The sequence below is a fragment of the Streptomyces sp. NPDC006372 genome, assembly GCF_040612515.1.
Taxonomy (GTDB): domain Bacteria; phylum Actinomycetota; class Actinomycetes; order Streptomycetales; family Streptomycetaceae; genus Streptomyces.
The window spans coordinates 56,550-114,220 of sequence record NZ_JBEXQJ010000022.1 but is presented as its reverse complement, the minus strand read 5'-3'; the positions used below and the strand labels follow the sequence as shown (position 1 = coordinate 114,220).

The following is a 57,671-nucleotide window of genomic DNA, read 5'->3' as shown; positions in this document are numbered from 1 at the left end:
CCTCGCGCAGCATGGCCGCGAAGGTCTTCATGGCCCGCCAGGCCGGCTTGAGCAGCACGGCCATCTGGCCGTCCCACTCCGTCTCGCTCAGTTCGTGAGCGGGCTTGTTGAGCTGGGCGAAGGCGTTGCTGTGCAGTACGTCGAGCCGCCCGTGCCGCTCCTCGACATGGCGGGCCAGGTTCTCCCAGTCGGCGGCCGAGGTCACGTCGCAGCGCACGTACTCCGCGCGTCCCCCGCCGGCCTCGATGTCCGCCGCGAGCGTTTTGCCGGTCGCGTCGTCCACGTCCGTGACCACGACCGTCGCGCCCTCGGCCGCGAGCCTGCGGGCCGTGGCCGCGCCGATTCCGTGCGCGGCGCCGGTGATCACCGCCACCCGCCCCGCCATCCTGCGGCATTCCGTCATCGCGCGCCTCTCCCCTTCACTGCCTGCACCCGTCGGCTCTGCACCCGTCTGCTCTGTACCTGTCCGGTCTGCTTCTGTCCGGGTGCCCGGAGCCAGCATAGCTGTTTCAATTAATAATGGATATATCTTGACGGGACGGCGGCGGCGCTCCAAGACTGACCGCCATGCGACAGGCAGACTCAGTAGCGATCGACTCCCGGCGGCGCCTGCGCCCGGCCGGTATCGCCTTCGGCGGCGACTACAACCCCGAGCAGTGGCCCGAGGAGGTGTGGGCCGAGGACGTCACGCTGATGAAGGAGGCGGGCGTCTCCTTGGTGACGGCCGGGATCTTCTCCTGGGCCAAGGTGGAGCCCAGGCCCGGCGAGTACGACTTCGCCTGGTTCGACCGGGTGATGGACAACCTGGCCGGGGCGGGTGTGGCCGTGTGCCTGGCCACGATGACGGCGTCTCCGCCGCCGTGGCTGTCCCGGCTGCACCCCGAGATCCTCCCCGAGACCGCAGACGGCCGACGGCTGTGGCCCGGCGGACGCCAGCACTACTGCCCCTCCAGCCCCGTCTACCGCGAGCACGCCGTGCGCCTTGTCGAGCGACTGGCCGCCCGTTACGCAGACCACCCCGCGCTGGAGATGTGGCACATCGGCAACGAGTACGGCTGCCACACCCCGATGTGCTGGTGCGACGAGTCGGCGGCCGACTTCCGGCGCTGGCTGGCCGAGCGGTACGGCGACGTCGACGCCCTCAACGACGCCTGGTCGACGGCCTTCTGGGCCCAGCGCTACGACAGCTTCGACGAGGTGCTGCCGCCCCGGCTCGCGCCGACCTTCCCCAACCCCGCCCAGCAGCTGGACTTCGCCCGGTTCTCCGACGACGCGCTGCTGCGGTGCTACCTGGCGGAGAAGGAGGTCCTGCGGCGGGTCACTCCGGACGTGCCCGTCACGACGAACTTCATCGGCGTGCACAAGCCGGTCGACGCCTTCCGCTGGGCCGCCGAGGAGGACGTCGTCTCGGTCGACGTCTACCAGGACCCGCACGACGAGAACACGCACGTCTCGGCGGGCTTCATCTTCGACGTCACCCGCTCCGCCCGGGACGGTCAGCCGTGGCTGCTGTTGGAGCAGGCACCCGGCGCGGTGAACTGGCGCGACCGCAACGGGCCCAAGCCTCCCGGGCGGATGCGGCTGTGGAGCTGGCAGGCGGTCGCCCAGGGCGCCGACGCGGTGCTGTACTTCCAGTGGCGCCAGTCCCGGGGCGGCGCTGAGAAGTACCACTCGGCGATGGTCCCGCACGGCGGCACGGACACCCGCACCTTCCGTGAAGTGAGCGAGCTGGGCCGTGAGCTGGCTTCCGTGCCGCAGATCGCCGGCACCCGGTCCACCGCCGACGTCGCGGTGGTGCTGGACTGGAACAGCTGGTGGGCGCTGGAGCTGGACTCGCACCCGTCCACGGCGCTGAACCAGATGGACATCGCGCTCGCCCACTACCGGCCGCTGTTCGAAGCCGGCATCCCGTGCGACGTCGTACCCCCCGACCGCGACCTGTCCGGCTACCGCCTCGTCGTGGCGCCCAACCTGTACCTGCTGAAGGAGCCGGACGCCGAACGCCTCACCGAGTTCGTGCGCGGCGGCGGCCATCTGCTGGTGTCGTTCTTCTCCGGCATCGTCGACGACTGCGACCGGGTGCACCTGGGCGGCTACCCCGCGCCGCTGCGCGAGGTGCTGGGCCTGCGCGTCGAGGAGTTCTGGCCGCTGGCCGACAAGGAGACGGTGGACGTCCGGCACCCGGACGGCAGGGTGGGCCGCGCCGACCTGTGGTCGGAGGCCGTGGTGCCCGAAGGGGCGCGGCCGGTGGCCCACTTCCGTTCCGGGCCGCTGGCGGGCCGGCCTGCCGTCACCCGCCACTCCTTCGGTGCGGGAGAAGCATGGTACGTCGCGACGCGTCTCGCACCGGAGGCCATGCGCGCCCTGACGGAGGACGTGTGCCGCACCGCGTCCGTCACCCCCGTGCTCCCCGGACTTCCCGAGCACGTCCAGGCGACCGTGCGCGAGGGCGCCGGCGGACGGTTCGTCTTCCTGCTCAACCACGGCCGGGAAGAGGCCGACATCAGGCTGCCCGAACCGATGACGGACGCCCTGGCCCGTGCGGCCGTCCCCACCGACCGCCTCACGCTGCCGGCGGCCGGAGTGGCCGTGCTGGTCGAGCCGTAGACAACCGAACACCGGACAAGGGACGCACATGAACAGCTCACCGCCCTCGCGCAGATCCGTGCTGCGATGGGGTGCCGGGGCGGCCGGGGCACTCGCCTCGGTCCCGGCCCTCACCGCCTGCGGCCAGACCGTCGGAGCCGCCCGCGCCACCCGGCAGGCACCCACGCGCCGCGGCCAGAAGGTCAGGCTGGTCTTCTGGACGTGGGTGCCGATGCAGAAGACCGTCGACCTGTGGAACCGGACCCACCCCGACATCCAGGTCGAGATGCAGACCATCCCCCAGAACGTGACGGGCGGCTACCAGAAGATGCACGCCTCGCTGACGGCCGGGAACCCCCCGGACCTGGCGCAGGTCGAGTACCACGAGCTTCCCGGGTTCATGCTGGTCAACGGCCTGACGAACCTGAGCGAGTACGGCGCCGACGCACTGCGCGACAGCTATGTGCCATGGCAGTGGAAGCAGGGCGTCTTCGACGGCAAGGTGTACACCATCCCTCAGGCGTCCGGCCCGATGGGACTCTTCTACCGCCGCGACCTGTTCGCGAAGTGGGGCATCGAAACGCCCGCGACCTGGGCCGGGTTCGAACAGGCCGCCCGCGTCGTCAAGGCCCGCGGCAACGGGGCCAGGCTGTGCGCGTTCGCGCCCAACCAGCCCAGCTGGTTCGCCGCGATGTGCTGGCAACGCGGCGCACGGTGGGTGCGTACCGAAGGCGACACCTGGGCCGTCGACATGGACGACGATCTCTCCCGCGAGGTGGCGGAGTACTGGGAGAGGATGGTCCGCGACGACCTCGTCTTCGTCGAACCCGACATGTCCAACGCCTGGTACAAGCACATCCAGACCGGACAGATCTCCGCCTGGGTGGGTCCGCAGTGGGGCGACGCCCTGCTGCGCGGCAACGCGCCGGGCACCGCGGGAAAGTGGCGGGTGGCCCTGCTGCCCCAGTGGCAGGCAGGACAGAAGGCCTCCGCCAACTGGGGCGGATCGTCCACCGCGATTCTCCAAGGCACCCGGCATCCGCGCGAGGCGCTGCAGTTCGCGCACTGGGTCAACACCGACCGCAGGGCCGTCGACCTGAACGTCTCCGTGGGCTACGGCTGGCCCGCGGCAGCCGGCGTCTTCCGCGGATCGGCGCTCGACAAGCCCGACCCGTTCTTCGGGGGGCAGCGCTACAACGACGTGTTCACGGTGTCCGACCGGGCGATCGACACCTCCTGGAAGTGGTCCCCCACCACGGACGCCGACTTCGCCCAGCTCCAGGACGCCTTCGGTGCCGCCATCGACGGAGAAGGCAGCCTCGCCGGTGCGCTGGCCGACGCCCAGAAGAGCACGGTGGACAACCTGCGGGCGAAGGGCCTGAAGGCAAGGAGCGCGCGATGAGCACCACGATCAGCCCGACGAGGAAGTCCGCACCGGGCAGCCCCCGGCGCTCCGCTCGCCCCGACCGGGCGGCATGGGGGTTCCTGTTCCCCTTCGTCGCCCTCTTCCTGTTCACCTTCGTCCTCCCCCTCGGCTACGCGGTCTACCAGAGCCTGCTCACACCGGTCCGCTCCGGTCCGCTGGGCCTGGGCCGGGCCACGATCGGCTTCGCCGGTCTCGACAACTACAGCCTCGCCCTCCAGCAGTCGGCCTTCCTGGAGAGCTTCGCGCGGGTGCTGCTCTTCGGCGTGGTGCAGATCCCCGTGATGCTGCTGCTGTCCACCGCGCTGGCACTGGCGCTCGACACGCTCTCCCACCGCTGGGCAGGCATCCTGCGTGCCGCCTACTTCCTGCCGTACGGCGTCCCCGGCGTCATCGCCTCGATCCTGTGGGGCTTCCTGTACGTGCCCGGAGTGAGCCCGATCACCGACCTGCTCGGCAAGGCCGGGCTCGCGCCCGACTTCCTCGGCTACGACACCGCGCTGTGGTCCATCGCCAACATCGTGATCTGGGAGTTCGCCGGCTACAACATGCTGGTGATCGTCGCCCAGCTCAAGTCGATCCCCCAGGAGCTCTACGAGGCCGCCCGCATCGACGGGGCCGGTGCGTGGCAGACGGCGATGCGGATCAAGCTGCCGCTCGCCCGGCCGGCTCTGGTGCTCACCGGCGTGTTCTCCATCATCGGAACGCTGCAACTGTTCGCCGAACCGTTGGTCATCAAACCGCTGACCCCGGCGGTCACCAACTCGTACACACCCAACCTGAGCGCGTACAACGAGGCGTTCGCCAACAACAACATCTACCTCGCCGCGGCCGAGTCGGTGATCCTCGCCCTGGTGGCGAGCGTGCTGTCCTTCGGCTTCCTGAGCCTGGTGAACCGCAAGGAAAGAAGGGATGCACGGTGAGCGTGTCCACTCCCCCCGCCAAGAAGCCGGTGGCCGACTCGGCTCAAGCCCCGTGGGCGGCCGGGGCGCGACGTACCGGAAGCCCGCGACAGCGGGGGCCGAAGCCCTCCCGGATCCTGCTGGTCGCCCTGCTGACCGTCGCCGCGCTCTACTTCCTGCTGCCCGTCTACTGGCTGGTGGTGGCCTCCACCAAGAGCAGCGCCGATCTCTTCGGCACCTTCGGACTGTGGTTCTCCGACCCGCGGTGGCTGGACAACCTGTCGAAGGTCTTCTCCTACGCCGACGGCGTCTTCTGGAGCTGGACCTTCAACAGCATCCTGTACGCAGGGGTGGGCGGTCTGCTGGCCACCCTGCTCGCGGGCGCCGCCGGCTACGCCCTCGCCGTGTACCGGTTCCGCGGTCGGGAGGCGGTCTTCAAGGTCGTACTCGCCGGTGTGCTGCTGCCCAGTACCGCCCTCGCGCTGCCGCTGTACCTGCTGTTCAGCAAGGTGGGGCTGGCCAACACCTACTGGGCGGTGCTGATTCCCAGCGTCGTCAGCCCGTTCGGGGTGTATCTGTGCCGGATCTACGCGGAGGCCGCGGTACCGGCCGAGATGCTGGAGGCGGCCCGCGTCGACGGTGCCGGAGAGTGGCGGATCTTCGGCACCCTCGTGCTGCGCACCATGACACCCGCGCTCGTGACCGTCTTCCTCTTCCAGTTCGTCGGCATCTGGAACAACTACTTCCTGCCGCTGGTCATGCTCTCGGACGACCGCAAATACCCGATCACCCTGGGCCTGACGACCTGGCAGGCGGCGGCCAACCGCATTCCCGAGCTCAACCAGCTCACGGTGGGCGGAGCGTTCCTCTCGGTCCTTCCGCTGGCCGCGGCGATGCTCGTCCTGCAGCGTTACTGGCGGTCGGGCCTGACACAGGGCAGCGTCAAGGGCTGACACACACGGTGGCCCGTGGCCGGCGCTGCACGCCGGCCACGGGCCGCCGTGTGTGTCAGGCGCCTACGGCCTGGGGTTGGCCGCCTTCCGGAACGCCTCGTGGACGAGCTTGGGCCGCTCCTCGGCGAAGGTGAGCAGGCCCATGACGGAGATGCCGTTGTGGTCCTGGTTGTACCCGGCCCGCTGCTTGTAGTCCTTCAGGACCCAGTACGTGAACCCGGCGACGAACGCGCTGCGCTCGGCCACCTGGTTCCAGTGGGCGGTGAAGCTCGCCGCCTGCCATTCCTCAGTGCCCTGTGTGGTGTCCGGTCCGTGGGTGCCGGCCTCCGACCACGTGCCGTTCTCCGTGATCAGGACCGGCTTGCCGGGATACTTGGCGTGCACCGCGTCCAGCGTCGGGCCGAGGTCGGCGTCCTTGCCGTAGAAGTAGCCGAAGTACTCGTTGAACCCGATCACGTCGGCGAGGTCGAAGGCGGGGTCGTTGCTCGTGTTGGAGGCCCAGGTCACGGGCCGGGCCGTGAGGTCGACCGCCTTCACCGCCGCCTTCATGTCGGCGAGCCAGGCGCGGTAGACCGGCGCGCCCTCGGGGTCGATCTCCGACTCGTTCTGCAGGCCCCACAGGATCACCGACGGGTGGTTGTGCTGGTTCCAGGCCATGGTCAGGGCCAGGGCACGGGCGAGGCCGTAGCGCTCCGTCTGGAGCTTCTCCTGGGCGGTGTTGAGCCACATGGTGTCGATGTCGTCCATCACCAGCACACCGTGCTCGTCCGCCCAGTCGTAGACGTACGGGTGGCGGTTGTAGACGCAGTTGCGGATGAAGTTGGCGCCCACCGCCGTGATGTGGCCCAGTTCCCTGTCGTACTCCGCCGGTGTCATCGCCCTGCCGTGGGCGCCGGTCTCCTCGTGCCAGTTGAGGCCCTTGAGGAACAGGGCCTCGCCGTTCAGCCGCAGCTGGGCACCGGCCACGGACAGGTCACGCACGCCGTAGCGCGTGGACAGGGTGTCCACCCGCGGGCCACCGGGCTTCGTGGCGGTCAGCGTGGCGCGGGCGGTGAGTGTGCGCGGCGCGGCCGGGCTCCACCGTGGCGCACGGGGCACGGGGACCGAGACGCGTACGACGCCGGCCGACCGGGCCGTGATCCGGGCCTCGACCACCGTGGGCCGCGCGCCGCTCCCCGGGCCGGGGTCCAGCGTGAGGAAGCCCTCGAAGTCCGAGGAGTCGTGGTTCTCGACCACGGCCCGTGCCTCGAGTCTCCCGTTCGCGCCGGACACGAGCAGCTTGGCGATGGTGACCGGCGGAACCGCCTCGATCCAGACGGACCTGGTCAGACCCGCGTAGGGCCAGTAGTCGACCGGCTTGTACGGGATCTCATGGCCGTCGGTCACCGGCTGCGGGGACGACGCCGTGTAGTCGGTGAAGGACGCCCTGCGGAACACCCGCACCGCGATCGTCTGGCGTGCACCGGGCCTGAGCGCCTTCGCCGCCGGAAGCGCGAAGGGGGAGTTGGCGCCCTCGTGCTTGCCGAGGTACGTGCCGTCGAGCCAGACCTCGGCGCTGTAGCCGGCTGCCAGGAAGGCGATGCGCACATGGCGGGCCCGCCAGGAGCCGGGGACGTCGACGGTGGTGCGGTACCAGGCGTAACCGTCGGCGAACGCGGTGCCCTTGCCGAAGGGGCCGGTCTCCGAGGCGAACCCCGGCGTGTCCAGCAGGTCCCAGGCCGACGGGACACCGATGCGGCCCCAGGCCCTGTCGTCGAAGCGCGGGGACTGCCAGCCCTCGCCGAGCCCCTTGTTGCCGGGGTCGAAACGGAAGCGCCACCGCTTGTCCAGGGACAGGTACTCGCGGGTGGGCTCATGGGTGCGCCAGCCGTCGAAGGCGGGGAGTACCGCGCCGTACTGGAAGACGACGTCGGTGCCACCGACGTCTCGTACATGGGTTCCGGAGGGCTCGGTGGCCGGGTGGGGGTCGAGCACAGGGCTGTCCGCGGCGTTGTCCGCGGCGTGCGCCGTGTTCGGCCAGGCCGGCAGGGCGACGGCGCCCGCCACGGCGAGTGCCGCGACGACGGTACGCCGGGTCGGGTGGACAGGTGGGTTCATGGCGGCTCCTCAAAGGCGCGCAGACATTCGTTCGACCCCAGAGCCTGGACAGCCGCATCACCGCTGTCAAGGATTATTCATAATTAATGGAAATTGAGCTAGCGTGGCCGCATGACCTCACACCGACAGGCCCCCACGAGCCGACTCGCCATCACCCTCTGGGACTTCAGCTGGTACACCCAGGCAGGCCCCGGCGAGCCCTTCGCCGACCTCGATCACGCCTTCGCCGAGGCCGTGGAGCGGGGCTTCAACACCGTGCGGGTGTGCGCCATGCCCTTCCTGCTGTTCTCCGGCCGGGTCCCCGCCCCGGAGTCGGTGCGGGTCCGCGGTCTGGGCGAGGAGTTCGGGCAGCGCACCCGCTGGTACAACGTGCGCGGCGGCTACGCCCTGGACGGCCGCCGACGGCTCGTCGAGCTGTTCGAGGCGGCCGCCCGGCACGACTGCCGGGTGATCGTCTCCTCCTGGGAGTACCAGCAGTCCCCGAGCTTCGCCGACACCGACGCCTGGCACCGCGCCCTGGCCGCCGTTCCCGGCCCGGACCGTGCCGAGGTGGTGGCCGACGCGCTCGCCGGGCTGCTGGACTTCCTCACCGAACGCGGACTGGCCGACCGTGTCGCCTACGTCGAGGTGCACAACGAGGTCGACAACTGCTCCCTCGTACCGGATGACGGCGCCACCCACTACGCCCGGCTGCGCGACCCCCTGGACCGTGCCGTGAGGCTGCTGCGGGCACGCCACCCCGGCATCCCCGTCACCTACTCGCTCGGCGAGCCCTGGCCGCACGAGCTCGACGAACTGCCGGAGCAGGCACAGATCGCGCACTTCCACTTCTACGTCTACGGCGTGCTCGGCGCCCTGTACGAGGCGGTGGGGCTGGGACACGGCACGGAGCCGGCGCCCCGGACTGCCGCCTGGCCCACCCCCGAACTGGCCGGCATGCTGCGCCCCGACGCCCCCGCCTTCGCCGACTACCAGCCCGACGAACCCTGGCGCCTGGCGGCCACCGGGATCCCGCGCGAACTGTTCTACGCGCACGACTGGGTGGACCCCGAGCGCTGGGACCTGTGGCTCTACGAGAACTACGCGGCCCACCGGCAGTCCATGCGCGCGACGCTGGCCGAGTGGGTCGACGCCGTGGCCGCGTTCGCCCGTGACCGCGGCATTCCCGCCGTGCTCGGCGAAGGCGTGGTGGGCTACACGCCTCTCCTCACGCGCTTCGAGGAGGACCCCGTCGGCAAGGACATCGCCGAGTTCGTCGTCGACCGCTGCCTGGCCGCCGGTTTCCACGGCGTCGTCCTGACGTCCAACGCGGCCCCCCACCATCCCATGTGGCACACCGACCGGGACTGGATGCGGCGGGTCAACGCCCGTGTCACCGTGGGCTCGTACGCGTCGGACTGAGAAGCCTGACCGCCGAGCTCCCCGGGGCGGACCCGCCGCGACCTCATCGCAACGCGGCGGTCAGCCGGTACCGGCCGGACGGCAGGCGGTACGAGGAGACTCCCTCCGCGGATCCGAGGAAGCGCACTCCGGGCACCCTGGCCAGCGGGAGGCGTCCCTCGCGGACGGTGTCGGGAGAGGTGGCCGGAAGGCGCAGCGTCGCCGCGCTGTTGGCGGGCACCTCGGCCTCGTACCGCAGGGTCCGGCCCGACTCGACGACCTGCCAGGCGCTCACGATCTCCCCGTACGGCGACTCGTACCTGCCCGAGACCCGCGTGACCCGGCCCGTGGGATCGGGGTGGGGCTGGAGCAGGAAGTGTTTGAAGCCGGGGCTGTCCGGGTCGCGGGCGATACCGGCCATGTGCGTGTACATCCACTCCATGATCGCGCCGTAGGCGTAGTGGTTGAAGGAGTTCATGCTGACCGGGCCGAAGCCGGCGTCCTCGGAGTACGAGTTCCAGCGCTCCCAGACGGTGGTGGCGCCGTTCTTCACCGAGTACAGCCAGGACGGCAGGGCGTCCTGGTGCAGCAGCTCGTACGCCAGGTCCGCCCGGCCCTCGTCGGTGAGGACGGGCGCGAGGACGTTGACGCCCAGGAAGCCGACCGACAGCGTGTTCTCGGCGTACCGGACCCTGCTGCTGTCGGGGTGGGCCGCCTTGTAGGCCGGGTCGTTGCCGATGTTGTCCGCCAGGAGGCCGACGAGCGCGCGGCGTTGTGCCTCCGTCTCGTAGAACCCGAGTTTGAGGACCCACAGCAGCGCTGTCTGGCTGTTGTCCTCGGTCTTCTGGGAGGGGTCGGCGCCCGGTTCGATCGGGGAGGCGTCGCCCAGGCTGGACTTCACCGTGACCCGGCCGTTGCCGGTGTCGAGGTACTTGGTGACGAACGCCTGCCTGATGCGGGTGAAGAGGCGCTCGTACCGCTCGGCCTCGGCGGTCCGGCCGATCGCGTGCGCCATCCGCGCCATCAGCCGCGCTGAGTACCCGTAGTAGACGTCGCTCATGAGCTGGGCACTGGTCTTCTGCGGCGCCAGCCAGTCACCGGTGAGCGAGCCCTGCCCGGCGTAGGTGTCACCGGTCTGCTCACGGATCCAGTCCAGATAGCGGGTCATCGCCGGCCAGTTGGCGTGCAGGACGGTGGCGTCGCCGGTCATCTGCCACACGGTCCACGGGAGGACGACACCGCAGTCGGCCCAGCCGCTGCCGCCGTCGGGGAAGTTGTAGCGTCCGCCTGGAGCCACCCCGGTGAACTGGGCCTTGTCCGTGCCGTAGACGGTCTGGGAGTCGGCGACGGTGTCATGGAAGTGGCTGAGGAAGGCACCGGCGTCGGCGTTGTACAGGCCGGTGGTGGCGAAGACCTGGGTGTCGCCGGTCCAGCCGAGGCGTTCGTCGCGCTGGGGGCAGTCGGTCGGTACCCAGAGGTAGTTGCCGCGCTGGCCCCACCGGATGTTGCTCGCCAGCCGGTCGACGTCGGGGTCGTCGGTGGTGAGGGAGCCGGTCTCGCGGATCGCGGAGGTGGCGACCCTGCCGGTCAGGCCGGTGATCGTGACGGTGTCCGTGGCGGTGACGGACACATGGCGGAAGCCGTAGAAGGTCAGGGAGTCCTGATGGGTCTCGCCGTGCCGGTCACCCTTCAGGACGTACGTGCTGGTGGCCTTGGCGCTGCGGAGGTTGGCCCGGTAGACGGAGCCCTCGGGGCCGTCCGCGCCGGCGCTGTCGTCGTTCAGCATCTCGCCGAACCGGAACTCGACCCGGGCGCCGGCCGGGCCGCGCAGGCCGTAGCGGGCGACACCGACCATGTTCTGTCCGAGGTCGAAGATCGCCGTCTCGCCGCTGCCGATCGTGACGGAGGCGGAGGCGGCCTGCTCCGGGTCGGTCACCGTCCGGGCGGGATCGACGACGATGCGGCCCTTTCCGTTGGGGCTGCCGTCCTGGCCGCTCACCCCGGTGGCGACGGTGATCGACCGCGGCCGGCGGTCCCACTTCGGCATCAGACGGGCCGTCTCGGCCGGATAGGCGAGGAGTTGCACGTCCGGGTACCTGTCCTCGAAGGCGACGCGTTCCACGTCAGCCCAGGCGGAGTCGTCGAACCCGTGCGACGTCCAGCCGGGCAGTTCCATACGGGCGTCGTATGTCTGGCCGTCGTAGATGTCGTCCGCCCGATAGGGGCCGGTGTCGGTGGCCTTCCAGGAACCGTCCGGTTCGGTGACGACCGTCCGCGTCGTGCCGTCGGCGTACCTCAGCAGCAGTTTGGCCTTGACCGCGAGGGCGTTGCCGTCCTTCGACCAGTACGTGCTGCCCTCGGAGATCCGGCCGTTGTACCAGCCGTTGCCCAGGACGAAGGCGAGGGTGATCCGGTGCTGCCGCCGTACCAGGTCCGTGACGTCGTACGTCGTGTAGTTGACGCGCCTGTCGTAGTTGGTCCAGCCCGGGGGCAGCAGTTCGACCGTGGTGCCGCCGTCCTGCGGAACGGTGACATGCTGTCCGTTGACGTAGGCGTCGTGGACTCCGAGGGCCGAGACGTACAGCCGGGCCTCGCGCACCTGTCGTGGGCCGCCGCCCCTGAGGGGCGTCTCCGTCCGCAGCAGGGGCGCTCCGGCCGAACGGGGGGCTTTGCCCTTCATCCCGATCCACCGTGCCCCGTCCCAGCCACCCACCCCGTCGGTGCTCATGAGGCCGGTCTCGAAGGTGGCCGGGAAGGCGACTCCGACCAGACGGTCCTCGGTGTCCCAGACGGTGACGGACCAGTGGTAGCGGGTCGACGCGCTGAGCGGCTCGCCCGCGTAGCGGACGGCCACGGATTCGGCGGAGCGGACGCGCCCGCTGTTCCAGACGTCCGCGCGGGTGCCGGAGAGCTTGTCGGGCGAGCTCGCCACGAGGATCTGGTACGACCCCTGGCGCCGGCCGCGGGTCGCCGACCGCATGCGCCACCCGAAGCGCGGCCTGCTCGCGTCCATGCCGAGGGGGTCGGTGCGGTGTTCGACGGTCAGCCCCCACACCGCGCGAGTGTCCGGGCGGCGGGACGCCTCCGCCGCGGCGCTGCTCCCGCCGCCCGCGACAGTGGCCCCGAGCGACACGGCACCGGCCGTCGCCGCGAGCACAGTCCGGCGGCGCACCGCCGCGTGGTGCCCGCCGGGCGGTATCACTGCGCCGTCGTCCGGGGTGGCGCCGTCCGCACCGCTCTGTTCCTGAGTCACGCCTGTGTCCTTTCGCTCTGACAAGTACCGGCAGCGCATCGCTGCATTGAAACGATTCAAAAATGCTGCCGTCCGAGTCCCTGGCTCGGCATGGCACGGGAGACGCGCGCCGTCGTCCGTTTCGTGGGTGATGCGGTCGGGTGAGGCCGGAAGGTCGGGGACCGCTCATGGGTAACGTTTCCCAAAGACGGCGTGGCCAGACCTTAGAAAGCGCCCCGCATGGCGTCAAGAGTCCCGGCATACACTCGGCGGCGTCGATTCCCGAAAGAGGCAAGGGGCCGGATGGAGCCGCCAGCACCGCGTCGCAGAGTCACCATCGTCGACGTCGCGCGCCACGCCCAGGTGTCCACCACCGCCGTGTCCAAGGTGCTGCGCAACGCCTACGGGGCGAGCCCCGAGATGCGCGCCAAAGTGCGCCGCGCCATCGACGAACTCGGTTACCGTCCGCACGCGGGCGCCAGGGGCATGCGCGGGCAGACGTACACCATCGGTGTGATGCTGCCCGACATCCGCAACCCCTTCTTCCCCGAGATCCTCGACGGCATCACCGACTCGCTCCAGGGCACCGACTACCAGGTCCTCCTCGGTCCGGGCTGCAACGGCGAGAAGGCGGAGGCCCAGGTCACCGAGGCGATGATCGACCGCGGCATGGACGGCATCGTCCTGGTCGCCCCCGTCTCGTCACGCACCCGCCTCGAACAGGTCGCCTCCGCCGTGCCGACCGTCGTCATCGGGCGGCACGGATCGTCCACGCGGTACGACACCGTGGCCGACGACGACATCGAGGGCGCGTCCCTCGTCGTCGGCCACCTCGCCGGCCTCGGGCACCACCGCATCGCGCACATCGAGCACCACGAGACCGATCCCGCCCGCCTCGAGGAGATGCCCAACGCCCGGCGCGCCGACGGATACCGGCTGGCCATGCGGGCGCACGGCCTGGAAGACCGGATCGACGTCGTCTCCACCAGCTACACCCAGCAGGGCGGCCACGAAGGCGCGAAGCTGCTGCTGAGCCGACCGCACCGGCCCACTGCCGTCTTCGCCGGGGCCGACATCGTCGCCATGGGCGTACTGGAAGCGGTCGCCGAAGCCGGACTTGCCGTCCCGGACGACATCTCCGTGGCCGGTTACGACAACACCACGTTCGCCGCGTTCGGCCCGATCTCCCTGACCAGCGTCGACCAGGCGGGGCACGAGATGGGCCGGAACGCCGTGCGCCTCCTGCTGGAGCGGATCACCGACCGGCACCGGCCCGCGACGCGGGTCATGCTCTCCCCCACGCTCGTACCGCGCCGCACGACCGCCCCGCCACCGGCGTAGGTCACCGGGCCAGGGCAATGGCCGTGCTCAGGGGCATTCGATGGGAAACGTTCTGCATGGAACGAACCTTCCCGAGCTGACGCTTTACACCTCCGAGCCGGGCACCAGCCTCCACGAGGCCCGACTCCGGCTGCTCGCGAGCGGGACGGCCTCCCAGCCCCGGAACGCGGCCGTGCGGCCGGAGCGGCGTCCGGGTCAGGGGCCGGCCTCGCCGTCCGCGAGGCCCGCGGTCACCAGGCCGAGGGCGTGGGCGAGTTGTTCGCGGTGTCCTGCCAGCACCTCGGGGGTGATACCGCGACCGGCCGTCTCGCGGGCGAAGTCGTCGGCCGCGACCTTGAGTACGGCACTGATGGCGGCGGCCTGCACCCGGACGTCCAGCGTGTCGGCCGAGGTGCCCAGGCGGTCGGCGAGCACCTCGGCGAACGTCTCCTCCGCGCGCTCCCGGAGCACGAGGTAGGCGGCGCGCAGCGCGGGCTCGTCATGGGTCATCCGGACCACGGCCAGCACCGCGTCGACGTCCTCGGCGGACGAGGAGTCGAGGACCGGCTGGTAGGCCGCGCGCAGATGCTCGATCAGGCCCAGCTCGGCCGGCCAGGCGTGCAGCACCGCACGGAAGGCGTCGATCATCTTCGTGAGCAGCGGCTCGACACAGCTCTCCTTGCCGGGAAAGTAGCGCCACAGCGTACGTTCGGAGACCCCGGCCGCCCGCGCGATCTGCTCGCCGGAGGTGGCGGCCACACCCTGCTCGGCGAAGAGCCGGACCGCGTGCCGCGAGATGTCGAGGCGCTGTCTTCGGCGTTGCTCGTCACTCACCGGCGGCCGCCCCCGGCGGGGCACGGGTCCGCTGTCCACCACGGAGTCCTCCATCAGGCGATCCAACCATGCCGAAGCGGCCGCCCGACTGTCCGAAACTTTAATGACAGTTACTGCCAACAAACTGCTACGGTCGGGACGGCTCGAAGATCGCATGCGGAGATCCCAGGAGGAACGCCATGAGCGTTGCCACCGAGCGTCAGCAGCTGCCCTTCCCGAGGCCGAACGTGCTCGACCTCGCCCCCTTCTACGACGTGCTGCGCCGGGAGGCGCCCGTCACCCCGGTCACCACACCGGCCGGAGACCCCGCCTGGCTGGTCACCCGTTTCGAGGAGGTGCGCGACCTGCTCGGTGACAGGCGTTTCGGCCGCTCCCACCCCGAGCCGGAACGGGCGTCACGCCTGACCAGCGCCGCCGTACTGGACGGACCCACGGGCAACTACGAGACCGAGGAGGCCGACCACACGCGGATGCGCCGGCTGCTGACGCCGGCGTTCTCGGCCAAGCGGATGCGGATGCTCTCCGATCACGTCCAGCAGCTGGTCGACCGCTGTGTGGACGAGCTGGTCGCCGAGCACGCCGGCGCCCCGGACCGGGTCGTCGACCTGCAGTCCGGGCTGGCCTTCCCGCTGCCGGTCGCGGTCATCTGCCGGCTGCTCGGGGTCCCCGAGAGCGACCGCGAGCGTTTCGCCTCGCTGTCCGAGCGGATGTCCAACTACGCCATCGGCGACGCGGCCCACCAGGCGCGGGACGAGTTCAACGAGTACATGACCGCTCTGGCCGAGGCCAAGCGCGCCCAGCCGGGCGAGGACGTCATCTCCGACCTGGTGCAGGCACAGAGCACCGACGCGGACTACGACTACGACGACATGATCCAGCTCTGTGTCGGTCTGCTGTTCGCCGGACACGAGACCACGGTCAACCGCATCGGCCTGGGCACGCTCTTCCTGCTCACCCGCCTGGACCAGTGGGAGGCACTGACCGCCGACCCCGACGGCCGGGTCAACGCCACCGTCGAGGAGATCATGCGCCTGGGCGCGCCCGGCGACCTCGGCCTGCTGCGGTACGCCCACACCGACGTCGACATCGCCGGTGTCACCATCCGTCGCGGTGACGCCGTGGTCCTGTCGATCAACTCCGCCAACCGCGACGCCTCCGTCTACCGCGACGCCGAGACCTTCGATCCCGACCGCGCCGAACGCACGCACCTCGGTTTCGGCCACGGTGTGCACTTCTGCATCGGCGCGAGCCTGGCCCGCGTCGAACTGCGCATCGTCTTCGCCACCCTGGCCCGCCGTCTGCCCGGTCTGCGGCTCGCCAAGGGACTGGACGAACTGGAGGTGCGGACCACCCTCACCGGAGGCGTCACGGAGCTGCCCGTGACCTGGTGAAACACCCGAGGTGACCCGGTGTCAGTGCGACTCGCGGGTCACCTCGGAACCGCTGGAGCCGACGAGGAAGTCGAGGTCGGCACCGGTGTCGGCCTGCAGGACGTGGTCGACGTAGAGGCGTTCCCAGCCGCGGCGCGGGGTGGCGTAGCCGCCCACGGTGGCCTCGCCGGGGGCGCGGCGGGCGAGTTCACCGGCGGGTACGTCGACATCGATGCGGCGGGCGTCGACGTCGAGGGTGATGAAGTCCCCGGTCCGTACGAGCGCGAGGGGGCCGCCCGCCGCGGCCTCCGGGGCCACGTGCAGGACGACCGTGCCGTACGCGGTGCCGCTCATGCGGCCGTCGCAGACGCGGACCATGTCGCGGACGCCCCGGGCGAGGAGTTTTCTCGGCAGGGGCATGTTCGCCACCTCGGGCATGCCCGGGTAGCCCTTGGGGCCGCAGCCGCGCAGGACGAGGACGGAGTCGGCGTCGACGTCGAGCCCGGGGTCGTCGATGCGGGCGTGGAAGTCCTCGACGGAGTCGAAGACGACGGCCCGGCCCCGGTGCCGCAGCAGGTGCGGGGAGGCGGCGGCCGGTTTGATCAGCGCGCCGTCGGGGGCGAGGTTGCCGCGCAGGACGGCGATGCCGCCCTCGGCGACCAGTGGTTCGGCGCGGGTGCGGATGACCTCGCCGTCCCAGATCTCCGCGTCGTCGAGGAAGTCGGTCAGCGGCCGGCCCGTGACGGTCAGCGCCTCGGGGTCGAGCAGGTCGCGCATCTCGCGCAGGACGGCGAGCAGTCCGCCGGCGCGGTGGAAGTCCTCCATGAGGAAGCGGCCGGCCGGCTGGAGGTCCACGAGGACGGGCACCCGCGAGCCGATGCGGTCGAAGTCGTCCAGCGTCAGGTCGATGCCCAGCCGGCCCGCGACGGCCAGAAGATGGATCACGGCGTTGGTCGAGCCGCCGATCGCGGCCAGCGCGACGATCGCGTTCCGGAAGGACCCCTCGGTGAGGAACGTCCCCGGTCGCCGGTCGGCGCCCACCATCTCCACCGCCAGCCGGCCGGTGTGGTGCGCGGCCTCCAGCAGGCGGCTGTCGGGGGCGGGGGTTCCGGCGGTCCCGGGGACGACCGTGCCGAGGGCCTCGGCCACCAGCGCCATCGTCGAGGCGGTGCCCATGGTGTTGCAGTGGCCGCGACTGCGGATCATCGCCGACTCGGAGCGGGTGAACTGTTCTTGGGAGAGCGTGCCCGCGCGGACCTCTTCGGACAGTTTCCACACGCCGGTGCCGCAGCCCAGCAGGCCGCCGCGGAACGTGCCGTTGAGCATCGGGCCGCCGGGGACCACGACCGCGGGGAGGTCCACCGAGGCCGCGGCCATGAGCAGTGACGGGATCGTCTTGTCGCAGCCGCCGAGCAGCACCACACCGTCGATCGGGTTGGCCCGCAGCATCTCCTCCGTGGCCATGGCGGCCATGTTCCGCCACAGCATGGCCGTCGGCCGCACCTGCGTCTCGCCGAGGGACACCACGGGCAGGTCCAGCGGGATGCCGCCCGCCTCGTACACACCGTTGCGGACCGAGGCCGCGACCTCGTTGAGGTGCGCGTTGCACGGGGTCAGGTCCGAGGCGGTGTTGGCGATGGCGATCTGCGGCCTGCCGGTGAACGCGTCGCCCGGCACTCCGCGTCGCATCCACGCGCGGTGTATGTAGGCGTTGCGGTCCTGTCCCTCGTACCACTGTGCGCTGCGGAGCCTCTCCATGGAGCCCTTCCGGGAGACGGTACAGGGGTCTACATTCTGGAACGCCATGAAGCAGCATAAGGAGAGCTCAGGAGGTTCGACAGCCCCCGGCCGGCTGGTCGGCTCGGGCCGGGTGCTCGCGGTCCTCAGGGAACTCGCGCGCCATCCGGGCGGGGTGGGCCTGGACGAGCTGGCCCGGGTGATCGGCAGTCCCAAGCCGACCGTGCACCGGGCGCTCGGCGCCCTGCGGCGGGCCGGCCTCGCCGACCAGGACGAGAGAAGCCGCTATGTGCTCGGCGACGAGTTCCTGCGGATGGCCTTCGCCCACCACGAGGCACGCCCCGACCACGTCCGGGTCCGTCCGGTGCTGGAGGCGCTGGCCCACCGGTTCGGTGAGACGGCGCACTACGCGGTGCTCGACGGCCGCGAGGTCGTGTACCGCGCCAAGGTCGACCCGCCCGCCGGTGCCGTCCGACTGACCTCGACGATCGGCGGGCGCAATCCCGCCCACACCACCGCCGTCGGCAAGCTGCTGCTCGCACGGCGGCTGACGTCGCCCAAGGACCTGGAACGCTGGATCGGTGAGTGCCCGCCGGCCCGCAGGACACCCCGGTCGCTGTGCACGACCGCCGGGCTGTTCCGGGAACTGGCGGCCACCCGCGAACGGGACTACGCCGTCGACGACCAGGAGAACGAGGACGGGGTCACCTGCCTTGCCGTGCCCGTCTACCTCACCTCCCCGACCACGCCGTCCGGAGCCGCGAGCGTCAGCGCGCTCGCCTATCGCACACCCCTGTCCTCCCTCGTCGCCGCGCTCGACGAGATCCGCGAACTGCTCGGCCCGCTCGGCGAGCCCCACTCCTGAGGCGATGTGATGCGCGCGTTCATCCTGACCGCCCCCGGCGCGTACGAGGTCCAGGACGTCCCGGCACCGGTGGCCGGACCCGGCGAAGTCGTCGTCGACGTCGAGCGGGTCGGCGTGTGCGGCACCGACGTGGAGTTCTTCACCGGCGCCATGGCCTATCTCCACCAGGGACACGCCGCCTATCCGATGCGGCCCGGCCACGAGTGGGCGGGGCGGGTCGCGGCGGTCGGTGACGGCGTGGACCCCGGCTGGCTCGGCCGTCGCGTCATGGGTGACACCATGCTCGGCTGCGGCGGCTGTCACCGCTGCCTGCGCGGTCGGCAGCACGTGTGCGAGAAGCGCCAGGAGGTCGGCGTCCGAGGGGACCGGCCCGGTGCGCTGGCGGAGCAACTCGCCGTGCCCGCCTTCTCGTTGCACGCCCTGCCCGACTCCGTCGACCCGGTCCTCGGCGCACTGGTCGAGCCGGGCGGCAACGCCCTGCGCGCCGCCCGGGCCGCCGCGCCCGCTCCCGGGGACCGGGCCCTGGTCCTGGGCCCGGGGACGATCGGGCTGCTGGTCGCGATGTTCCTGCGCGCGTCCGGAGCGGAGGTGCACCTGATGGGCACCACCGAGAGTTCCCTCGCCTTCGCCCGCTCCCTGGGCTTCGCGCACGTGTGGACGGAGGACACCGTGCCGGACGTGCCCTTCGACGCGGTCGTCGACGCCTCGAACGCCGCCCGGCTCCCCGGCGTGGCCCTGGAGTCGGTCGAACCCGGGGGCCGTCTCGTGTACATCGGGCTGGCCGGCGAGTCCAGCGGCATCGACACCCGCACGCTCGTCCTGAAGGACGTGACCGCGACGGGTGTGCTGTCCGCCTCCCCCGGCCTCGACGCCACGATCCGGGCGTACGCCGACGGTTCGGTCGACCCCAGGCCGCTCGTCGCGGCCACCGTGGGACTCGACGAGGTCGGCCCCGTCCTCGCCGGCGGGCGACCGGCCGGCGCGGGTCCCGGCCCCAAGATCCATGTCGAACCCTGAGGGGCGCCGTCCCCGGTCACCGACGGGCGGTGACCGCCTTGGCGGTGGGGGTGCGCAGGGCCAGCAGGGCGACATCGTCGTCGTTGGCGGCGGGGCGGACCCGGCGCAGCAGGTGGTCGGTGAAGGAGGCGAGGGGGCGGTGAGCGAGGGCGGCCGCGTGCCGGCTCAGCCGGTTCAGGCCCTCGTCGAGGGTGTGACCGGGCTCTTCGATGAGGCCGTCGGTGTACAGCACGAGGGTGGACCCGGGCGGAAGCAGGGTCACGGCGTCCGGGCGCGGGGCGCCGGCTCCGGCGCCGAGGACGATGCCGTGACCGTCGGTGAGATAGCTGGCCAGGCCGTCGCGGCTGATCAGCAGGGGCGGGGGGTGGCCCGCGTTGGTCCAGGACAGCTGCCACTGGCCGTCGGCCGCCGGTTCGATCCGGGCGAACACCATCGTGGCCATGGCGACGTCCGTGATGTGCTGGAGCGCTTCGTCCAGCCGTGTGACGATCCGGCTGGGTGGCTCGTGCTGGGACCATGCGTAGGCGCGGAGCATGTTGCGCACCTGCGCCATGCCGGCCGCCGCCTCCAGATCGTGTCCCACGACGTCTCCGACGGCCAGGGCGGTGGACCCGTCGGGCAGGGGGAAGGCGTCGTACCAGTCGCCGCCGACCTGTGAGGCGTCGGGCGCTGGCAGGTAGCGGACGGTCATCTGCAGGTCCGGGACCCCGGGCATCTGGGGCAGCAGATGGTTCTGCATGGTCTCGGCGACCTTGCGCTGACGCTGGTACAGGCGGGCGTTGTCCAGGGCGAGGCCGGCCCGGCGGGCGATGTCCTCGACCAGGGGGAGGTCGGCGGGGGTGAAGGCGACCGGGTCGTCGGCGCGGCCCAGGGTCAGGGCGCCCAGGACCGCGCGAGTGCTGCGGATGGGCGCGATGGCCGCGGAGTGCATCCCCGTCATGTCGAACAGCCGGCGTTGCTCGACCGCGATGCCGGAGTCAGGTGTCCGCTGGTAGGTGCTGGGCCCGGCCACCGTGGAGGCCACGCCGCGCAGGGCTCTCGACAGGGGCATCGGCGATTCCTCCGGGACGGGCGGCATGGGGCCCTGGAGGTCGTCCCGGTGCACGAGTGCGCCGTCGTCGGCGTGGACGACGGCGGTACGCCACACCTCGTCCCGCTCCGTGATCAGGTCGATGACCACCCAGTCCGCCAGCCGGGGCACCACCAGATTGACCAGGCGTTCCAGTGCCTCGTCCACGTCGAGCGTGGAGGTCAGCTGCGCGGTGGCCTCGGCCAGCAGGGCGAGCCGCTCGAGTTCGGGCAACGGCCCGGCCGCCGGCTCCGGCCGGGGTCCGGTCGCCTGCGCGGGGTCGGCGACATGGAAGAGCACGAGGGTGGCGGCGCCGTCGTCCTCGATCTCGTAGGGGGTGATCAGCCAGGAGATGGGAAGCAGCGAACCGTCTCCGCGAGCGAAGTGGTCCTCCGCGGCCTGGGCGGTCCGCCCGGCGTGGAAGGCCTGCCGCATCCTGCACCGGGTCCTCGGCAGCGGCTGCCCGTGGGAGTCCCGGTGCAGCAGGTCGTGCGCGTCATGGCCGAGCATGTCGTCGGTGGTCAGGGCCAGCACGTCCCGGGCGCGGGCGTTGACGGCGAGGATGCGTCCCTCCTCGTCCACCACGTAGGCCCCGGTTCCGATGGCGTCCAGCCTGCCGTTCAGCGAGGCATCGGGTACGGCATCGGGTACAGCCGAGGATGGCGGCACGGCGGTCTCCGTACGTTCCGGCCCTGCCATGTCGTCGCCTCCTCGCTTGTCGACCTCCCCGGCCGGCTGTCTTCGCGTCCCGCGGGACGCACTCCGGCATGAATTCCCGTGTGCCCTCTGAGGCCGAAACCAGCCCCGTGTGGCTGCTGCCACTCCGAGCGGTTTTCGCGGGCGTCCGGTGACTGCCCGGGTATGCGTGGTACGCACCCGGGTAAACGCACGTCGAAAGCTGCCCCGGAAGGGGCGAACACAACGAAAGAGCCTCCGCATGGTCACTCCGCTTGGGAAGCAGGCGGCAGATCGGCAGGGCCCGGACGAGCACGCCATGCTGCGCTTCGGCGCGGCCTGGGACGACGGCGCGGCAAGCGCCTTCGACGCCCGCCTCGCCCTGCACGCCTTCCTCGCCCACGGTCCGCACACCGCCCCCGCGATGATTCCGGCATCTCTGGCCGTGGACGCAGAACTCGTCGTCAGCGAACTGGTCACCAATGCCATCCGGCACGCACCCGGCCCGTGTGAGCTGATCCTGCGGTTGTTCCGAGGAAAGCTGGCCATCACCGTGTGGGACTCCTCGGCGGTGCGGCCCACGGTGCGGAAGGAGGACCGGTGCCGCGTCGGTGGCCATGGGCTGCGTCTGGTGCACACCGTCAGCGACCGGGTCGCGGTGGCGCCTCACGCCAAGGGTAAGAGGATCACCGCCTATCTGGGTCTGGCCCCGGGCAAGGGTGCGAGCGGCGCCGTCATGGGGAGGACGGCTCTGGCGGCAGGCTGATCTCCCTTCCCGCTCCGCGCGTGCGACGGGGGATCAGTGCTGGCGGGCGTGTATGGGGCTGTTGGCGACATCGTCCGGGCATGTCGCGTGTCCCTGGCGCCTGCGTCTGTCCCGCCTCCAGTCGGACGTCGCGAGCGCCAGGGACGCCGCCATGCCGATGAGCCCGGCGCCGAGTGCGGTGACGAGGGCGCCGCGGTAGCCGCCACCGCCGAGCACGAGGTAGAAGAGGCCGGGCAGGGCGGCGGTGCCCACCGCGGCGCCGAGCCGCTGCCCGGTCTGCAGGGCGCCGCCCGCCGCGCCCGCCATCCGTACCGGTACGTCGCGCAGCGTCATGGTGATGTTGGGGGAGATCACGCAGCCGCTGCCGACGCCGCCGAGGAACATCGCGGGGGCGGCGACCCAGGGCGCGATGTCGAGGGGTGCGAGGCGCAGCAGCAGCGCGGTGCCGCCCAGACCGACGATCACGGCCAGGAGGCCGCCCACGGTGAGTACGCGGCCGAGCCGGTCCACCAGCCGGCCGGCGACCGCGGCCGCGCAGGCCGAGCCGAGGGCGAAGGGCGTCACGGCCAGGCCGGACCGGAGCGGGGAGAAGCCCAGGCCGTCCTGGTAGAACAGCGCGAAGACCAGCCAGACGCCGCTGAAGCCGACGAAGTAGAGCGTGCCGACGCCGGCCCCGACGGCGTAGCCGCGCACCGTCGTGAACAGACGCGGGTCGAGCAGCGGCTGGCTGTCCCGGATGACCAGGCGGCGCTGCCACCAGGCGAAGACGGCGAGGACGGCGGCGCCGGCGGGGAACAGCCACCACAGCCGGCCGATGCCGCCCGCGCCCGCCTGGACCAGCGGGTACATGAGCGCCAGGACACCGAGGCCGAGGAGCAGGACGCCCGGCAGGTCCACGTGCTGCCGCCCCGCCGGCCGGGTGCGGGGCAGCAGGCGGCGGCCGAGGAGGACGGCGAGGATGCCGATGGGGACGTTGACGTAGAAGACCCACCGCCAGCCCTCGGCGCCCGAGGCCAGGGCGAGGATGACGCCGCCGGCGAGGGGTCCTACGGCGGAGGAGATGCCGACGGTGGCTCCGAAGAAGCCGAAGGCGCGACCGCGCTCCGCGCCCCGGAACATCTGCTGGATGAGCGCGGAGTTCTGCGGGGCCATGAAGCCGGCCGCCAGTCCCTGGGCGAGGCGGGCCACCACCAGCATCGTGATGCCGGTGGCCGCCCCGCAGGCCGCGCTGAAGACCACGAAGCCGCTGAGGGCCAGCAGGAAGATGCGGCGCCGGTCCAGCGCGTCCCCGAGGCGGCCGGCGGTGACGAGCGCGAGGGCGAAGGCGAGGGCGTATCCGGAGACCACCCACTGCACCTGAGCGGGTGAGGCGTGCAGACCCCGCTGGACCGAGGGCAGGGCCACCACCACGATGGAGACGTCCAGCAGGCTCATGAAGCCGGCCACGAGGGTGACCCACAGGGCATGCCACCGGCGCGGATCCGGCTCGTAACCGGCTTCCTGCGCGCCCTGGTCCCGGTCGCCCGCCGCTGACGCTGCCACATGGGCTCCTCTCACCAGGTGCGCACCACGGCCAACCAAGTTCCCCGGCGGGACACGGGACACACCATGGCCGGCACCCGGCAGTCTCTCTCACCCATAGCGCCCGTTCGTCACTCCGCGTGATCATCCGGGCGCTGCGCGAAGGGGTTCGTTTGAGCGCGCGAGATCTGTGCAGGCGTTGTGCTTGGGAGAGATGACCGGCGAAAGGAACGACTGATGGCGGCGCCCGACAACGAAGAGTCGGTGGATCCCGCAGCCGTGAGACGACACCGGAAACTGTTCCGGGCGATCGAGAAGCGACGGCACCCGAAGCTGCGCCGCAGCGACATCACCGTGACCGACGAGGCGGCGGTCAAACGCGCCACGAAGGCCGCCGCCCTCGGCAACGCGATGGAGTGGTACGACTTCGGCATCTACAGCTATCTGGCGTCGACCATCGGGAAGGTCTTCTTCCCCTCGGGGAACGACACCGCCCAACTGCTCAGCTCGTTCGCGACGTTCGCGGTGGCCTTCCTGGTGCGTCCCCTCGGTGGGATGGTGTTCGGACCGCTCGGCGACAAGGTCGGCCGCAAGCGCATCCTCTCCCTCACCATGATCATGATGGCGGTGGGGACCTTCGCCATCGGCCTCGTCCCCTCGCACGCCGTCATCGGTCTGTGGGCCCCGGCTCTGCTGATCTTCTTCCGGCTGGTGCAGGGCTTCTCGACCGGCGGGGAGTACGGCGGCGCGTCGACGTTCATCGCGGAGTACGCACCCGACAAGCGGCGCGGTTACTTCGGCAGCTTCCTGGAGCTGGGCACGCTCGCCGGCTACGTCGGGGCCTCCGGCCTCGTCGTCGTCCTCAACAGCCTCCTCAGCGCGGACCAGATGCTCCAGTGGGGCTGGCGCATCCCGTTCCTGGTCGCGGCCCCGCTCGGCCTCATCGGGCTGTACCTGCGGCTCAAGCTGGACGAGACGCCGGCCTTCCAGAAGCTCGAGGGCGGCCAGGTCAAGGCGAGCGAGGCGGCCGAGGCGGTGGAGACCTCGGCCACCGGTGACCTCGGCAGGATCTTCACCCGCTACTGGCGGCCGCTGCTGCTGTGCCTCGCGCTCGTCGCGGCGTACAACATCACCGACTACATGCTGCTCTCGTACATGCCGACGTACCTGTCCGACGAGCTGGGATACGGCACCAATCACGGACTGCTGATCCTGCTCCTCGTGATGGTGCTCCAGATGTGCGTCATCAACCAGGTCGGGCGGCTCTCGGACCGGTTCGGGCGCAGGCCGCTGCTGATGACGGGGATGCTCGGGTTCCTCTTCCTGTCCCTGCCGTCCTTCCTGCTCATCCGGCAGGGCAGCGTCGTGCTCATCACCCTGGGCCTGTTGATGCTCGGGCTGTCGCTGGTGACGATGCTCGGCACGATGTCGGCGGCGCTCCCGGCGATCTTCCCGACCCACGTGCGGTACGGGTCGCTCTCGGTGGCCTACAACCTGGCCACCTCGGTGTTCGGCGGCACGACGCCCCTGGTGATCACCGCCCTGATCAGCGCGTTCGACACGACCCTCATGCCCGCCTACTACGCCACGGGCGCGGCGGTCATCGGCGTCATCGCCGTGCTGTGCATGCGGGAGACCGCGAACAAGCCCCTGGCGGGCTCTCCGCCGTCGGTCGAGACGGAGGCGGAGGCAACGGAACTCGTGGAGGCGCAGGCTCCTCGCCCGAAGTTCTGACCCCGCCCGGACAGTGACAACCTGTCGGCCGTCGCCGCGGAAGCGGAGGCGGCCGACCGGCTTGTCCGACGGACGGCGCCTGCCGTGCCGTTGACCCTCGGCGCACCGCTGCTGTCCCCACCGCGCACGGCGGGCACCGACGCCCGCCGGTGCCCGCGCCGGCTGCCTAGCGTGAGGGGCGAACCGGACGAACGCCGGTCTCAGCCCAGCCGAGGAGAGGCTCACCCGCATGGTCGACATCGCCGAGGTCACCGCCGCCCCCAGCCCGGACCTGCTCACCCCGGACAACTGCGCGGTGCTGTTCGTGGACCACCAGCCGCAGATGTTCTTCGGCACGGGCAGCGGCGACCGCACCGCCATCATCAACTCCACCGTGGGTCTGGCCAGAGCCGCCCGGGCCTTCGACGTGCCGGTGGTGCTGAGCACCGTGGCCGCCGAGTCGTTCTCCGGTCCGCTACTGCCGCAGCTGGCCGAGGTGTTCCCGGAACAGAAGATCGTCGACCGGACCTCGATGAACGCCTGGGAGGACATGGAATTCGTCGAGGCGGTCAAGGCCACCGGCCGGGAGAAGCTCGTCATCGCGGGTCTGTGGACCGAGGTCTGCGTCGTCCTGCCCGCGCTCTCCGCGCTGGCCCAGGGCTACGAGGTGTACGTCGTCACCGACGCGTCCGGCGGTGTCAGCCCGCAGGCCCACGAGCACGCGGTCCAGCGCATGCTCCAGGCCGGGGCGGTCCCGGTCACCTGGGTGCAGGTGCTGCTGGAACTCCAGCGCGACTGGGCACGCTCCGACACCTACGAAGCGGTGACCGAGGTGGTGACCCGGCACGGGGGCGCCTACGGTCTCGGCATCGTCTACGCCCACGCGGTCATCGGCGGACACGCGGCGGGCTGACCTCCCCCAGGGCGACGAGAAGGAGGGCGTCCGGCTGACCGACGTATGATCGCGCGGTGGGCAGTGGTGGGGGGCTCGCGGGGCCGTTCGGGCGGTTGCTGCGGGAGTTGCGGCAGGACCGGCGGCTGACGATCGAGGAGCTGGCCGAGGCGTCGGGGGTCTCGGGGCGGGCCATCGGGGACATGGAGCGGGGCCGGAGCCGGCGTCCGCACCGCGGGACGGTCACCGCGCTCGCCCAGGGCCTGGAACTGGACGAGCCCACGCACGCACGGCTGCTGGGCGCGGCCCGCGCCGCCCGGCCCGGGCCGCAGCCCGCGGAGTCCGTCAGGGTCTCGCCCCACACGCTGCCGAGGGGCGTGCGGGACTTCGTCGGCCGCCAGGGGGAACTGGCGGAGCTGCGCGCCCTCGCCCGGGAGGCGGCCGAAGGAGAGGAGCGGCGAGGCGCCCCCGCTCCCCCGGCCGCCGTCGTGTGCGGCCCGCCCGGAAGCGGCAAGACCACACTGGCGGTTCGGCTGGCCGAGGGGCTGGCGTCCTTGTGCCCCGACGGGAGGTTCCTGGTGGACATGCGGGGCCTGGACGAACATCCGCTCCCCGTCGACCAGGTGCTGCCGGGGCTGCTCGGCTCCTGGGGCGTGCCGGACGCCGAGCTGGCCGGACTCGGCGCCGAGGAGCGTCTCGCCCGCTACCACGCGCTCTCCGCCCGGCTCCGCGCGGTCCTGGTGCTGGACAACGCCGGCGGCGAGGACCAGATCAGGCCGCTGCTCCCGCGCGAGGGGCGCCTGCTCGTGGTGGTGACGAGCCGCCGTACCCTCGCCGGTCTCGAGGGGGTACGGCGCGTCGAACTCGGGGCGCTGACCCGGCAGGAGTCCGCCGCGCTGTTGCGGGCCGTCGTGGGCCCGGGACGGGTGGACGCCGAGCCCGCGGCCGCGAACGTCGTGACCGAACTGTGCGGCCATCTCCCCCTGGCCCTGCGGGTGGCCGCGAACTGGGCTGCCACCCGCACAAGTTGGAGCATCGGCCGGCTCGCCGACCGGCTGGCCGACGAGGACCGCAGATTGGACGCGCTGAGCGCGGGCGACCTGCGGGTCAATTCCGCCTTCGCACTGTCCTACTCGCGTCTCGCGCCCGAAGCCGCCCGGATGTTCCGGCTGCTGTCGCTCGTACCGGGCAGCGACTTCGGTGTCGCGCCGGCCGCCGTGCTCGCGGGGGTCTCCCTGCCCGACGCCGAGGACCTCCTGGAGGAACTGCTGGAGGCGGGACTGCTGATGACGTCCCGTCAGGACCGCTATCGGCTGCACGATCTGCTGCGGCTGTACGCGGGAGCCCGCCACCGTGCGGAGGACGGTACGCAGAGGTCGCTCGCCGCGCGGTCCCGGCTGCGGCACTGGCTGCTGGACACGGCCGTCCTCGCGGGCCGCTGGTACGAGCCGGACTACGGCATGCCGCCGGCGGATCCCGGCCGGCTGGTCGCCCTCGACGACCGGGAGCAGGCGGCGCGCTGGATCAGGACCGAGGGCGACGCCTGGCTGGCCGCGTTCCGCGAGGCGGCGGCGTACGGCGAGCACGCCAGGGTCGCCGACGTCGCGGAGGCCATGCACTGGTTCTCCGACCACTGGGTGTCCTGGGGCCACTGGGTCGAGGTCTACGAGCGGGCCGCCGCTGCCGGAGCCGCGCTCGGGGACGCCGGGCTGGAGGCGACCCACCGCAACTACCTCGCCTGGGCGTACTGGGCCTGCGCCCGCCGGCACGACGAGGCGATGGACGCGGCCCGGTGCGCGCTGCGTCTGGCCGAGGCGGCCCAGAACCTCCTCCAGCAGGCCTGGGCACACGCCTATCTCGGCTGGCTGCGGGACGCCGTGGACGACCTGCCACCCGCCACCGGCCACTACCGGCGCGCCATGGAGCTGTTCACGGAGGCGGACGATGTCAACGGGTATCTCCAGGTCTCCTGCGGGGTGATCAGGCTGATGCGTGCGACGGGCCGCCCTCACGAGGCCGTCGAGACCTACCGGGGCATCATGGAGACGCTCGCGGACCCCCGGCACCGCGACCGGATCCCGCCCAACGTACGGGACTTCACCGCTCTGTCCGCCGTCTACTCGGTGTCGTTCGTCCATCTCGACCGGCGGGACTGGCAGGAGGCGGCCGACGCGCTGCGCGGCATCCGCGGGCAGTTCGACGCACGCGGCTGGCAGAAGCAGGCGAGCAAGGTCCACCTCCACCTGGCCCACGCCCTGACCCGTCTCGGGGAGCGGGCCGAGGCCGCCGCCGAGTACCGCGCGGCGCTCTGGATGGAGGGCCTCGTCCCCGCGGAGGTCAGGGAGGACGCCCGCGCCGGCCTCGCCGCTCTGGCCGAGGGCCGGCCGGCGCCACCGCCCCGGTTCACGCTGTGACGCGGGGGCGCCGTACGGCGGTTCATTCGACGGCGCCCGCCCGGCGGCCCGTGCCGGAGGCGAAGCCCAGCCAGGTGTGCCGGTTGTTCCACCAGCACCAGCCGACCTTCGGGGCGTTGCGGCGCTCGCGGCCGTCGCGCCCGGTGCCGTTGCTGATCCAGACGGCCGGGGTGCGGGCGTCCAGGTTGCCGTTCGGCTTGCGCAGCCGGGAGCCGATGGTCATGAAGCAGCGGTTGCGCTCCAGCGCCTCCGGCTGCTGGAGGACCCAGTGGATGCCTTCGGTGAGCAGCAGCGGGGTGCGGTCCTCCTTCGTGAGGGCGGGCAGTGCCTCGTCCGGGCTCCAGTTGGACATGTGGTCGCCCCGGTCGACGCCGGTGACGATGTAGAGGGGGGCGTCGGGGAGTTCGACGGCTTCGGGCGTGAACGAGTCGACGTCCTGCATGTCGGCGACGACGAAGCCCGGTTTGCCGTCGCGGCGCAGCAGTGGCGCGAGGGCGGAGGCGGGGGCTCGGTCCGGATGCACGGCCAGCAGTGCACCGTCGCCGTCGGCCTCGGCGGCGAAGCCCCGGATTTCGTCCGCGGACAGCCCGGCCGTCTCGTGCACGCCCAGCTCGATCAGCCGCTCGGCCTGCGCGCTCAGGTCCGGGAGTTCAGGGAGTTCCGGGGTGTCCGGGAGGACGGTGGACGAGTCGGGCGTGGTGTCGGGCACGATGCTCCTCGGGTCGGCGACGTGGCGAACTCCTGTGCAACGAGTCCGTTCGCGGAGGCGTTCCCTCCGTCTCACCGGTGCCTTTGCCCCACGCCGGACAGGCCGTGCGCCTGCCATTCGCGGGGCGTCACACCGTAGGCCGAGCGGAAGGCACGGCTGAAGTGGCTGGGGCTCACGAAGCCCCAGCGGCGGGCGACCGTCGCGACGCCCTGCCCGAGGGCCGCGGACCGCAGCAGGTCCTGGCGGCAGCGCTCCAGCCGTTGGGTGCGGATCCACTCCCCCACCGTCGCCCCCTCCAGCTGGAACAGTTTGTGGAGGTAGCGGACCGACATGAAGTGCGCGGCGGCGATCCCGGGCGGTGACAGCTCGGGGTCGGAGAGGTGCCGCAGGATGTGGTCCTTCACGCGGACCAGGGTGGCGGCGGCCGTCTCCGGGGCGTGGGGCGCGAAGCGGCCGCGTCGCTCGTTGATCAGCAGTGCCAGCAGGTCGAGCGCGGTGGCGGCGAACTGCCTGCCGACGACGGCGTCGAAGCTCCCCGCCTCCCGGGCCAGGCGCGCGAAGTAGGTCGCCACCAGTGCGGCGCCGCCGTCCCGGCCGGAGAACGCGGTGGCGGTCAGGGCGCGCAGATCGTCGTCCCGGACACGGAGGTCGGCACGGGGGAAGTGGAACGAGGTGAAGGAGAAACGGCTCTGGACCTCCTTTTTGAACAGCCGGGAGGAGTCGGAGAGGGAGAAGTCCCCGGGTCCGATCAGTGCCTGTCTGCCGTCCTGTTCCTTGAGTGCGCTGCCCCGCTGCTGGAGGGTCAGGATGAGGAACTGCTTCCCGTCCCGGACCAGCCGCCTGCTGCGCGTCACCACCTGCGGGCCCGCCTGGACGTGCGCCACCCGTAAGGAACCCAGCTGGTCGCTGACGATTCTGCCGGGCGACGGACGGTCCTCGTGGAGTTGCACGTCGAGCGGTACGAAGGTGCCGGACACCGCGTGGTGCCAGCGTTCACCCCGTTCGGCCGCCGGCAGTGACGCGGTGGAAAGGACGACGGACACCGGATTCTCCCCCTGGACCTCGTTCAGGGCCGGCGGTTCTGGTCAGTTGCCGGCCCTGTCGATGTCACCACCCCGGACCTGCGGGGTCCAGGAAGAATCGGAGGAAGAATTCACTTCGCCAGGAAGGCGAGCAGCGCGGAGTTGACCTCCTCGGCGTGGGTCCAGAGCAGTCCGTGCGGGGCGCCCTCGATCTCGACGTAGTCAGCGGCGGGCAGAGCCTTGTGGAACGGTCGCGCGGTGCCCTCCACGGGCAGGATGCGGTCGCCGGTGCCGTGCAGGATCAGGGCCGGCACGTCGATCGCCGGGATGTCGGCCCGGAAGTCGGTGTACCAGGTCGACGGGGCGGCGGCCGCCGCATGGAAGCCGCCGCCCGCGGCGACGTTCCAGCTGTTGCGGACGGCCTCCTCGCTGATGCGGCTGCCGAGGTTCTCGTCGAGGTTGTAGAAGTCCTGGTAGAAGGCGGTGTAGTACGCGTAGCGGTCCGCCTTGACGGCCGCGACGACGCCGTCGAAGAACTCCTTCGGGGCGACGCCTTCCGGGTTGTCGCCGGACTTGAGCAGGCAGGGTTCCAGCGAGGCGAGGAAGGCGACCTTGGCGACCCGGGCGGAGCCGTAGCGGGAGACGTACCGGGCGACCTCGCCGGTGCCCATCGAGAACCCGACGAGCACGGCGCCTTGCAGGTCGAGGGTCTCCATCACGGTGTTCAGGTCGGCCGCGAAGGTGTCGTAGTCGTAGCCGGTCGTCGGCTGGGAGGACTGGCCGAAACCGCGCCGGTCGTACGTGATCACGCGGTAGCCGGCGTCGAGGAGCACGGCGGTCTGCCGCTCCCAGGAGTGTCCGTCGAGCGGGAAGCCGTGGATGAGGACGACCGGCTGCCCGGATCCGTGGTCCTCGTAGTAGAGGTCGACGGCGGTGGAGTTCTCCTGACCCACGGTGATGTACGGCATGCGCTGTTTCCTCGTTTCAGGATGACTGGCGGAGGGGACGCGGACACGCTAGGACGGCCGCTGGGCGGGGGCTTGCCCCGCAGCGCACCGCTCCTTGACCGCAGGCGAACTTCCGGTGATCGCCAATTCCGTCGCACCCCACGGTCGGGCGTGACACCATCGTCGGCATGTCAGAGTTCATGACGCCTGATCAGATAACCGCCCGCACGTCCCGGGCATTAGCCGCGGCCGTCGCCGCGGGCCGTGATCTGGGGCTCACGGTGACCGACGCCACGGTGCTGTACGACGTGTTCTCCGTCGTGGTGCACCTGGCTCCCTCACCCGTGGTGGTACGGGTGCCCACCGTCCTCCCGCCGTACGCCGACGCCGGCTTCCAGGCGGCGCGGCAACGGCAGGAGCTCGACGTGGTGGGGTGGCTGGCGGAGCAGGGGCACCCGGTGATCCCGCCGAGTCCGCTGGTGCCGCGGAAGCCCGTGCGACGCGACGGGTTCTCCATGACCTTCTGGCAGTTCGTCGAGCTGGACCAGAGCGTCGAACCGGACTACGTGCACAACGCCGGCCTGGTCGCCGACCTGCATGCCGCACTGCGCGCCTACCCGGGTGAGCTGCCGTTCCTGTCGACGGCGGAACCGCGGTTCGTCTCCGAGGGGCTCACCGCGCTCGAAGGGCGCCCGGACCTCCTCGACCCGGCCGACCTCGACCGCGCGCGGCGCGAGTGGGAGGTCCTGGAACCAGTCGTCAGCTCGCGCCGGGGGTTCGAAGAGGCCTTCCCCGGGATCGAGTTCCAGCCGGTCCACGGGGACTCCCCCGCGGCCAACATCGTCTCCGCCAGGGGCGGCGAGCTGTACTCCGACTTCGAGCTGGCCACCCTCGGCCCGGTCGAGTGGGACCTCGCGGCCCTCGGGCCCGACTGCGAGGCCGCGTACAACTCGGCCGCCGAGCGCCGGGGTCTGCGACGGCTGGACGACGGCGTGCTGCGCGTCGTCAACGCCGTCGGCATGTCCCGGGCCGTGGCGTGCCTCGCCCTCGCGCCGCAACTGCCCATGCTCGTGGACGCGTTGAAGCCCGCCGTCGAGCAGTGGCGGACGATGCCCTTCGCGGGCGGCCTGCAGGGCTGAGCCGGAGGCGGCCGGGCCTGCTCACTCGGGCAGGGGCCGGTCGTCGACGACGTGCTTCATGACGAGGGTGGAGTTCAGGCGCTGGACGCCGGGCAGTCGGGCGAGCCGCTGGTCGTAGAGCTGCTGGAAGGCGGCCAGGTCGGTGGTGGCGACGCGCAGCAGGTAGTCGGGGTCGCCGAAGAGTCGCTGGGCCTGGAGCACGTGCGGGACGGCGGCCACGCCCTCCTCGAACGCGGAGACCGTGTCGGCGTCCTCCCAGCGCAGGGTGACGAAGACGAGCGCTTCGAAGGTGAGGCCCACGGCGGCCGGGTCCACGACCGCCCGGTACCCGCGGATCGCGCCCTCGCGTTCGAGGTCGCGCAGTCGGCGATGGCAGGGCGAGACGCTCAGTTTCACGCGGGCGGCCAGCTCGGTGACCGTGAGACGGCCGTCCAGCTGCAGCTCGGTAAGAATTTTCCGGTCCAGGGCATCCATGGAGAAGATTCTGCCCCAGGTGGCGCGATCAAGGGGGAAACAAAGGAACACTTTCGGGCAGAATCGACCTAACCTTCCTCGTGCACTACGGCACGTGAGAAGGACCGAACCATGGACATGACGACGCTGGCGGCATTCCTGGCAGTGGATCTGCTGTTGGTGTTCACCCCCGGCGCGGACTGGGCGTACGCGATCGCGGCGGGGCTCAGGGGGCGGTCGGTCGTCCCGGCTGTCGCCGGGCTGATAGCCGGCTACGTGGGCTACACCCTGCTCGCGGTCGCGGGCCTGGTGGTGATCGTGGCGAGCTCGGCGACCCTGCTCACCACCCTGACCGTGGCCGGGGCCGGCTATCTGGTGTGGCTCGGCTGGGGCGTGCTGCGGGAACCGGCCGCCCTGACGGCCTCCGGGGAAGAGCCCGGTTCCGACGGTTCCTCCCGTCTGCGGGTCATGCTCAAGGGAGCCGGCATCAGCGGACTCAACCCGAAGGCGCTGCTCCTCTACTTCTCGTTGTTCCCACAGTTCATCGACCCCTCGGGCGGCTGGCCGGTCGCCACGCAGACCGGCCTGCTCGGCGCGCTGCACATGACCGCCTGCGCCCTCGTCTACCTCACCGTCGGCGTGCTGGCCCGTACCGTCCTGAGCACCAGGCCCTCGGCGGCCCGGGCGGTCACCCGCGTCTCCGGTGTGCTGATGATCGTCATCGGCGGGTTCCTGCTGGTGGAACGCCTGGCCGTCTGAGTCGTGGACCGGCCCTCGGCAGGCGGTGACCTGAGGGCGTGGTGAAGGGAAGCCCGCGAGGGGTACCCGACGCCTCTCCCTGACATGATGGCCGGGGAAGCCGTAAGGGCGTCACATCCGGAGGCACCGTGGAGGGACGTGTACCGGAGGACCTGGCTGTCGTCGTTGACGCCGGTGGAGCGATCACGGTGTGGAGCGACGGCGCTCGCCGCCTGCTCGGATACGAACCCGCCGAGATCGTCGGCACGGCCGTCACCGGACTGCTCGCCGCGGCCCTCCCGGAGTCCACGCGGCGGCATGTGGCCGACGGGCGGCGATGGGCCGGTGAAGTGGCGCTCCGGCACCGGGACGGCAACCGAGTGGTGGTCCGGCTGCAGGGCACGCCGTTGCTCGACGCGGCCGGCGGGCGGCTCTGGCTCGTGACCGGCACCGTTCCGGCGCCCGCGGCCGGGCGGCCCGCTGAGCGGACCGTGCCCCTGTGGGACCTCACGCTCTCCCAGCTCCCGGTACCGGTGGCGGTCTACGACCGGGAGGCCAGGCTGGTCGCCGCCAACGAGATCATGACCGAGGTGATGGGCCGGTCCGAGGAGGAGATGACGGGCCTGACCCTGTGGGAGATCGAGCCCAACCCGCCCTTCGACGAGTACGACCGCCTCCAGCGGCAGGCCCTGCGCACCGGCGAGATGATCTTCCACGAGGAACACGGCAAGGCCCCGGGCGAGACCCGGCCGCACGCCTGGTCGATGTTCATGTCTCCGCTGAGGGACGAGACCGGCGCGGTACAGGGCCTGTCCGCGACCGTCTTCGACACCACGGAGCAGTACTGGGCCCGCCGCCGGCTGGCGGTGCTCAACGACGCCGCCCTGCGCATCGGGAGCACGCTGGACGTGGCCCGGACGGCCGAGGAGCTGGCCGAGGTGGCCGTGACCGGGTTCGCCGACTTCGTGACCGTGGACCTGCTGGAGTCCGTCGCCCTGGGCGACGAGCCGCGAGCCGTACCGATGGACGCGCCGGTCACCGTGCGCCGCACCGCGCAACGGTCGGTGCTTCCGGGCTGCCCGGAGTCGGTGGTCGCCCCGGGCGACACCACCGTCTACCCCGTGGGCACGCTGCCCGCCCGGACCCTGGCCGCCGGGCGGGGCACCCGGCACCGGCCGGGCGACCCGGGCCTGCGGGAGTGGATCAGGTCCTCACCGGCCCGCGCCGAGACCGTGGCCCGGCACATGATCCACTCGGTGATGCTGGTGCCGCTGCGCGCCCGAGGGGTCACTTTGGGCCTGGTGCACTTCCTGCGGCACCGGACGCCCGAGTCCTTCAGCGAGGACGACCAGCTGCTCGCGGAGGAGATCGCAGCCAGGGCGGCGGTGAGCCTGGACAACGCCCGGCGCTACACCCGCGAACGCCGGACGGCGCTGGCGCTCCAGCGCAGCCTCCTCCCCGACCGGCCGCCGGACCTCGCGGCGATGGAGGTCGCCTACCGCTACCTGCCGACCGGTTCGGGAGCGGACATCGGAGGCGACTGGTTCGACGTGATTCCACTGTCCGGCGCCCGGGTCGCGCTGGTCGTGGGTGACGTGGTGGGCCACGGCATCCACGCCTCGGCCACGATGGGCCGTCTGCGGACCGCCGTACGGACACTGGCGGATGTCGACCTCGCCCCCGACGAGCTGCTCACCCAGCTGGACGATCTCGTCATCCGGCTCGACCGGGAAGAGGGCCCGGAGGTGCGCGGGCGGGCGGCGGAGCCGTCGGGGCAGGTCGGCGCCACCTGCCTGTACGCCGTGTACGACCCGGTGACCCGGCGCTGCACCATGGCCCGCGCCGGGCATCCGCCGCCCGCCCTGGTCACGGCCGACGGAGACGTCCGGTTCCTGGACCTGCCGGCCGGGCCGCCGCTGGGCCTGGGCGGCCTGCCGTTCGAAGCCGTCGAGGTGGAGCTGGCGGAGGACAGTCTGCTCGCTCTCTACACCGACGGGCTGATCGAAGCCGCCGACCACGACATCGAGGTCGGCATCGGTCTGCTGCGCCAGGCGCTGGGCAGCCCGGCCGGCACGCTGGAGGACACCTGTGACCAGGTGCTGCACACGGTGCTGACCGGCCGCCCCGCCGACGACGTCGTGCTGATGCTGGCCCGGACCGCCGCGCTCGACGCCGGGCGGGTGCGCACCTGGCAGCTGCCGCCGGATCCGGCGGCCGTGGCCCGGGCCCGCAAGACGGCGGGTGAGCAGCTGGCCGTCTGGGGCCTGACGGAGGCGGCGTTCACCACGGAACTGATCGTCAGCGAGCTGGTCACCAACGCGCTGCGGTACGGCGGCGCCCCCATCGAACTGCGGCTGATCCGCGACACGACCCTCATCTGCGAGGTGTCGGACGGTAGCAACACCGCGCCGCACCTGCGCCGGGCCCGCGTCTTCGACGAGGGCGGACGCGGTCTGCTCCTCGTCGCCCAGCTGTCCGAACGGTGGGGCAGCCGCCAGACACCCACGGGCAAGACCATCTGGGCCGAGCAGCCACTGCCCGACGAGACGTCTCCCTGAGCCCGGGCTACCGCGTGTCGACGATGCCGCCCGTCACCGCGATGACCTCACCCACCGTGTAGCTGGAGTCGGCGTCGGAGGCGAGATAGACGTATGTCGGCGCGATCTCCTCGGGCTGGGCCGCGCGTTCCAGCGGTGCCTCGCTGCCGATGTGGGCGAGCCCGTCCGGCGGCATGTGCGGGTCCGCCTCGTTGAGCGGCGTCCAGGTCGGGCCGGGCGCGACCACGTTGGCCCGGACGCCCCGCTTGGCCAGGTGCACGGCGACGGACTTGGTCAGGGTGATCAGCGCGGCCTTGGACGCCGCGTAGTCGATCATCGTCGTGCTGCCCTTGAGGGCCTCTTCGGTCGCCGTGGCGATGACGGCGTCGCCGGGTTCCAGGTGGGGCAGCGCCGCCATGAGCAGGTGGAAGTACGCGTAGACGTTCGTCTTGAACGTCAGGTCGAAGTCCTCCGCGGTCAGCTGCTCCAGTTCCAGCTTGCTGTTGAGGTAGGCGGCGTTGCTCACCAGGATGTTCAGCCCGCCGAGTTCCGCCACCGTCCGTTCGACGCTCTCGCGGCAGAACGCCGGGTCGGTGAGATCGCCGGGCAGCAGCAGGCAGCGCCGGCCGTGCTCCTCCACCTCGCGCCGTACCTGCTCCGCGTCCGTCTTCTCCTCGGGCAGGTACACGATGGCGACGTCCGCGCCCTCCCGCGCGTACAGCAGCGCGACCGCCCGTCCGATGCCGGAGTCGCCGCCGGTGATCAGCGCCGTCTTTCCCTCCAGCTTCCCGCTGGCCCGGTAGCGGGAAGCCCGGTAGTGCGGCTTGGTGCGCATGTCGGCCTCGAGGCCGGGCCGCGGCTGCTTGTCGGAGTCGTAGGGCGGGTCGGGCTCGGCCACGACCTGGGGTGCGGACTTTTCCTGATCGGGCTGCACAGCTTCCCTTTCGCCGGTTTCGTCCACGGCGCGACCGTTCGACCGGACCACGCCGTTCTGTCCCGCACCGCGTGCCCATTACGACGGCAGGCATGTTCCCGTTCCGTTCCCACCGGCCGTGAAGGAGGTCATGGCCGGGAGACGCGCGGTGGCGGAATGCCGGTCCGTGTGAGGGGTACCCCGCCGATCTTGAGGGCCGGCCCGTGGGCCGGACGTCGTACATCGCGAGGAGAGCCGTGAACAAGGAGAGTTATGCCTGACGAGTCGGTGAAGAACGTGTTCGTGATCGGTCTCGACGAGGCCAACCTGTCGGTGCTGCGGCAGGTGCCCGGGGCCGATCGGCTGCGCTTTCACCAGCTGTTGACCATCGAGGAACTCCAGTTGGGCGAGGTGCACCTGCCCACACTGTTCGACAAGGCCACGGGCGTGCTGGACGCGTTCGACGGAAGCATCGACGCGATCGTCGGCTACTGGGACTTCCCGGTCAGCACTCTCGTCCCCATGCTGAGCGAGCGGTACGGCACCCGCAGCACGAGCCTTGCGTCGGTGGTCAAGTGCGAGCACAAATACTGGAGCCGGCTGGAGCAGCAGAAGGCGACCGACCGGCACCCGGCCTTCGACAGGGTGGACCTGTCGGCCGAGCCGCCCCGCCCGCCGGAGAACGTGACCTTCCCGATGTGGGTCAAGCCGGCCCTCTCGTACTCCTCCGAACTCGCCTTCGGAGTCGATGACGAGGAGGAGTTCCGCAAGGCCGTCACCGAAATCCGCGAGGGCATCGCGCGGATCGGCCGCCCCTTCGAGCACATCCTCGAACGCATCGACCTGCCGACGGAGATGGACGGTGTGGGCGGCCAGGTCTGTCTGGCGGAGGCGTCGATGTCCGGCGTCCAGGTCGCCGTGGAGGGCTACGTCCACCAGGGCGAGGTGACGGTCTACGGGGTCCTGGACTCGATCCAGTACCCGGACTCCCCCTGTTTCCTCCGGCACCAGTACCCCTCGACGCTGCCGCCGCCGGTGATCGCCCAGCTCCACGACGTCAGCGAGCGCGTGATGCGGCAGATCGGCATGGACTCGGCGACCTTCAGCATCGAGTACTTCTACGATCCGCGGACCAGGGAGATCAACCTGCTGGAGATCAACCCCCGGCACTCCCAGTCGCACGCGGAGCTGTTCCATTACGTCGACGGCGTGCCCAACCACCACTGCATGCTCGCCCTCGCCCTCGGCGAGGACCCGCGCATGCCGCACCGCGAGGGCCCGTACGCGATGGCGGCGAAGTGGTACCACCGCTGGTTCACCGACGGGGTGGTGCGCCGGGTCCCGGGGCCCGAGGAGATCGCCCGCATCGAGCGGGAGACCCCCGGCGTGCGCATCGAGGTGGTGCCCGAAGAGGGCGACAGGCTCTCGGAGCTCCCCGGACAGGACAGCTACAGCTACGAGTTGGCGCACATCTTCACCGGCGGGGCGGACGAGGAGGAGCTGCGGGAGAAGTTCGACCACTGCGTGGCCGCCCTGGGCCTCGCCTTCGACGAAGCCCCGCCGGAGTGACACCCGCCGGGGTGGAAGCCGCGGGAGTGAAGTCCCACGAGAAGTAAGGAGCACGTGGGTTCCATGCGTTACGTGACCAACCTGCCGTACGCGACGAAGAAAGAAGAGCACGTCACGATCCCGATGTCGGACGGGGTCCGGCTCTCGGCGCACATCTGGCGGCCCACTTCCTCGGACCAGGAGCCGGTGCCCGCGGTGCTGGAGTACATCCCGTACCGCAAGCGTGATCTGACGGCCGTACGCGACTCGATCCACCACCCCTATCTCGCCGGGCACGGCTACGCCTGCGTCCGCGTCGACCTGCGCGGCACCGGTGACTCCGAAGGGGTGCTGCGGGACGAGTACCTGGAGCGGGAACAGGCGGACGCCGAGGAGGTGCTGGCCTGGCTGGCGGAACAGCCCTGGTGCGACGGCGGCACGGGCATGATGGGCATCTCCTGGGGCGCGTTCGCGGCGCTCCAGGTGGCGGCCCGCCGGCCGCCGAGCCTGAAGGCCATCGCCATCGCGTCCTTCACCGACGACCGGCACGCCGACGACATGCACTACATGGGCGGCGCCATGCTGTCGGACAACCTGGCCGAGGCGGGCACCATGTTCGCCTACGCCACCTGCCCGCCCGACCCGGCCGTGGTCGGCGACCGCTGGCGCGAGATGTGGCACGAGCGGCTGGAGAACACCGACCCCTGGGTGCTGGAGTGGCTGCGTCACCAGCGGCGCGACGACTACTGGCGGCACGCCTCGGTGTGCGAGGACTACGCGGCGGTGCGCTGCCCGGTCCTGGCCTCCAGCGGCTGGGCGGACGGCTACTCCAACGCCGTGACCCGGCTGCTCGGCAATCTGGACGTGCCGCGCAAGGGCCTGATCGGCCCCTGGTCGCACAAGTTCCCCCATCTCGGGGAGCCCGGCCCCGCCATCGGCTACCTCCAGGAGCTCGTCCGGTGGTGGGACCACTGGCTCAAGGGCGTCGACAACGGCGTCATGGACGGCCCGATGCTGCGCACGTGGATGCAGGAGAGTGTCCCGCCCTCCACCGCGTACGAGGAGCGGCCGGGTCGCTGGGTGGGCGAGCCGGACTGGCCCTCCCCGCACATCCGGCAGGTCGTCCACCCGCTCTCCCGGCACACGATCGAACCGCCGCGGGAGGCGGCCGGCCGGGACAGGGCTCCCGACGGCGACGCGATGACGGTGCAGTCCCCGCTGTCCGTCGGCCAGTTCGCGGGCAAGTGGGCCTCCTACAACGCGCCGCCGGACCTGCCGTACGACCAGCGCGAGGAGGACGGCGGCTCCCTCGTCTTCGACACCGAGCCCCTGACGGAGCAGGTGGAGATCCTCGGCTCACCGACCGTGGAACTCGACCTGTCGGTCAGCGAGCCGGTCGCCATGGTGGCCGCGCGGCTGTCGGACGTGAGCCCCGACGGCGCCGCGACCCGCGTCTCCTACGGCATCCTGAACCTCACCCGCCGTGACAGCACGGAGGACCCGGAGCCACTGGAGCCGGGCCGCCGGTACCGCGCCACCGTCCCGCTGAACGGAGTGGCCCAGGCGTTCCCGCCGGGCCACCGCATCCGCCTCTCCCTCTCCACGTCTTACTGGCCGCTGGCCTGGCCCCCGCCGAAGCCGGCCCTGCTGAGCGTCCACGAGCACTCCAGCACGCTCACCCTGCCGGTGCGGCCGGTCGAGGAACCCGACGAGGTGCCGGCATCGCCCTTCGGCGAACCCGAGGGCACTCCCCCGCTCGTCACCAGCCGGGTGACGCCCCCGGAGTCGCGCTGGGAGGTCAAGCGGGACCTGGTCGGCTACCAGGCCGAGCTGGACATCGTGAAGGACCGGGGCACGGTCCGCCTCGAGGACATCGCCCTGGAGACCGGCCTCCGCGCCCACGAGCGCTACACGGCGGTCGCCGACGACTTCACCTCGGCCGCAGGCGAGTCCACCTGGACCATGACGTTCCAGCGGGACGAGTGGGACGTACGGGTGGTGACGCAGACCCGGCTGAGGTGCGACGAGACGGACTTCTTCGTGGACGCGACCCTCGACGCGTACGAGGCCGGCCGCCGGGTGTTCTCCCGCACCTGGAACGAGGAGGTGCCGCGCGACCTGCTGTAGAGCACCTCGGCTACGCGGGGCGGACGGGCAGGTCGCTCTCGGTGTGTGCGACGAAGTCGTCCACGAGCCGGCGGAAGAGCACGGCGAGCTGCCGCAGGTCCCCGGCCGACCAGGCCGCCAGGGCCATCTCCATGCCCCGTTGGCGCACCTGCCGCAGACGGGCGACCGCGAGGAGACCGGCGTCCGTGAGCCGCACGCGCTGGGCGCGCCGGTCCGCCGGGTCGGGGACGCGGATCACATAGCCCGTCCGCTCCAGTTGCCGTAGCTGCCGGGTGACGTGCGACGCCTCCACCGACAGCCGGGCCGCCAGCACCCCGGGGCGCATCGGGTCGTTCTCGCCGATGTGCCGCAGGATCGCCACGGCGGCCCGGTCCAGGGAGAGCCCCGACTCGGCCATCAGACGCTCGTGCTGCCGGGACCGGCCGGCCAGGTACGTGATGCGGGTGAGGGCTCGTTCGATCTCGACCAGATCCCGCGAAACGGGCTCTTCCGCGGGTTGCGTTGTGGACATGCCACCACCCTAGGTCTACTTGCCTGAGTCAAGCAATGTAGAAGTTGCTTGACTTACGCAATAGATACCTGCTTGCCTAAGTCAAGCAACATCGCTCCCCGCCCTACGGAGGCTCTCCCATGTCCGACACCCTCGCCCGCAACGCCAGGGCGCGGGCCTCCGCCCCGCCCAGACCGAACGCCGTGGTCGCGGTGCTGGCCTTCGCCGGGATCGTGGTCTCGCTGATGCAGACCCTGGTCATCCCGATCGTTCCCGAGCTCCCCCGGTACCTGGACGCCTCGGCGTCGAACGCCGCCTGGGCGGTGACCGCCACCCTGCTGGCCGCGGCCGTCGCCACCCCGGTCGTGGGGCGCCTCGGGGACATGTTCGGCAAGCGCCGCATGCTGCTGGTCAGCATCGTGCTGCTGGTGTCCGGCTCGGTCGTCTGCGCGCTCAGCGACTCACTCGTCCCGATGATCGCCGGCCGGACGCTGCAGGGCCTGGCGGCGGCCGTCGTCCCGCTCGGCATCAGCGTGCTGCGAGATGTCCTGCCCGCCGAGCGGCTCGCCGGATCCACCGCGGTGATGAGCGCGTCGCTCGGTGTCGGCGGTGCCCTGGGACTGCCCGCGGCCGCCTTCATCGCCGACCACTACGACTGGCACACCCTGTTCTGGACCTCCGCCGCCCTGGGTGTCGTGGCCCTCGCGCTGGTCGTGCTGGTGGTACCCGAGTCGGAGGTCCGCACCGGCGGCCGCTTCGACCTGCTCGGCTCCCTCGGTCTGTCCGCCGCGCTGGTGTCCCTGCTGCTGGCGGTCTCCAAGGGCGGCGACTGGGGGTGGACCAGCGGCACGACCCTCGGGCTGTTCGGCGCCGCGATCCTGGTCTTCCTGGCCTGGGGGTGGTACGAGCTGCGCACCGACCGGCCGCTGGTGGACCTGCGCACCACCGTCCGCCGCCAGGTGCTGTTCACCAACCTCGCCTCGGTGGCGCTCGGCTTCTCGATGTTCGCCATGTCGCTGGTCCTGCCGCAGGTCCTCCAGCTGCCCGAGCAGACCGGCTACGGGCTCGGGAAGTCCATGCTGGCGGTCGGGCTGGTCCTCGCCCCGCAGGGCCTGGTGATGATGGCCATGTCGGCCGTGTCGGCGGGCATCACCAGGGCGAAGGGCCCGAAGGTCACGCTGATGACCGGCGCGGTGATCGTGGCCGCCGGCTACGGCCTGAGCCTCGTGCTGATGTCCGAGGTCTGGCACATCGTGCTGGTGGCCTGCGTCATCGGCGGGGGCGTCGGCTTCGCATACGGCGCCATGCCCGCCCTGATCATGGGCGCGGTGCCGGCCTCCGAGACGGCCGCGGCCAACAGTCTCAACACCCTGATGCGCTCGATGGGTACCTCGTTCGCCAGCGCCCTGGCCGGCGTCATCCTGGCGCAGATGACCACCGGCTTCGGCGGCCATGCCCTGCCCTCCGAGAACGGCTTCAGGACCGTCATGGCCATCGGGGCCGGTGCGGCGCTGCTCGCCTTCTTCCTCGCGTCCTTCCTGCCGCGTCGGCAGACCGCCGACCCCGCACCGCCCGTCGAAGACCCGGCCGGGCAGCCGGAGTTCTCCGCGGCCCGCTCCTAGCGCGGACCGGCCGGGCCCCTCCCCGGACGGCCCATGGTGTAGCCAGCTGCACCCCCGGTTCGGGAGCGCGCTCCCTCGTCGCGGAAGGCGGCGGGCGGGATCGTGGTGAGCGGGTCGGAAACGCCCGCCCACCCCCTCCCCTCCCCCGCATTCCCTTCCGAGAGGTACCGCCATGTCTTCGTCCCTCGCCACCGTCCGGTCCTTCACCGCGGGCCTGCTGCTCTGGAGCTTCTTCACCGTCGGCCTCGCCGCGGCCATGGGCTCCGGTGCCGTGCTCGACGGCACACAGCAGAACGTGGCCACCATCGCCGGGTCCGCCGTCGCGCTCGTCACCGGTTCGCGCCTCGCCCGGAAGCCGAGGATCAAGGCCTTCCTGTCGCGGCCGGGCACGCTGTGGTTCCTGTTCCTGTTCAACGGCGTCGCGGCCGTGGCGCTGTACTTCGCCCTGGACGGTGTGAAGGGCATCGCCGCCGCTGCCGCCATGGGGCTGGTCTCGCTGGGCGCGGCCGGTGGGATCGTCGCGAACCACCGCACGGCCGCCCACGCCTGAGAGCCGGCCCGAGCGTGTGGCTCCGGTCACGTCAGCTCGAGGTCAGGGAGCTGACCGGAAGCTGTCAGGCCGCTCCGCTTCCATACCGGTGACTCGTTCACCGCACTCGACGCCAACTCCCGGCCCCGTGCCATCCGTTCGGCCGGGCTCGCCCCCGCCCCCTCCGCTCACTACATCTGAGGAGATGCCATGTCCGATGTCCTGTCCTGCCCCGTCACCGGCGCCTCCGGGCCGCTGCCCGAGTACCCGCTGCCGCGGGCCGCCGAGTGCCCGCTCGCCCCGGCCCCGGCCGCGCAGGAGCTGCGGTCCGAGAAGCCGATCACACGGGTGCGGATCTGGAACGGCAGCACGCCCTGGCTGGTCACCCGGCACGCCGACCAGCAGGCCCTGCTGCCCGACCCGCGCGTCAGCGACGACGACCTCGACCCCGGTTTCCCGTACGTCAACGCCCACCGGGCGGCGATCGCGCCGAACTCACCGCGGCTGATCACCAACACGGACGCACCGGAGCACACCCGGCTGCGGCGGACCGTCAACGGGCCGTTCGTGGTGAAGCGGATCGAGAAGATGCGGGAGCCGGTCCAGAAGATCGTCGACGACCTGATCGACGAGATGCTCGAGGGCCCCAACCCGGTCGATCTGCTCAAGGCGTTCGCGCTGCCCGTGCCGTCACTCGTCATCGCCGAACTGCTCGGAGTGCCGTACGAGGACCACGACTTCTTCCAGCGCAGCAGCAGCCTGGTGCTGGACGGTTCCGTGTCGGCGGAGGAGGCCAGGCGGGTCAGCGGTGAACTGGCCGCCTACCTGGACGACCTGATCCGGCAGAAGACGGCCGCCCCTGAGGACGGCGTGCTGTCCGAGATGGCCGGCCGCGTCCAGGCCGGCGAGATGACACACACCGAAGCCGTCCACATGGGCGTGGCGATGCTGATCGCCGGTCACGAGACCACCGCCACGATGATCAGCCTCGGCACCCTCGCCCTGCTCCAGCACCCCGGCCAACTCGCCCTGCTCCGTGAGACCGACGACCCGAAGCTGATCGCGAACGCCGTGGACGAGGTGCTGCGCTACCTGTCCATCGTGCAGACCGGGGTGCGCCGGGTCGCCAAGGAGGACATCGAGATCGGGGACGTCGTCATCCGCAAGGGCGACGGCATCGTCTTCGACCTGCACGCCGCCAACTGGGACCCGGAGGTCTTCCCCGAGGCCGAGCGGCTGGACCTCACCCGGCCGGCCCGCATCCACCAGGCGTTCGGCTACGGCCCGCACCAGTGCCTGGGGCAGAACCTGGCCCGCCTCGAGCTCCAGGTCGTCTACGGCACCCTCTACCGCCGCATCCCGACGCTGCGACTGGACGCGGCGATCGAGGACCTGGAGTTCGACCACACCGGGACGACCTACGGTGTGCACGGCATGCCCGTGGCCTGGTGATCCCTCCCCCTCGAAAACACCCCCTGCATCCCCCACAGCGAGAGAACCGAGATGACAGACATGCGTGTGGAACTGGACGTGCCGAAGTGCGTGGCGTCGGGGCAGTGCGTGATGGCCGCCCCTGACGTGTTCGATCAGCGGGAGGACGACGGCGTCGCGATCCTGCTGGAGGAGCGGCCCGGTGCGGAACTGCTCGACGACGTGCGCGAGGCCGTGGCCATCTGCCCGGCCGCGGCGATCCGGCTGGTGGAGCGGTGAGGCGCGTCGTGGTCGTCGGTGCCTCGGCCGTCGGGCTCGCGGCGGTGGAGACCCTGCGCCGGGCGGGCTTCGACGGCACGCTCACCCTCGTCGGCGACGAGCCGCACGGCCCGTACGACCGTCCGCCGCTGTCCAAGCAGATCCTCTCCGGAGAGTGGACCACCGGGCGGCTGCCGCTGCGCCCGCGGGCCGACCTCGACGCCCTCGGCCTCGACCTGAGGCTGGGACGACGGCGACGGGGCTGGACATGACGGACCGTACGGTGTGTCTGGCCGACGGGGCGCGGGTGCCCTACGACGGGCTGATCGTGGCCACCGGGGTGCGCCCGCGGCGGCTGCCGGGCGACGGCGGTGCGCATGTGCTGCGCACGGTGGACGACGCGTCCGCGCTGCGCGACAGACTGCGGGCGGGCTGCCGGCTGGTCGTGGTGGGGGCCGGGTTCCTCGGTGCCGAGGCCGCCGCGGTGGCCGGGCGTCTGGGCGCCCGGGTGACCCTGCTCGAACCGGCTCCCGTGCCGCTGGCCCACGCGGTCGGCACCGAGGTCGGCCGGGTGCTCTCGCAGGCGCACCTCGACCACGGTGTGGAACTGCGCACCGGCGTCACCGTGACCGAGGTGACCGGCGGGGGCGTGCGGCTCGCGGACGGGGAGCTGGTCGAGGCCGACGAGGTCCTGGTCGCCGTCGGCTCGGTGCCCAACACCGAGTGGCTGGCGGGCAGCGGGCTGCGCATCGGCGACGGGGTGCTCTGCGACGCGTACTGCGAGGCCGCGCCGGGTGTGTACGCGGCCGGGGACGTGGCCCGCTGGGACAACCCGCTGTTCGGGACGTCGATGCGGATCGAGCACCGCACGAACGCCGCCGAGCAGGGCATGGCCGCCGCCCGCAACCTGCTCGCCGTGCCGGAGGAGCGCAGGCCCTTCGCGCCGGTGCCGTACTTCTGGTCCGACCAGTACGACATGAAGGTCCAGGCCTACGGCTACCTGCGCGGGCACGACGAAGTCGCCGTCGTGGAAGGCGACTTGGCCGAGCGCAGGTTCGTCGCCGCCTATCGCACGGGCGAGCGGCTGACCGGCGCCCTGGCCGTCGGCATGCCGCCCAAGGCCGTCCGCGCCTGGCGTCAGGCCGTCGCGGGCCGGACGGCCTGGCGGGACGCCGTGACCACGGGCACCGAGGCGGCCTGACCTCCGGACACCCCACCCGGCGGGGACGGCCCCGTGCCGCCCCCGTCCCCTCCAGCAAGGAGAGCGCAGATGCAGGACCGTACGGACGACCCGCGCGACGTGGTCGTCGTCACCGGAGCGGGCGGCATGGGAACGGCGGTCGCGCGCCGCCTGGGCAGCGGACGGACACTGATCCTCGCCGAGCACTCACGCGAGCGGCTCGATCGGGTCGTGGCGGAGCTGAGCGCGGAGGGATACGCGGCGCAGGGCGTGCCGACCGACGTCGCCGACCGTGCCTCGGTCGAGCGACTGGCCCGGGCCGCGGCGGAGCGGGGGCGGATCGCCGCCGTCGTGCACACTGCCGGGGTCGCCGCCGCGACGGCCTCGGTCCGCAGCATTCTCGAGGTGGACATGCTCGGCACGGTGTACGTGATCGAGGCCTTCGAGAAGGTGGCCGTCCGGGGCACCTCGCTGGTCTGTGTCGCCAGTCTGGCCGGGCACATGGCGTCGGTCGGCGACGCGGACGAGGCCGCCCTGGCGACGGCTCCCGCCGAGGAGCTGCTCGGGCTGGACGCGGTCAGGGCTCTCGGCGACGATCCGACCGCCGCCTACATCCTCGCCAAACGCGCCAACCAGGTACGGGTGCAGGCCGCCGCGCTCGCCTGGAACCGGATCGGCGCCCGGGTCAACACCCTCAGCCCCGGTGTCATCGCCACCGCCATGGCGCAGGCGGAGGCCGACTCGGACGCCGACGGGCACATGCTCGGGATGCTCGACGCGTGTGGCGCGGGCCGGCCGGGTACGCCCGGTGAGATCGCCGACGCCGTAGCGTTCCTGACCGGGCCCGAGGCTCGGTACATCACCGGCACCGACCTGCTCGTGGACGGCGGTCAGGCGGCCTGGATCCGCCGGCACATGCGGCGGCCCGGATGACGGTGGCCGAGCGGGCCCGACCGGCCGCCGGCCCGGTCGGCACGGTCGGCACGGGCAGGGCGGTGCGACAGGCCGGACGGGCCACGGCCCATCTGTTCGTCGCCGCCGTGCTCGCCTTCGGCCTGTACCTCTTCGTCACCGTGCTGCTGATCACGGCGGTCGCCACGGTCTCGGTCGTGGGGGCGTGGATGCTGCCCGAGACGGTGCTGCTCATCCGCCGGATCGCCGGTGCGAAGCGCAGCCTGGTGGCCGCCTGGACGGGCCGGCCCGTCCCCGAGGTGTACCAGCCGGTCACGGGCCCGCTGCGGGAGCGGCTGCGGACCGCGGTCCGGGACCCCGGCACCCTGACCGACCTGCGCTGGATGGCGGCCTCCTACGTGTACGGGGCTCTGGTCGTCCTGGCACTGCCCCTGTGGCCCTCGGGGCTGGTCGTCGACGGTGTGCGGTGCGGGCTGCTGCGCCGTGAGCCGCTCGTCCTGCCGCTGATCACCCGCCTCGCCGACCTGGAGGCCGGCTGGTCGGAGTCCTTGCTCCGGCCCTCGCCCCGGGCACGGCTGGCCGCCCGGGTCGAGGAGCTCGCCGCCACCCGGGCGGACGCGATCGCCGCGCACGGGGCCGAACTGCGCCGCATCGAACGGGATCTGCACGACGGGGCGCAGGCCCGGCTCGTGGCGCTGTCCATGCGGATCGGGCTGGCGGTACGCGCCTACGACGACGACCCGGGGGCCGCGCGGCGGCTGCTGGCCGGGGCACAGGACCAGGCCGAGGAGGCGCTGGCCGAGCTGCGGCAGGTGGTGCGCGGCATCCATCCGCCGATCCTGACCGACCGGGGCCTGGCCGGCGCGGTGCGCGCGCTGGCCGCGACGAGCGGACTGGAGGTGGCCGTGCGGGTGGAGGGTCTGGAGGACGAAGGGGTCCGGGCCCCGGCGGCGGTCGAGGCCGCCGCCTACTTCGCCGTGGCCGAGGCGCTCACCAACGCCGCCAAGTACAGCGGCGCCGACCGGGCGTCGATCGTGCTGGCACGCCTGCGCACCGGGGTGCGGGCCGTCGTCCGCGACGAGGGCGTGGGCGGAGCGGACGAGAGCGCGGGCTCCGGCCTGCTGGGCATCCGCCGCCGCGTCGCCGCCCTGGACGGGAGGGTGACCCTGACCAGCCCCGCCGGGGGGCCGACCGTGATCGAAGTGGAGCTGCCGTGCGTGTGGTGATCGCCGAGGACAACGCCCTGCTCAGAGAAGGTCTCGTGCTGCTGCTGACGTCGGCGGGGCACGAGGTGGCGGCCGTCGCCGGGAGCGGCCCCGAGATCCTCCCGGCGCTGCTGGAGCACCGCCCGGACGCGGCCGTGCTGGACGTCCGGATGCCGCCGGGCTTCCGGGACGAGGGGCTGCGCGCCGCGCTGGAGGCCCGCGCGAGGATCCCGGGGCTGCCGGTGCTGGTGCTCTCTCAGTACGTGGAGGAGTCGTACGCGGCGGAGTTGCTGGGCGGCGGGGCGAGCGGGGTCGGCTATCTGCTCAAGGACCGGGTGGGCCGGGTGGACGAGTTCCTCGACGCGCTGGAGCGGGTCGCGGGCGGTGGTACGGCCCTGGACCCCGAGGTGGTCACGGAGTTGCTGACGCGGCGCCGCGACTCGCCGGTGGATCTGCTGACACCGCGCGAGCGGGAGGTGCTGAAGTTGATGGCCGAGGGCCACGACAACACCACCATCGGGCAGACCCTCGTCATCACCGAACGGGCCGTCAGCAAACACATCGGCAATGTGTTCCTGAAGCTCGGCCTGCCCCCGAGCGACAGTGGCCACCGGAGGGTCCTCGCCGTGCTGGCCTATCTGAACAGCCGCCAGAGCGGGGCGGGCCGCCCGTAGCCCGCGCGCATACCGCGACGCATACTGGAGCACCCGCGCACACGGACCGGTTCCCGAACCACACCGTCTCCGCCAGGAGGGACCGCATGGCCACCCGCACGCGACGTGTAGAACTGACTTCCGCCGCCGAGGATGTGCTGCGGCAGCTGACCGGGACACACGGGCCCGTGATGTTCCACCAGTCCGGCGGCTGCTGCGACGGCAGTGCCCCGATGTGCTACCCGCGCGGCGAGTTCCGGGTCGGTGCCTCGGACGTCCTGCTGGGGCACGTGGCCGGGGACGTCCCGTTCTGGATGAGCTCCGACCAGTACGCGTACTGGTCGCACACCCACCTCACCGTGGACGTGGTACCCGGACGCGGGAGCGGCTTCTCGCTGGAGGCCCCGGAAGGCGTCCGCTTCCTGCTCCGCTCCCGCCTCCTCACCGACGAGGAACTGCACCGCATCGAGGCGGAACCCCCGCTGCCGACCGGCGCGGACGTGCCCGACCGGACGTAGCCGACGGAACATACATTTCTCCGTGCACAGAAAAACAATGGAAAATGGGGCCTCGGCAGCAATCATGAATCACTCGACGCGCCTGGCGTGCATCCGTGCGCCCCTATGGAGAAAGGATTCGTCGAGCCTTCAACAGATCCCACTGGGCAGGACTGAGACGAGCATCAAGTCGGTGCAACCGCACCACAATCCCGTGTGCCTACCGAGGCAGGTGGTATTCGATGATCGGCTCCGTTCCCGGACCGGCCCGAGATTGGACAGTGGGCACTGCTCCAGGCATATTCCCATTCCTCGGCCACGGTATCCCCTTGGTTCGTCGTCCGCTGGCTTTTCTGGAATCTCTGCCCGCGCACGGCGATCTGGTCGAAATACGCCTGGGTCCGCAGCGTGCCTGGATGGCCTGTCATCCGGACCTGGTCCACCAGGTACTCAAGGACCCCGAAACCTTCGACAAGGGCGGTCCGCTCTACGACAGGCTGCGGACACTGCTGGGGGACGGCGTCGGCACCTGCCGCCACCGGGATCACCGGCGCCAGCGCAGGCTGCTCCAGCCCGGATTCCGCAAGGCCCGTGTCGCGGACCAGGTGCGCTCGATGGGCGAGGAAGTGGAGTCGGTGTGCCGGGAGTGGCGGGACGGGCAGGCGGTCGACATCAGTGCGACCATGCTGGACCTGTCGACACGCGTGGTGAGCCGCGTCCTGTTCTCCGACTCGCTGGACCCCGCGACCGCCCTCGAGTTGCGCAGGTGCCTGGCCACCGTGATGCGCGGCATGTTCGTCCGGACGGTGATGCCGGTCGACGCCCTGTTCCGTGTTCCCACGCCGGCGAACCGGCGTTACCGCCACGCTTCCGACCGTCTGCACGCCATTGTCCACGCGGCTGTCGCCGAGCGCCTTCGAGGCACCGCCCAAGGCCACCGGGACGACCTGCTGGGGACCCTGCTGGCGGCCGCGCGGGGCGACAGCGGTGAGACGGCGATCAGCGACGCGGAAGTCCACGGACAGGTGATCACGCTGCTGTTCGCCGGCGCGGAGAGCACCGCCCTGTGCCTCTCCTCCGCCCTGGCACTCGTGGCCCTCCATCCCGAGGAGGAACGCCGTCTGCACTCCGAGGCCGACGCGGTGCTCGCCGCGGGGCGGCCGCCCGGCCCCGACGAGCTGCCGCTGCTCGTCCACACGCGGCGCGTCCTCACCGAGACCCTTCGCCACCGTCCGCCCGGATGGCTCTTCACCCGCGTCACCACGAAGGAGACGGAACTCGCCGGGCACCGTCTCCGGCGGGGTGCGACCGTCATGTTCAGTCCGTATCTCCTGCACCACGACCCCGCCCTGTTCCCCGACCCCGACCGGTTCCTCCCCGACCGCTGGCTGCCCGGCCGTACCGACGCGGTCCACCCCGAGGCGATGATCCCGTTCGGTGCGGGCCGCCGGAAGTGCATCGGGGAGACACTCGCCCTGGCGGAGGCCACGGTGGCTGTTGCGTTCATCGCCCGCCACTGGCGACTGCACCATCTGCCGGGCTACGAAGAACAGCTCCGCCCGGCGGCCTCGTTGGGGCCCCGGGGCTTGGTGATGTCCTGCGAACCACGGACGAGGCGGCCGGTGGACACACATTCGCGGGCGGATTCCCGCGCACCCCGGTCGGCCGCCGCACCGGTCGCCCACAACTCCCGAACGGCAGGTGGCATCGATGTCCACGACGCATGAGGAAATCGCGCTCGCCGGGCGCGACGCAATTCCGGCAGTCGATCTGAGGGACCTCATCGACGCGCAGCTCTACATGCCCTTTCCGTTCGAGCGCAATATCCACGCGTCCGAAGCGGCGGCGGGCGTCGACAACTGGCTGCGCACATGGGGGCTGACCGACGACCCGGCGGTGGCGGCCATGATCTCCTGCACGCGACCCGCCGAACTCGCGGCCTGCAACGGTCCGGACATGGATCCCGGACTCCTCCAGATCGCGGCGAATCAGATCGCGTACCAATTCGTCTTCGACGACCGGGCGGAGGACATCGGCCGGCGCTCGCCCGTCCAGCTGCTGCCGATGCTCTCCGAGAGCGTCGCGATCCTGCGCGACGGCCGGCCGCCCGCCACCCCGCTCGGGGCGGCCCTGGCCGACCTCCACCGGCAGGTCCAGGAACGGTGCACACCCGCTCAGGCCGCACGGTGGGCCTGGAACAGCCGTGAGTACGTGCACGGCTTGCTGTACGAAGCGGTGGCTCAGGCCCATTCCACCCCCGTGAGCAGCGGGTTGTGCCGGTCCATCCGTTCCCTCATCGCGGGCGTCGAACCGTTCTACCCGCTGTGTGAGGCCGCGCAGCCGTGCGAACTGGCCCCGGAGGAGCTCCACCACCCCGCCATGCGACGCCTGAGCCGGCTGTCGGCCGACGCGGCGGTGTGGATACCCGACCTCTTCTCCGCGGTGAAGGAGCAGCGGGCGGGCGGCATGATCAACCTGGCCCTCGCCTACCGGCGGACACACCGGTGCTCCCTGCCGGTGGCCGTCACGCTGGCCGTACGGCACATCAACAGCACCATCCGCGAGTTCGAGGAACTCTACGAAGACATCAGGCCGGAGCTGAGCCCGTCCGGCGTCGGCTACGTGGAGGGCATGGCCGGCTGGATCCGCGGATGCTACTTCTGGTCCCGAACCGTGCCGCGCTACGCGGACACGATGACGGCACCCGCGGAACTCTGACCGACCGGTCGCTTCCACCACACGGTTCCCGAAAGGGGCGGAACAGAGCAGGCTACCCGAAAGGTTGAGACCCAAAGCGCTCCCGCGGGAAATTCACCCTCCCTGTCGACCTCCTCTTCCGACCCGGCCAAGGGGCGCGCACATGAGCGTACGCTCGCCCCGTCCGGTGGGGAGCAACGACAGGAAGCGGTAGACCACATGACCCATGGGCTGCGGCAACCGATGACCGAACACCGGCCTCTCCTCGAACGCGACGAGGAACTCCGGGCCATCGACCGCGCGCTGGCGGGGCTCCGTGACACCGTCGACGGCGCTCCCCGGGTACCGCGCGGCGGGCTGCTCGCCTTCACGGGTGAGGCCGGACTGGGCAAGACGACACTCATCGCGGCGGCGCGCGCCCGCGCCGCCGCGCAGGGGTTCACGGTGTTCTCGGGCAAGGGCGGCGAGAACGAGCAGGGCCTGGCGTTCCGCGTCGTCCGCCAGATCATGCAGCCCACCCTGGCGGGCATGAGCGAGACGAAACGCCGGAAGTTCCTGGGCAGTTGGTACGACATCGTCGGCGCCGCGCTCGGTCTCGAGGCGACGGATCCCGCCCGGGTGCCGGACCCGACCGGAGTGCGCGACGGCCTCGACTGGGTCATGACCCGCCTGACGATGACGAACGCGCCCGTCGTCCTCCTCCTGGACGACCTGCACTGGGCCGACACCGAATCCCTCGACTGGCTCGCCTCCTTCGCACCCCGGGTGGCGGACCTTCCCCTCCTGGTGGTGGTCGGCTACCGGCCGGGCGAACTCCCCCGCACCGCGACCTCCTTCCGTACGCTCGTCGAACGCCACGAGCAGCGCCCGCACGTGCTGTCCCCGCTCGGAGAAGCCGGTGTGGCGCGGATCATCAGGGACGCAGTGGGGGAGGAAGCCGAGGACGAGTTCTGCGGCGAGTGCTGGACGGTCACGGGCGGAAGCCCCTTCGAGACCGTCGAACTGGCCATCAGACTCCGCGAGCGGCGGGTGCGGGGCACCCGGGCCGACTTGCCCGTGATGCGTCACCTCGCCGCGGCCGTCAAGGGCCCCGGCCTGATCGAGCGCCTCAAGCGGCTCGGCCCGGGCACCGTCCGCTTCGCGTGGGCGGGTGCCGTCCTCGGTGGGCCCTTCTCCCCGGAGGCGGCCGCCGGACTCGCCGTCGTCGGCAGCGCGGAGGCCGCCGAAGCCATCGAGAAGCTGCGCGCGAGCCGCATCCTCACGGACGCCGACGAGCCGGCGGGCAGCCTGGAGTTCGTCCATCCGCTGATCGCCACGACGATCTACCGCGACATCCCCTCGGGCCTGCGCGTCGGCATGCACGACGCGGCCGCCCACACCGCGCAGGCGGTCTGGTCCGACCCCACCACCGCCGCCCGGCACCTGCTGGAGGTGCCCTGCGACGACCGGCCCGAGACGGTCGCCTGCCTGCGCGCCGCCGCGCGCGAGTATCTCCGCGCCGGGGCACCGGAGGCCGCCCGGCGCGTGCTGACCCGCGCGTTGCGGGAACCGCCTCCCGCCGAGGACCGCGCGGCCGTTCTCCACGAACTGGCCTGCTCGACCTTCCTCATCGAGCCCACGGCCACGGTCAACCATCTCCGGGAGGCGCTGAAGAGGCCCGGTATCGACTCCGACCTGCGGGCCTCCATCGTCTACCGGCTGACCCAGGCGCTGGCCCACACCGACCGGCTGACCGAGGCCGCGGCCGTGGCCGCCGACGAGGCGCGGCGCACCACCAACGCGCGCGTCCGACTGCGCATGCAGGCGGACCACTTCGTCTGGAGCGCGTTTCGCGCCGACGAGCCCGACTCGTCCGCCCGCTCGCGCCGGCTGGCGCGGCTGGCCGACAAGCTGACCGGGCGCGGCCTGGAGGAGCGCTACATCCTCGGTCTGCGGGCGTGGGACGCCCTCGTGCGCGGCGAGCCCCGGGGGACCGCCCTCGGGTACGCCGAGGAGGCCCTGGACGGAGGGATGAGCTGGACCGACGAGAACCGCGGCTTCGAGGTGCCCGTCGCGGTCGCCCTGCTGTTCATGTACTGCGACCAGCCGGGGCGTGCCGAAGAGCTGTTCACCCGGGGCATGGCCGAGTGCGAACGCCGGGGGTGGCGCGGCTCCCATCTGGCGCAGGGCCAGACGCTCCTCGGCTACATCCGCTACCGCCGTGGCTGCCTGCCCGAGGCCGAGGAACTCGTGCGGGCCGGGCTGCACACCGCCGAGCGCGTCGAAGGAGCGGTGCCCGCTCAGTGGTTCGCGATCGGCATTCTCATCCAGATCCTGCTGGCCCGGGGGCGGACCGCCGACGCGCGCCGGCTCGCCGACACCCACCACTACGGCGACGTGGTTCCCAACGCCGTCATCTTCCCCGATTCCCGCACGGTGTACGCCGAACTGCTCCTGGCGGAGGGGCGACTCGCCGAGGCGGCGCGTCTGTTGTCCAAGGTCGGGGACTGGCTGGAATCGCGGGACTGGCACAACCCCGCATGGTGCCCCTGGCAGCTCGGGCTGGCCTCGGCCCTCGCACGCACGGCTCCCGACCAGGCGGTCCTCCACGCCCAGGACGCCGTCAAGCGGGCCCGGGACTTCGGTGCGGCGTCCGCGATCGGCCAGGCGCTGCACGTCCAGGCGGAGGTGACGGGTGGTCAGACGGCGCTCGATCTGCACACCCAGGCCGTCGACCACCTGGAGCGGTCACCCGCCGCGTACGAACTGGCCCGTGCGCTGGTGGGCCACGGTGCCGCGCTGGCCCGCGGGGGCCGCCTGCACGACGCCGCCGACCGGCTCTACCAGGGGCTGGAGGGGGCGGTGCACTGCGGTGCCGCGGGTCTGGCCGCCCGGGCCAGGCGTGAGCTCTCCGCCGCGGGGATGCGCCCACTGCCCCTGCGCTACGCGCAGACGGACATGCTGACGGCCCAGGAGCGCAAGGCCGCCGAGATGACGGTCCAGGGCCATTCGGCGTCGGCCGTCGCGAAGGACCTGCGGCTCACCGAACAGGGCGTGCGCCACCTGCTGTCCGCCGTGTACCGCAAGCTCGGCACGGACGCCTCCGGCCTCCCGGACGCCCTGGGGGACTGACCCGGCCCGGGCGGTGACCCACGTGGGCCGGTGGGGCGCTGCGCCCGATGTCCCTCCGGCCGGGCGGGCGTTCAGGCGCTGTTGCCCTCACCTTCGCCGGACGGAAGCGGCCGGACGCCGCCACCCGGCCGTACGGGGGTCACCTCGGCCCTCTCCGCATCCGCACGCCGCCGGCTCAACTTCCCCGCAATCCCGCCCCCTTGACGCTGAACCGTTTCACTGCTTCCCTCGAAAGGCTGCCTATGGGAGCGCTCCCATCCACCCCACGTGAAAGGGAATCCCGTGCAGACCTCCCCCCACCCCTCACTCAGACGCGCCCTGCCCGCCCTCCTCACGGCCGTCCTCCTGGCCTGCCTGCTGTCCTGGACCGGCGGCTCTCCCGCCCGGGCCGCGGCGGGGGACGGTTCGGTGTCCGATCCCAACATCGCGTACGTCGGACGCTGGGACACCTCCTCCGGCACCGCGGCCGTGCCCCAGTGGACCGGCGCCTATCTGCAGACCGGTTTCACGGGCACCACGGTGAAGGTCAGGGCCAGGAACGCGGTCAACTTCTACGCGAGCATCGACGGCGGCCCCGACGTCTTCCACGCGGGCGTGCGCGGCACGGTGGACCTCACTCCCCGCCCGCTGTCCCCCGGCACGCACACGCTGCGCCTGTCCTACCGCTCGGGCGACACCGTGTTCCAGGGCCTGGTCCTGGACTCCGGGGCGCGGACCGTCGCCGCGGGCGTCCCCTCCGGGCTGGTGGAGTTCGTCGGCGACTCGATCACGGCCGGAGCTCTCACCGACCGGCTGGCACTGGACTCGTACGCCTGGAAGACCGGCGAGCGGCTGGGGATGCGGCACACGCAGATAGCCCGGTCCGGGTACTGCCTGGTCGCGCAGTCGGGATGCACCGGTCTGAGCGGGCAGTTCTTCAAGACGGCGAGCTCGGGTGGCGCGGACTGGGACTTCTCCCGCTACCGGGCCGACGCGGTCGTCATCAACCTCGGCACCAACGACATCGGGCACGGCGTGTCCGGCGCCGCCTTCCAGTCGGCGTACACCGCGTTCCTGCGTGACGTGCGCACCCGGTACCCCGCGGCGCACCTCTTCGCGGTGCAGACGCTGAAGAAGCGCTACGTCACCGAGACGAAGGCTGCCGTGAGCGCCCGCAACAACGCCGGTGACGCCCGGGTTCACTACGTCGACACCACGGGCTGGCTCACCGACGGCGCCGACTACGAGGACGGCAACGGACATCCGAACGAGGCGGGACACACCAGGTTCGCCGAACGCCTGGCCCCGGTCGTCAGGGCCCGGCTGGGCAGCAACGCCACGGTGCGGGCGGCCGCTCCAGGGCAGCCCGGCGACCCGAACGTCAAGTTCGTCGGCCGCTGGGACACCACCAGCTCCGGCACCGCCTACACCCCGTACTGGGCCGGCGCCTACTACCGGGCCGGCTTCACCGGCAGGACGGTCAAGCTGAAGCAGCGGGGCACGATCGACCTGTGGGCGCGGATCGACAACGGGCCGGTGAGGTTCTACGACGACGTCAAGGGGACGGTGGATCTGACGCCCGCTCCCCTCTCCCCCGGCAACCACACACTCCAGGTCAACTACCAGGTGGTCGCGGGTTCCTACCGGGGCGACGCCGTGTTCCAGGGGCTGGTCCTCGACAGCGGCGCGACGACCTTCGCACCTCCGGCCCCGGGCAAGCTGGTGGAGTTCGTCGGCGACTCGATCACCGTGGGCACGACCACCTCGCAGAACGCCCGCACCGCGTACGGCTGGCTGATCGGCGAGCGGCTGGGCGTCGAGCACACGCAGATCGCGCAGGGCGGGGCGTGTCTGGTGGCCGCGGCGGACGGATGCGTGGGGCTGGAGCGGCAGTTCACCAAGCTGAATCCGAACGCCGCGACACCCGACTGGGCCTTCTCCCGCTACCGGGCCGACGCGGTGGTCATCAACCTCGGCACCAATGACGTCGGGCACGGGGTGAGCGCCGCGCAGTTCGAGTCGGCGTACGGCAGTCTGCTGCGCAAGGTGCGTGCCGCGTACCCGCAGGCCTGGATCTTCGCGCTGGAGACGTTCCGCGGGCGGTACGTGCCGCAGACCGAAGCCGCCGTGCGGGCCGCCGTGGCCGGTGGTGACGCACGGGTGTCCTTCGTCGACACGACCGGTTGGCTGGGCTCGGGCGATCTGACG

At 71.6% G+C, this 57,671-nt stretch carries 43 protein-coding genes and 1 pseudogene (2 of these 44 cut by a window edge); 31 read left to right on the top strand and 13 right to left on the bottom strand.

Going from position 1 to position 57,671, the window contains the following annotated elements; translation table 11 throughout:
• Positions 1–403, bottom strand: partial view of an SDR family oxidoreductase gene (locus ABZ016_RS27925; protein WP_356919447.1) — the 5' portion only. 359 nt of this gene lie to the left of the window's left edge; the window shows 403 of its 762 coding nt (coding positions 1–403); the start codon lies at positions 401–403; its stop codon lies off the left edge, out of view.
• 164 nt (positions 404–567) lie between these two features.
• On the opposite strand from ABZ016_RS27925, the gene ABZ016_RS27920 reads away from it, so the two are divergent.
• From ABZ016_RS27920 to ABZ016_RS27905, 4 genes are all read left to right on the top strand, one after another.
• Positions 568–2,607: a beta-galactosidase gene (locus ABZ016_RS27920; RefSeq protein WP_356919446.1), complete on the top strand. Its 2,040-nt coding sequence runs from the start codon at positions 568–570 to the stop codon at positions 2,605–2,607.
• Between the two features lie 28 nt (positions 2,608–2,635).
• Positions 2,636–3,988, top strand: a complete 1,353-nt coding sequence (locus ABZ016_RS27915; protein ID WP_356919445.1) for an extracellular solute-binding protein — start codon at positions 2,636–2,638, stop codon at positions 3,986–3,988.
• Positions 3,985–4,932, top strand: a complete 948-nt coding sequence (locus ABZ016_RS27910) for a sugar ABC transporter permease (RefSeq protein WP_356919444.1) — start codon at positions 3,985–3,987, stop codon at positions 4,930–4,932. Before ABZ016_RS27915 ends, ABZ016_RS27910 begins: the two co-directional genes overlap by 4 nt.
• A gap of 113 nt (positions 4,933–5,045) precedes the next feature.
• Entirely contained in the window at positions 5,046–5,864 is an 819-nt protein-coding gene (locus ABZ016_RS27905) for a carbohydrate ABC transporter permease (protein WP_356919491.1), read from the top strand.
• Between the two features lie 63 nt (positions 5,865–5,927).
• Here the strand turns inward: ABZ016_RS27905 and ABZ016_RS27900 are convergent, their stop codons facing one another.
• Positions 5,928–7,961, bottom strand: a complete 2,034-nt coding sequence (locus tag ABZ016_RS27900) for a glycoside hydrolase family 2 TIM barrel-domain containing protein (RefSeq protein ID WP_356919443.1) — start codon at positions 7,959–7,961, stop codon at positions 5,928–5,930.
• A gap of 111 nt (positions 7,962–8,072) precedes the next feature.
• Here ABZ016_RS27900 and ABZ016_RS27895 point away from each other — a divergent pair, with 111 nt between their 5' ends.
• Positions 8,073–9,362 carry a cellulase-like family protein gene (locus ABZ016_RS27895; protein WP_356919442.1) on the top strand — a complete coding sequence of 430 codons (1,290 nt, stop codon included), beginning with the start codon at positions 8,073–8,075 and terminating at the stop codon, positions 9,360–9,362.
• Positions 9,363–9,405: 43 nt separating this feature from the next.
• Here ABZ016_RS27895 and ABZ016_RS27890 read toward each other — a convergent pair whose 3' ends face one another.
• The gene (locus ABZ016_RS27890; protein ID WP_356919441.1) at positions 9,406–12,594 is read right to left on the bottom strand and encodes a family 78 glycoside hydrolase catalytic domain; all 3,189 of its coding nucleotides are present in this window, start codon (positions 12,592–12,594) and stop codon (positions 9,406–9,408) included.
• A 282-nt stretch (positions 12,595–12,876) separates the two neighbouring features.
• Here ABZ016_RS27890 and ABZ016_RS27885 point away from each other — a divergent pair, with 282 nt between their 5' ends.
• The gene (locus tag ABZ016_RS27885; protein WP_356919440.1) at positions 12,877–13,914 is read left to right on the top strand and encodes a LacI family DNA-binding transcriptional regulator; all 1,038 of its coding nucleotides are present in this window, start codon (positions 12,877–12,879) and stop codon (positions 13,912–13,914) included.
• Between the two features lie 195 nt (positions 13,915–14,109).
• On the opposite strand, the gene ABZ016_RS27880 is transcribed toward ABZ016_RS27885, so the two are convergent.
• On the bottom strand, positions 14,110–14,781 hold the full coding sequence (locus ABZ016_RS27880; protein WP_356919439.1) for a helix-turn-helix domain-containing protein: 672 nt from the start codon (positions 14,779–14,781) through the stop codon (positions 14,110–14,112).
• 125 nt (positions 14,782–14,906) lie between these two features.
• Between ABZ016_RS27880 and ABZ016_RS27875 the strand changes: the two genes are divergently transcribed.
• Positions 14,907–16,118: a cytochrome P450 gene (locus ABZ016_RS27875; protein ID WP_356919438.1), complete on the top strand. Its 1,212-nt coding sequence runs from the start codon at positions 14,907–14,909 to the stop codon at positions 16,116–16,118.
• A 21-nt stretch (positions 16,119–16,139) separates the two neighbouring features.
• On the opposite strand, the gene ABZ016_RS27870 is transcribed toward ABZ016_RS27875, so the two are convergent.
• On the bottom strand, positions 16,140–17,855 hold the full coding sequence (locus ABZ016_RS27870) for an IlvD/Edd family dehydratase (protein ID WP_356919437.1): 1,716 nt from the start codon (positions 17,853–17,855) through the stop codon (positions 16,140–16,142).
• Between the two features lie 46 nt (positions 17,856–17,901).
• Here ABZ016_RS27870 and ABZ016_RS27865 point away from each other — a divergent pair, with 46 nt between their 5' ends.
• The gene (locus tag ABZ016_RS27865) at positions 17,902–18,699 is read left to right on the top strand and encodes an IclR family transcriptional regulator (RefSeq protein ID WP_356919436.1); all 798 of its coding nucleotides are present in this window, start codon (positions 17,902–17,904) and stop codon (positions 18,697–18,699) included.
• 9 nt (positions 18,700–18,708) lie between these two features.
• Entirely contained in the window at positions 18,709–19,716 is a 1,008-nt protein-coding gene (locus ABZ016_RS27860; protein WP_356919435.1) for an alcohol dehydrogenase catalytic domain-containing protein, read from the top strand.
• A 16-nt stretch (positions 19,717–19,732) separates the two neighbouring features.
• Here the strand turns inward: ABZ016_RS27860 and ABZ016_RS27855 are convergent, their stop codons facing one another.
• Complete coding sequence (locus ABZ016_RS27855) at positions 19,733–21,484, bottom strand: SpoIIE family protein phosphatase (RefSeq protein ID WP_356919434.1); 1,752 nt, start codon at positions 21,482–21,484, stop codon at positions 19,733–19,735.
• Between the two features lie 238 nt (positions 21,485–21,722).
• On the opposite strand from ABZ016_RS27855, the gene ABZ016_RS27850 reads away from it, so the two are divergent.
• Positions 21,723–22,226, top strand: coding sequence for an ATP-binding protein (locus tag ABZ016_RS27850; protein ID WP_356919433.1), 504 nt, complete (start codon positions 21,723–21,725; stop codon positions 22,224–22,226).
• 33 nt (positions 22,227–22,259) lie between these two features.
• On the opposite strand, the gene ABZ016_RS27845 is transcribed toward ABZ016_RS27850, so the two are convergent.
• Positions 22,260–23,768: an MFS transporter gene (locus ABZ016_RS27845; RefSeq protein WP_356919432.1), complete on the bottom strand. Its 1,509-nt coding sequence runs from the start codon at positions 23,766–23,768 to the stop codon at positions 22,260–22,262.
• Positions 23,769–23,984: 216 nt separating this feature from the next.
• Between ABZ016_RS27845 and proP the strand changes: the two genes are divergently transcribed.
• The 3 genes from proP (at position 23,985) to ABZ016_RS27830 (ending at position 28,766) form a co-directional block, all read left to right on the top strand.
• Complete coding sequence (proP, locus tag ABZ016_RS27840) at positions 23,985–25,481, top strand: glycine betaine/L-proline transporter ProP (RefSeq protein ID WP_356919431.1); 1,497 nt, start codon at positions 23,985–23,987, stop codon at positions 25,479–25,481.
• Between the two features lie 229 nt (positions 25,482–25,710).
• Positions 25,711–26,373 carry a hydrolase gene (locus tag ABZ016_RS27835; RefSeq protein WP_356919430.1) on the top strand — a complete coding sequence of 221 codons (663 nt, stop codon included), beginning with the start codon at positions 25,711–25,713 and terminating at the stop codon, positions 26,371–26,373.
• Between the two features lie 56 nt (positions 26,374–26,429).
• A complete protein-coding gene (locus ABZ016_RS27830) occupies positions 26,430–28,766 on the top strand; it encodes a helix-turn-helix domain-containing protein (protein ID WP_356919429.1) in 2,337 nt (778 codons plus the stop codon).
• 22 nt (positions 28,767–28,788) lie between these two features.
• Here the strand turns inward: ABZ016_RS27830 and ABZ016_RS27825 are convergent, their stop codons facing one another.
• The 3 genes from ABZ016_RS27825 to ABZ016_RS27815 form a co-directional block, all read right to left on the bottom strand.
• Positions 28,789–29,475 carry a DUF5701 family protein gene (locus ABZ016_RS27825; protein ID WP_356919428.1) on the bottom strand — a complete coding sequence of 229 codons (687 nt, stop codon included), beginning with the start codon at positions 29,473–29,475 and terminating at the stop codon, positions 28,789–28,791.
• Positions 29,476–29,546: 71 nt separating this feature from the next.
• A complete protein-coding gene (locus ABZ016_RS27820; RefSeq protein WP_356919427.1) occupies positions 29,547–30,518 on the bottom strand; it encodes a helix-turn-helix domain-containing protein in 972 nt (323 codons plus the stop codon).
• Positions 30,519–30,628: 110 nt separating this feature from the next.
• Positions 30,629–31,465, bottom strand: coding sequence for an alpha/beta hydrolase (locus ABZ016_RS27815; RefSeq protein WP_356919426.1), 837 nt, complete (start codon positions 31,463–31,465; stop codon positions 30,629–30,631).
• 167 nt (positions 31,466–31,632) lie between these two features.
• Between ABZ016_RS27815 and ABZ016_RS27810 the strand changes: the two genes are divergently transcribed.
• The gene (locus ABZ016_RS27810) at positions 31,633–32,583 is read left to right on the top strand and encodes a phosphotransferase (protein WP_356919425.1); all 951 of its coding nucleotides are present in this window, start codon (positions 31,633–31,635) and stop codon (positions 32,581–32,583) included.
• Positions 32,584–32,604: 21 nt separating this feature from the next.
• Here the strand turns inward: ABZ016_RS27810 and ABZ016_RS27805 are convergent, their stop codons facing one another.
• The gene (locus ABZ016_RS27805; RefSeq protein ID WP_356919424.1) at positions 32,605–33,057 is read right to left on the bottom strand and encodes an Lrp/AsnC family transcriptional regulator; all 453 of its coding nucleotides are present in this window, start codon (positions 33,055–33,057) and stop codon (positions 32,605–32,607) included.
• Between the two features lie 111 nt (positions 33,058–33,168).
• Here ABZ016_RS27805 and ABZ016_RS27800 point away from each other — a divergent pair, with 111 nt between their 5' ends.
• Positions 33,169–33,795 carry a LysE family translocator gene (locus tag ABZ016_RS27800; RefSeq protein WP_356919423.1) on the top strand — a complete coding sequence of 209 codons (627 nt, stop codon included), beginning with the start codon at positions 33,169–33,171 and terminating at the stop codon, positions 33,793–33,795.
• Positions 33,796–33,923: 128 nt separating this feature from the next.
• Entirely contained in the window at positions 33,924–36,332 is a 2,409-nt protein-coding gene (locus tag ABZ016_RS27795; protein ID WP_356919422.1) for a SpoIIE family protein phosphatase, read from the top strand.
• 7 nt (positions 36,333–36,339) lie between these two features.
• On the opposite strand, the gene ABZ016_RS27790 is transcribed toward ABZ016_RS27795, so the two are convergent.
• Positions 36,340–37,272, bottom strand: a complete 933-nt coding sequence (locus tag ABZ016_RS27790) for an SDR family oxidoreductase (RefSeq protein WP_356919421.1) — start codon at positions 37,270–37,272, stop codon at positions 36,340–36,342.
• A gap of 225 nt (positions 37,273–37,497) precedes the next feature.
• On the opposite strand from ABZ016_RS27790, the gene ABZ016_RS27785 reads away from it, so the two are divergent.
• Both ABZ016_RS27785 and ABZ016_RS27780 read left to right on the top strand, forming a co-directional pair.
• Positions 37,498–38,793 carry an ATP-grasp domain-containing protein gene (locus ABZ016_RS27785; RefSeq protein ID WP_356919420.1) on the top strand — a complete coding sequence of 432 codons (1,296 nt, stop codon included), beginning with the start codon at positions 37,498–37,500 and terminating at the stop codon, positions 38,791–38,793.
• Positions 38,794–38,856: 63 nt separating this feature from the next.
• Positions 38,857–40,899: a CocE/NonD family hydrolase gene (locus ABZ016_RS27780; RefSeq protein WP_356919419.1), complete on the top strand. Its 2,043-nt coding sequence runs from the start codon at positions 38,857–38,859 to the stop codon at positions 40,897–40,899.
• A gap of 10 nt (positions 40,900–40,909) precedes the next feature.
• Here ABZ016_RS27780 and ABZ016_RS27775 read toward each other — a convergent pair whose 3' ends face one another.
• Entirely contained in the window at positions 40,910–41,410 is a 501-nt protein-coding gene (locus tag ABZ016_RS27775; RefSeq protein ID WP_356919418.1) for a MarR family transcriptional regulator, read from the bottom strand.
• A 119-nt stretch (positions 41,411–41,529) separates the two neighbouring features.
• Here ABZ016_RS27775 and ABZ016_RS27770 point away from each other — a divergent pair, with 119 nt between their 5' ends.
• The 13 genes and pseudogenes from ABZ016_RS27770 to ABZ016_RS27710 form a co-directional block, all read left to right on the top strand.
• Complete coding sequence (locus ABZ016_RS27770) at positions 41,530–43,011, top strand: MFS transporter (RefSeq protein ID WP_356919417.1); 1,482 nt, start codon at positions 41,530–41,532, stop codon at positions 43,009–43,011.
• Between the two features lie 172 nt (positions 43,012–43,183).
• Positions 43,184–43,561: a hypothetical protein gene (locus ABZ016_RS27765; protein ID WP_356919416.1), complete on the top strand. Its 378-nt coding sequence runs from the start codon at positions 43,184–43,186 to the stop codon at positions 43,559–43,561.
• A gap of 189 nt (positions 43,562–43,750) precedes the next feature.
• On the top strand, positions 43,751–44,992 hold the full coding sequence (locus ABZ016_RS27760; RefSeq protein WP_356919415.1) for a cytochrome P450: 1,242 nt from the start codon (positions 43,751–43,753) through the stop codon (positions 44,990–44,992).
• Between the two features lie 60 nt (positions 44,993–45,052).
• The gene (locus tag ABZ016_RS27755; RefSeq protein ID WP_356919490.1) at positions 45,053–45,250 is read left to right on the top strand and encodes a ferredoxin; all 198 of its coding nucleotides are present in this window, start codon (positions 45,053–45,055) and stop codon (positions 45,248–45,250) included.
• A pseudogene (locus tag ABZ016_RS27750) lies at positions 45,247–46,430 on the top strand (FAD-dependent oxidoreductase). Before ABZ016_RS27755 ends, ABZ016_RS27750 begins: the two are co-directional and overlap by 4 nt.
• 69 nt (positions 46,431–46,499) lie before the next feature.
• Positions 46,500–47,342: an SDR family oxidoreductase gene (locus ABZ016_RS27745; RefSeq protein WP_356919414.1), complete on the top strand. Its 843-nt coding sequence runs from the start codon at positions 46,500–46,502 to the stop codon at positions 47,340–47,342.
• A complete protein-coding gene (locus ABZ016_RS27740; protein WP_356919413.1) occupies positions 47,339–48,547 on the top strand; it encodes a histidine kinase in 1,209 nt (402 codons plus the stop codon). Before ABZ016_RS27745 ends, ABZ016_RS27740 begins: the two co-directional genes overlap by 4 nt.
• Positions 48,535–49,200, top strand: a complete 666-nt coding sequence (locus ABZ016_RS27735) for a response regulator transcription factor (RefSeq protein ID WP_356919412.1) — start codon at positions 48,535–48,537, stop codon at positions 49,198–49,200. Before ABZ016_RS27740 ends, ABZ016_RS27735 begins: the two co-directional genes overlap by 13 nt.
• Positions 49,201–49,286: 86 nt before the next feature.
• The gene (locus tag ABZ016_RS27730; protein ID WP_356919411.1) at positions 49,287–49,697 is read left to right on the top strand and encodes a DUF779 domain-containing protein; all 411 of its coding nucleotides are present in this window, start codon (positions 49,287–49,289) and stop codon (positions 49,695–49,697) included.
• A gap of 221 nt (positions 49,698–49,918) precedes the next feature.
• Positions 49,919–51,403, top strand: coding sequence for a cytochrome P450 (locus tag ABZ016_RS27725; RefSeq protein ID WP_356919410.1), 1,485 nt, complete (start codon positions 49,919–49,921; stop codon positions 51,401–51,403).
• Positions 51,387–52,394 (top strand): (-)-alpha-amorphene synthase, encoded by a 1,008-nt coding sequence (locus ABZ016_RS27720; RefSeq protein WP_356919409.1) that lies wholly within the window; start codon positions 51,387–51,389, stop codon positions 52,392–52,394. The genes ABZ016_RS27725 and ABZ016_RS27720 overlap by 17 nt, the downstream gene beginning before the upstream one ends.
• A 198-nt stretch (positions 52,395–52,592) precedes the next feature.
• Entirely contained in the window at positions 52,593–55,484 is a 2,892-nt protein-coding gene (locus ABZ016_RS27715; protein WP_356919408.1) for an AAA family ATPase, read from the top strand.
• A gap of 282 nt (positions 55,485–55,766) precedes the next feature.
• Positions 55,767–57,671 carry the 5' portion of a GDSL-type esterase/lipase family protein gene (locus ABZ016_RS27710; protein ID WP_356919407.1) on the top strand. 84 nt of this gene lie beyond the right edge of the window, so the window shows 1,905 of its 1,989 coding nt (coding positions 1–1,905); the start codon lies at positions 55,767–55,769; its stop codon lies beyond the right edge, outside the window.

Excerpts from the sequence above, each read along its gene's own strand:
- ABZ016_RS27920 (WP_356919446.1), top strand. The coding sequence starts at position 568 with ATGCGACAGGCAGACTCAGTAGCGATCGACTCCCGGCGGCGCCTGCGC.
- ABZ016_RS27915 (WP_356919445.1), top strand. The coding sequence starts at position 2,636 with ATGAACAGCTCACCGCCCTCGCGCAGATCCGTGCTGCGATGGGGTGCC.
- ABZ016_RS27910 (WP_356919444.1), top strand. The coding sequence starts at position 3,985 with ATGAGCACCACGATCAGCCCGACGAGGAAGTCCGCACCGGGCAGCCCC.
- ABZ016_RS27900 (WP_356919443.1), bottom strand. The coding sequence starts at position 7,961 with ATGAACCCACCTGTCCACCCGACCCGGCGTACCGTCGTCGCGGCACTC.
- ABZ016_RS27895 (WP_356919442.1), top strand. The coding sequence starts at position 8,073 with ATGACCTCACACCGACAGGCCCCCACGAGCCGACTCGCCATCACCCTC.
- ABZ016_RS27885 (WP_356919440.1), top strand. The coding sequence starts at position 12,877 with ATGGAGCCGCCAGCACCGCGTCGCAGAGTCACCATCGTCGACGTCGCG.
- ABZ016_RS27880 (WP_356919439.1), bottom strand. The coding sequence starts at position 14,781 with ATGGAGGACTCCGTGGTGGACAGCGGACCCGTGCCCCGCCGGGGGCGG.
- ABZ016_RS27875 (WP_356919438.1), top strand. The coding sequence starts at position 14,907 with ATGAGCGTTGCCACCGAGCGTCAGCAGCTGCCCTTCCCGAGGCCGAAC.
- ABZ016_RS27870 (WP_356919437.1), bottom strand. The coding sequence starts at position 17,855 with ATGGAGAGGCTCCGCAGCGCACAGTGGTACGAGGGACAGGACCGCAAC.
- ABZ016_RS27865 (WP_356919436.1), top strand. The coding sequence starts at position 17,902 with ATGAAGCAGCATAAGGAGAGCTCAGGAGGTTCGACAGCCCCCGGCCGG.
- ABZ016_RS27860 (WP_356919435.1), top strand. The coding sequence starts at position 18,709 with ATGCGCGCGTTCATCCTGACCGCCCCCGGCGCGTACGAGGTCCAGGAC.
- ABZ016_RS27855 (WP_356919434.1), bottom strand. The coding sequence starts at position 21,484 with ATGGCAGGGCCGGAACGTACGGAGACCGCCGTGCCGCCATCCTCGGCT.
- ABZ016_RS27850 (WP_356919433.1), top strand. The coding sequence starts at position 21,723 with ATGGTCACTCCGCTTGGGAAGCAGGCGGCAGATCGGCAGGGCCCGGAC.
- proP (WP_356919431.1), top strand. The coding sequence starts at position 23,985 with ATGGCGGCGCCCGACAACGAAGAGTCGGTGGATCCCGCAGCCGTGAGA.
- ABZ016_RS27835 (WP_356919430.1), top strand. The coding sequence starts at position 25,711 with ATGGTCGACATCGCCGAGGTCACCGCCGCCCCCAGCCCGGACCTGCTC.
- ABZ016_RS27815 (WP_356919426.1), bottom strand. The coding sequence starts at position 31,465 with ATGCCGTACATCACCGTGGGTCAGGAGAACTCCACCGCCGTCGACCTC.
- ABZ016_RS27810 (WP_356919425.1), top strand. The coding sequence starts at position 31,633 with ATGTCAGAGTTCATGACGCCTGATCAGATAACCGCCCGCACGTCCCGG.
- ABZ016_RS27805 (WP_356919424.1), bottom strand. The coding sequence starts at position 33,057 with ATGGATGCCCTGGACCGGAAAATTCTTACCGAGCTGCAGCTGGACGGC.
- ABZ016_RS27800 (WP_356919423.1), top strand. The coding sequence starts at position 33,169 with ATGGACATGACGACGCTGGCGGCATTCCTGGCAGTGGATCTGCTGTTG.
- ABZ016_RS27785 (WP_356919420.1), top strand. The coding sequence starts at position 37,498 with ATGCCTGACGAGTCGGTGAAGAACGTGTTCGTGATCGGTCTCGACGAG.
- ABZ016_RS27780 (WP_356919419.1), top strand. The coding sequence starts at position 38,857 with ATGCGTTACGTGACCAACCTGCCGTACGCGACGAAGAAAGAAGAGCAC.
- ABZ016_RS27775 (WP_356919418.1), bottom strand. The coding sequence starts at position 41,410 with ATGTCCACAACGCAACCCGCGGAAGAGCCCGTTTCGCGGGATCTGGTC.
- ABZ016_RS27770 (WP_356919417.1), top strand. The coding sequence starts at position 41,530 with ATGTCCGACACCCTCGCCCGCAACGCCAGGGCGCGGGCCTCCGCCCCG.
- ABZ016_RS27765 (WP_356919416.1), top strand. The coding sequence starts at position 43,184 with ATGTCTTCGTCCCTCGCCACCGTCCGGTCCTTCACCGCGGGCCTGCTG.
- ABZ016_RS27760 (WP_356919415.1), top strand. The coding sequence starts at position 43,751 with ATGTCCGATGTCCTGTCCTGCCCCGTCACCGGCGCCTCCGGGCCGCTG.
- ABZ016_RS27755 (WP_356919490.1), top strand. The coding sequence starts at position 45,053 with ATGCGTGTGGAACTGGACGTGCCGAAGTGCGTGGCGTCGGGGCAGTGC.
- ABZ016_RS27745 (WP_356919414.1), top strand. The coding sequence starts at position 46,500 with ATGCAGGACCGTACGGACGACCCGCGCGACGTGGTCGTCGTCACCGGA.
- ABZ016_RS27740 (WP_356919413.1), top strand. The coding sequence starts at position 47,339 with ATGACGGTGGCCGAGCGGGCCCGACCGGCCGCCGGCCCGGTCGGCACG.
- ABZ016_RS27730 (WP_356919411.1), top strand. The coding sequence starts at position 49,287 with ATGGCCACCCGCACGCGACGTGTAGAACTGACTTCCGCCGCCGAGGAT.
- ABZ016_RS27725 (WP_356919410.1), top strand. The coding sequence starts at position 49,919 with ATGATCGGCTCCGTTCCCGGACCGGCCCGAGATTGGACAGTGGGCACT.
- ABZ016_RS27720 (WP_356919409.1), top strand. The coding sequence starts at position 51,387 with ATGTCCACGACGCATGAGGAAATCGCGCTCGCCGGGCGCGACGCAATT.
- ABZ016_RS27715 (WP_356919408.1), top strand. The coding sequence starts at position 52,593 with ATGACCCATGGGCTGCGGCAACCGATGACCGAACACCGGCCTCTCCTC.